51 protein-coding genes and 2 pseudogenes (1 of these 53 running past the window's edge) are annotated in these 57,322 nt (G+C 64.0%); 23 read left to right on the top strand and 30 right to left on the bottom strand.

What is annotated here, in order from left to right; translation table 11 throughout:
- A pseudogene (locus ACFPN5_RS11940) lies at positions 1-235 on the top strand (3-(3-hydroxy-phenyl)propionate transporter MhpT); the annotation flags it as partial.
- Between the two features lie 36 nt (positions 236-271).
- Here ACFPN5_RS11940 and ACFPN5_RS11945 read toward each other — a convergent pair.
- Complete coding sequence (locus ACFPN5_RS11945) at positions 272-1,177, bottom strand: helix-turn-helix domain-containing protein (RefSeq protein WP_379783461.1); 906 nt, start codon at positions 1,175-1,177, stop codon at positions 272-274.
- A gap of 124 nt (positions 1,178-1,301) precedes the next feature.
- Between ACFPN5_RS11945 and ACFPN5_RS11950 the strand changes: the two genes are divergently transcribed.
- The 3 genes from ACFPN5_RS11950 to ACFPN5_RS11960 all read left to right on the top strand — a co-directional run bounded on the left by ACFPN5_RS11950 (position 1,302) and on the right by ACFPN5_RS11960 (position 4,494).
- Positions 1,302-2,477 (top strand): 4-hydroxybenzoate 3-monooxygenase, encoded by a 1,176-nt coding sequence (locus ACFPN5_RS11950; RefSeq protein WP_379783463.1) that lies wholly within the window; start codon positions 1,302-1,304, stop codon positions 2,475-2,477.
- A 165-nt stretch (positions 2,478-2,642) separates the two neighbouring features.
- Positions 2,643-3,371 (top strand): SDR family NAD(P)-dependent oxidoreductase, encoded by a 729-nt coding sequence (locus ACFPN5_RS11955; RefSeq protein ID WP_379783465.1) that lies wholly within the window; start codon positions 2,643-2,645, stop codon positions 3,369-3,371.
- Positions 3,372-3,489: 118 nt separating this feature from the next.
- Positions 3,490-4,494, top strand: coding sequence for a Bug family tripartite tricarboxylate transporter substrate binding protein (locus ACFPN5_RS11960; RefSeq protein ID WP_379783467.1), 1,005 nt, complete (start codon positions 3,490-3,492; stop codon positions 4,492-4,494).
- 277 nt (positions 4,495-4,771) lie between these two features.
- On the opposite strand, the gene ACFPN5_RS11965 is transcribed toward ACFPN5_RS11960, so the two are convergent.
- Complete coding sequence (locus ACFPN5_RS11965; protein ID WP_379783469.1) at positions 4,772-4,990, bottom strand: helix-turn-helix transcriptional regulator; 219 nt, start codon at positions 4,988-4,990, stop codon at positions 4,772-4,774.
- Between the two features lie 608 nt (positions 4,991-5,598).
- Between ACFPN5_RS11965 and ACFPN5_RS11970 the strand changes: the two genes are divergently transcribed.
- The 3 genes from ACFPN5_RS11970 (at position 5,599) to ACFPN5_RS11980 (ending at position 10,889) form a co-directional block, all read left to right on the top strand.
- Complete coding sequence (locus ACFPN5_RS11970) at positions 5,599-8,307, top strand: TonB-dependent receptor (protein WP_379783471.1); 2,709 nt, start codon at positions 5,599-5,601, stop codon at positions 8,305-8,307.
- Between the two features lie 93 nt (positions 8,308-8,400).
- Positions 8,401-9,093, top strand: a complete 693-nt coding sequence (locus ACFPN5_RS11975; RefSeq protein ID WP_379783473.1) for a PepSY domain-containing protein — start codon at positions 8,401-8,403, stop codon at positions 9,091-9,093.
- Positions 9,090-10,889 carry a 2Fe-2S iron-sulfur cluster-binding protein gene (locus tag ACFPN5_RS11980; RefSeq protein ID WP_379783475.1) on the top strand — a complete coding sequence of 600 codons (1,800 nt, stop codon included), beginning with the start codon at positions 9,090-9,092 and terminating at the stop codon, positions 10,887-10,889. Before ACFPN5_RS11975 ends, ACFPN5_RS11980 begins: the two co-directional genes overlap by 4 nt.
- A 12-nt stretch (positions 10,890-10,901) precedes the next feature.
- Here ACFPN5_RS11980 and ACFPN5_RS11985 read toward each other — a convergent pair whose 3' ends face one another.
- From ACFPN5_RS11985 to ACFPN5_RS12055, 15 genes are all read right to left on the bottom strand, one after another.
- Entirely contained in the window at positions 10,902-11,252 is a 351-nt protein-coding gene (locus ACFPN5_RS11985) for a DUF3147 family protein (RefSeq protein WP_379783477.1), read from the bottom strand.
- A gap of 57 nt (positions 11,253-11,309) precedes the next feature.
- Positions 11,310-11,684 (bottom strand): hypothetical protein, encoded by a 375-nt coding sequence (locus ACFPN5_RS11990; RefSeq protein ID WP_379783479.1) that lies wholly within the window; start codon positions 11,682-11,684, stop codon positions 11,310-11,312.
- Positions 11,685-11,745: 61 nt separating this feature from the next.
- The gene (locus ACFPN5_RS11995) at positions 11,746-14,844 is read right to left on the bottom strand and encodes an efflux RND transporter permease subunit (protein WP_379783481.1); all 3,099 of its coding nucleotides are present in this window, start codon (positions 14,842-14,844) and stop codon (positions 11,746-11,748) included.
- A 7-nt stretch (positions 14,845-14,851) separates the two neighbouring features.
- Positions 14,852-15,982, bottom strand: a complete 1,131-nt coding sequence (locus ACFPN5_RS12000; protein WP_379783483.1) for an efflux RND transporter periplasmic adaptor subunit — start codon at positions 15,980-15,982, stop codon at positions 14,852-14,854.
- A 1-nt stretch (position 15,983) separates the two neighbouring features.
- Positions 15,984-16,538, bottom strand: coding sequence for a hypothetical protein (locus tag ACFPN5_RS12005; protein ID WP_379783485.1), 555 nt, complete (start codon positions 16,536-16,538; stop codon positions 15,984-15,986).
- Positions 16,535-17,761: a TolC family protein gene (locus ACFPN5_RS12010; protein WP_379783487.1), complete on the bottom strand. Its 1,227-nt coding sequence runs from the start codon at positions 17,759-17,761 to the stop codon at positions 16,535-16,537. The genes ACFPN5_RS12005 and ACFPN5_RS12010 overlap by 4 nt, the downstream gene beginning before the upstream one ends.
- 94 nt (positions 17,762-17,855) lie before the next feature.
- A complete protein-coding gene (locus ACFPN5_RS12015) occupies positions 17,856-18,254 on the bottom strand; it encodes a hypothetical protein (RefSeq protein ID WP_379783489.1) in 399 nt (132 codons plus the stop codon).
- 134 nt (positions 18,255-18,388) lie between these two features.
- Positions 18,389-18,832: a YybH family protein gene (locus ACFPN5_RS12020; RefSeq protein ID WP_379783491.1), complete on the bottom strand. Its 444-nt coding sequence runs from the start codon at positions 18,830-18,832 to the stop codon at positions 18,389-18,391.
- Between the two features lie 25 nt (positions 18,833-18,857).
- Complete coding sequence (locus tag ACFPN5_RS12025; protein WP_379783492.1) at positions 18,858-19,670, bottom strand: copper resistance D family protein; 813 nt, start codon at positions 19,668-19,670, stop codon at positions 18,858-18,860.
- Between the two features lie 130 nt (positions 19,671-19,800).
- Complete coding sequence (copC, locus tag ACFPN5_RS12030; protein ID WP_379783494.1) at positions 19,801-20,166, bottom strand: copper homeostasis periplasmic binding protein CopC; 366 nt, start codon at positions 20,164-20,166, stop codon at positions 19,801-19,803.
- A gap of 63 nt (positions 20,167-20,229) precedes the next feature.
- Positions 20,230-20,592 (bottom strand): copper-binding protein, encoded by a 363-nt coding sequence (locus ACFPN5_RS12035; RefSeq protein ID WP_379783496.1) that lies wholly within the window; start codon positions 20,590-20,592, stop codon positions 20,230-20,232.
- Between the two features lie 30 nt (positions 20,593-20,622).
- Entirely contained in the window at positions 20,623-21,066 is a 444-nt protein-coding gene (locus ACFPN5_RS12040) for a DUF411 domain-containing protein (protein ID WP_379783498.1), read from the bottom strand.
- 40 nt (positions 21,067-21,106) lie between these two features.
- Positions 21,107-22,498: a multicopper oxidase family protein gene (locus ACFPN5_RS12045; RefSeq protein ID WP_379783500.1), complete on the bottom strand. Its 1,392-nt coding sequence runs from the start codon at positions 22,496-22,498 to the stop codon at positions 21,107-21,109.
- A gap of 29 nt (positions 22,499-22,527) precedes the next feature.
- Positions 22,528-23,937, bottom strand: a complete 1,410-nt coding sequence (locus ACFPN5_RS12050; RefSeq protein ID WP_379783502.1) for a TolC family protein — start codon at positions 23,935-23,937, stop codon at positions 22,528-22,530.
- A 13-nt stretch (positions 23,938-23,950) separates the two neighbouring features.
- Complete coding sequence (locus ACFPN5_RS12055) at positions 23,951-24,322, bottom strand: hypothetical protein (RefSeq protein WP_379783504.1); 372 nt, start codon at positions 24,320-24,322, stop codon at positions 23,951-23,953.
- A 900-nt stretch (positions 24,323-25,222) separates the two neighbouring features.
- Here ACFPN5_RS12055 and ACFPN5_RS12060 point away from each other — a divergent pair.
- From ACFPN5_RS12060 to urtE, 7 genes and pseudogenes are all read left to right on the top strand, one after another.
- Positions 25,223-27,314, top strand: a pseudogene (locus ACFPN5_RS12060) (copper-transporting P-type ATPase).
- A gap of 1,259 nt (positions 27,315-28,573) precedes the next feature.
- A complete protein-coding gene (locus ACFPN5_RS12065; protein WP_379783506.1) occupies positions 28,574-29,707 on the top strand; it encodes a porin in 1,134 nt (377 codons plus the stop codon).
- 29 nt (positions 29,708-29,736) lie between these two features.
- Entirely contained in the window at positions 29,737-30,993 is a 1,257-nt protein-coding gene (gene urtA, locus ACFPN5_RS12070; RefSeq protein ID WP_379783508.1) for an urea ABC transporter substrate-binding protein, read from the top strand.
- 90 nt (positions 30,994-31,083) lie between these two features.
- On the top strand, positions 31,084-32,694 hold the full coding sequence (urtB, locus tag ACFPN5_RS12075; protein ID WP_379783510.1) for an urea ABC transporter permease subunit UrtB: 1,611 nt from the start codon (positions 31,084-31,086) through the stop codon (positions 32,692-32,694).
- On the top strand, positions 32,691-33,836 hold the full coding sequence (gene urtC / locus ACFPN5_RS12080) for an urea ABC transporter permease subunit UrtC (protein ID WP_379783512.1): 1,146 nt from the start codon (positions 32,691-32,693) through the stop codon (positions 33,834-33,836). Before urtB ends, urtC begins: the two co-directional genes overlap by 4 nt.
- A complete protein-coding gene (gene urtD / locus ACFPN5_RS12085) occupies positions 33,833-34,612 on the top strand; it encodes an urea ABC transporter ATP-binding protein UrtD (protein ID WP_379783514.1) in 780 nt (259 codons plus the stop codon). Before urtC ends, urtD begins: the two co-directional genes overlap by 4 nt.
- A gap of 32 nt (positions 34,613-34,644) precedes the next feature.
- A complete protein-coding gene (gene urtE / locus ACFPN5_RS12090) occupies positions 34,645-35,343 on the top strand; it encodes an urea ABC transporter ATP-binding subunit UrtE (protein WP_379783516.1) in 699 nt (232 codons plus the stop codon).
- 28 nt (positions 35,344-35,371) lie between these two features.
- Here the strand turns inward: urtE and ACFPN5_RS12095 are convergent, their stop codons facing one another.
- From ACFPN5_RS12095 to ACFPN5_RS12155, 12 genes are all read right to left on the bottom strand, one after another.
- The gene (locus ACFPN5_RS12095) at positions 35,372-36,328 is read right to left on the bottom strand and encodes a response regulator (protein WP_379783518.1); all 957 of its coding nucleotides are present in this window, start codon (positions 36,326-36,328) and stop codon (positions 35,372-35,374) included.
- On the bottom strand, positions 36,309-39,758 hold the full coding sequence (locus tag ACFPN5_RS12100; RefSeq protein ID WP_379783520.1) for a hybrid sensor histidine kinase/response regulator: 3,450 nt from the start codon (positions 39,756-39,758) through the stop codon (positions 36,309-36,311). The genes ACFPN5_RS12095 and ACFPN5_RS12100 overlap by 20 nt, the downstream gene beginning before the upstream one ends.
- A 49-nt stretch (positions 39,759-39,807) precedes the next feature.
- Positions 39,808-40,341, bottom strand: coding sequence for a HupE/UreJ family protein (locus ACFPN5_RS12105; protein ID WP_379783522.1), 534 nt, complete (start codon positions 40,339-40,341; stop codon positions 39,808-39,810).
- Complete coding sequence (gene ureG, locus ACFPN5_RS12110; RefSeq protein ID WP_379783524.1) at positions 40,338-40,970, bottom strand: urease accessory protein UreG; 633 nt, start codon at positions 40,968-40,970, stop codon at positions 40,338-40,340. Before ureG ends, ACFPN5_RS12105 begins: the two co-directional genes overlap by 4 nt.
- A 17-nt stretch (positions 40,971-40,987) precedes the next feature.
- Positions 40,988-41,650, bottom strand: coding sequence for an urease accessory protein UreF (locus ACFPN5_RS12115; RefSeq protein WP_379783526.1), 663 nt, complete (start codon positions 41,648-41,650; stop codon positions 40,988-40,990).
- Entirely contained in the window at positions 41,647-42,189 is a 543-nt protein-coding gene (gene ureE / locus ACFPN5_RS12120; RefSeq protein ID WP_379783902.1) for an urease accessory protein UreE, read from the bottom strand. The genes ACFPN5_RS12115 and ureE overlap by 4 nt, the downstream gene beginning before the upstream one ends.
- Before the next feature lie 23 nt (positions 42,190-42,212).
- Entirely contained in the window at positions 42,213-43,937 is a 1,725-nt protein-coding gene (ureC, locus tag ACFPN5_RS12125) for an urease subunit alpha (protein WP_379783528.1), read from the bottom strand.
- A gap of 1 nt (position 43,938) precedes the next feature.
- Positions 43,939-44,262, bottom strand: a complete 324-nt coding sequence (locus ACFPN5_RS12130) for an urease subunit beta (RefSeq protein WP_379783530.1) — start codon at positions 44,260-44,262, stop codon at positions 43,939-43,941.
- A 10-nt stretch (positions 44,263-44,272) separates the two neighbouring features.
- Complete coding sequence (locus ACFPN5_RS12135) at positions 44,273-44,575, bottom strand: urease subunit gamma (RefSeq protein ID WP_379783532.1); 303 nt, start codon at positions 44,573-44,575, stop codon at positions 44,273-44,275.
- A gap of 23 nt (positions 44,576-44,598) precedes the next feature.
- Positions 44,599-45,447 carry an urease accessory protein UreD gene (locus ACFPN5_RS12140; RefSeq protein ID WP_379783534.1) on the bottom strand — a complete coding sequence of 283 codons (849 nt, stop codon included), beginning with the start codon at positions 45,445-45,447 and terminating at the stop codon, positions 44,599-44,601.
- Between the two features lie 291 nt (positions 45,448-45,738).
- On the bottom strand, positions 45,739-46,011 hold the full coding sequence (locus ACFPN5_RS12145; protein ID WP_379783536.1) for a hypothetical protein: 273 nt from the start codon (positions 46,009-46,011) through the stop codon (positions 45,739-45,741).
- 1,279 nt (positions 46,012-47,290) lie between these two features.
- Complete coding sequence (locus tag ACFPN5_RS12155; RefSeq protein WP_379783904.1) at positions 47,291-47,962, bottom strand: siderophore-interacting protein; 672 nt, start codon at positions 47,960-47,962, stop codon at positions 47,291-47,293.
- Positions 47,963-48,058: 96 nt separating this feature from the next.
- Between ACFPN5_RS12155 and ACFPN5_RS12160 the strand changes: the two genes are divergently transcribed.
- The 6 genes from ACFPN5_RS12160 to ACFPN5_RS12185 all read left to right on the top strand — a co-directional run bounded on the left by ACFPN5_RS12160 (position 48,059) and on the right by ACFPN5_RS12185 (position 52,786).
- Positions 48,059-48,538 (top strand): MarR family winged helix-turn-helix transcriptional regulator, encoded by a 480-nt coding sequence (locus ACFPN5_RS12160; RefSeq protein ID WP_379783540.1) that lies wholly within the window; start codon positions 48,059-48,061, stop codon positions 48,536-48,538.
- Between the two features lie 147 nt (positions 48,539-48,685).
- Positions 48,686-49,807 carry a 4-oxalomesaconate tautomerase gene (locus ACFPN5_RS12165; protein ID WP_379783542.1) on the top strand — a complete coding sequence of 374 codons (1,122 nt, stop codon included), beginning with the start codon at positions 48,686-48,688 and terminating at the stop codon, positions 49,805-49,807.
- 31 nt (positions 49,808-49,838) lie between these two features.
- A complete protein-coding gene (locus ACFPN5_RS12170) occupies positions 49,839-50,864 on the top strand; it encodes an amidohydrolase family protein (protein ID WP_379783906.1) in 1,026 nt (341 codons plus the stop codon).
- 16 nt (positions 50,865-50,880) lie between these two features.
- A complete protein-coding gene (ligK, locus tag ACFPN5_RS12175; RefSeq protein ID WP_379783908.1) occupies positions 50,881-51,564 on the top strand; it encodes a 4-carboxy-4-hydroxy-2-oxoadipate aldolase/oxaloacetate decarboxylase in 684 nt (227 codons plus the stop codon).
- A gap of 65 nt (positions 51,565-51,629) precedes the next feature.
- Complete coding sequence (locus ACFPN5_RS12180; protein ID WP_379783544.1) at positions 51,630-52,328, top strand: alpha/beta fold hydrolase; 699 nt, start codon at positions 51,630-51,632, stop codon at positions 52,326-52,328.
- A gap of 29 nt (positions 52,329-52,357) precedes the next feature.
- Positions 52,358-52,786, top strand: a complete 429-nt coding sequence (locus tag ACFPN5_RS12185) for a nuclear transport factor 2 family protein (RefSeq protein WP_379783546.1) — start codon at positions 52,358-52,360, stop codon at positions 52,784-52,786.
- A 21-nt stretch (positions 52,787-52,807) separates the two neighbouring features.
- Here the strand turns inward: ACFPN5_RS12185 and ACFPN5_RS12190 are convergent, their stop codons facing one another.
- On the bottom strand, positions 52,808-53,755 hold the full coding sequence (locus ACFPN5_RS12190) for a LysR family transcriptional regulator (protein WP_379783548.1): 948 nt from the start codon (positions 53,753-53,755) through the stop codon (positions 52,808-52,810).
- Between the two features lie 104 nt (positions 53,756-53,859).
- Here ACFPN5_RS12190 and ACFPN5_RS12195 point away from each other — a divergent pair, with 104 nt between their 5' ends.
- The 3 genes from ACFPN5_RS12195 to ACFPN5_RS12205 all read left to right on the top strand — a co-directional run.
- On the top strand, positions 53,860-55,086 hold the full coding sequence (locus ACFPN5_RS12195) for a gallate dioxygenase (RefSeq protein ID WP_379783550.1): 1,227 nt from the start codon (positions 53,860-53,862) through the stop codon (positions 55,084-55,086).
- A complete protein-coding gene (locus tag ACFPN5_RS12200) occupies positions 55,083-56,474 on the top strand; it encodes a LysR family transcriptional regulator (protein WP_379783552.1) in 1,392 nt (463 codons plus the stop codon). Before ACFPN5_RS12195 ends, ACFPN5_RS12200 begins: the two co-directional genes overlap by 4 nt.
- A 186-nt stretch (positions 56,475-56,660) precedes the next feature.
- A protein-coding gene (locus ACFPN5_RS12205; protein ID WP_379783554.1) for an MFS transporter crosses the window boundary here: on the top strand, positions 56,661-57,322 show its 5' portion. The gene runs 484 nt beyond the window's last position; the window shows 662 of its 1,146 coding nt (coding positions 1-662); the start codon lies at positions 56,661-56,663; the stop codon falls past the right edge of the window.

Genomic DNA, 57,322 nt, shown 5'->3' on the forward strand with positions numbered 1-57,322 from the left:
GTATGCCACCGCGATCCGTGCCACCGGTGTGGGCGCATCGGTCTCGGTCGGCCGGTTGGGAGCCATGGCCGGTCCGCTTGTAGCCGGACAGGTGCTGGCTGCGGGATCGGGTGTTGCCGGGGTGATGCTGTCGGCAGCACCGGGCCTGGTGGTGGCGGCTATCTGCGCGTGGAAGCTATCGCAGGGCCTCGACCCGGGCAGGGCGCAGGGTGGGCCGATCGCCCAGGCACGCTAGGAAGATGTCGAAAGGGGTGGGGCGGGTGTATTTCCCTCACACGCTCGCCTGGGTCTGCTGCCGGAACGCTTTGGGAGTCACCCCGATCAGCTTCTTGAACAGGCGGCTGAAATAGGCCGGATCCTGGAAGCCGAGCTCATAGGCAATAGTGGCGATACTGGCAGGAATATAGGTCAGCTTGCGGCAGGCTTCGAGCATCAGCCTGTCCTGGGTGATGTCGAAGGCCGTCTTGCCAGCCAGCTTCAGGCAGAGCCGGTTCAGGCGGGAGGGCATGATCCGCAACAACTGCGCGTATTGTCCGACCTGCCACTGCTCCTGGTAGTGGCGTTCCACTTCCATCCGAAAGCGGCTGAACAGCTCGAAGTCCCCCCGTCCGGATTTGTCGGCGATCCGTCGCTCGGCCTGCACCCGTACCAGCATTAATAGCGCACAGCGCGCCAGCCACTCGAGCATCAAGGTGTGGCCCTGGCGCGGCCAGGCTGCCTCGGCGATCAGGTTACGCAGCAGCGTTTCGATACGCTCGCGCACCTCCTGCACAGCCCCCAGCCCAATCGCCAGCGGTTGCACGAAGAGCGACGCGAACAGGTCGCCCCCGTGGCCGGTCGCGGCGAACAGGACGTTCTGGTCGAGGGTCAGGACATAGCCCTGTGCTTCCTCTGAAAAGTCGAAACCATGTGCCAGCGAGGGGTGGATCGTCAGCGCGACGGGTCCGTCGCATTCCCACAGGGCCCCGTCGATGTCGGCTGCAACCCTCCCTGCGAATAAAAAAAGTACCTGGAAAAGTCCCGCGTGCCTGTGCGTGCCAATATGCCAGTCGTGCTGGCGGCTGCGCGTTTCGATCAGTTCGATATGCACGCCCTCGGCGTCGGTGCCCCGCGTGAGCTCGCCATAGAGCGCAAATTCCGGGATTTTTGCGGGAAGCGCAGGCGGCAGGTCGGGCATGATGGAAAGGGAGGGAAAACGGCAGGATGGCGAAATAGTACAAGTTTTTCCCGGTTCTATCCATTCTTATCCGGGCCGCGCGGTACTACGATGGTGTCAACCAAACACAAACGGAGACATCATCATGCGTACCCAGGTTGCCATCGTCGGCGCCGGTCCTGCCGGCCTTCTGCTTTCCCACCTGCTTCACCTGAACGGCATCGAGTCCGTCGTGCTCGAGGTGCGCAGCCGCGACGAGATCGAGGCAACTATCCGCGCCGGCGTGCTCGAACAGGGCAGCATGGACATCCTGAACGATGCCGGCGTCGGCGAGCGCATGCGCAAGGAAGGCGCGCTCCACCACGGCATCGAACTGGCATTCGCCGGCAAGCGCCACCGTATCGACCTCACGGAACTCACAGGCAAGGCGATCACCGTCTACCCCCAGCATGAAGTCATCATCGACCTGGTTGCGGCACGGCTCGCAGCGGGCGGCCAGTTGCTGTTCAATGCCAGCCATGTCGCGCTGGATGGACTTGAGGGCATCGGCACCGAGCGGCCATCGGTCAGCTTCGTGCACGGCGGCCAGGCGCAGCGGCTCGAGGCCGATTTCGTGATCGGTTGCGACGGCTTCCATGGCGTATCGCGGCCGATGATTCCCGCAGGCGTACGCCAGGATTTCCAGCGCACCTATCCCTTCGGCTGGTTCGGCATCCTGGTCGAGTCCGAACCGTCGTCCGACGAACTGATCTACGCGCAGCACGAGCGCGGCTTTGCCTTGGTCAGCACCCGCTCGCCGACCGTGCAGCGCCTGTACTTCCAGTGCGACCCGCACGACCATGTCGACAACTGGTCGGACGACCGCATCTGGTCCGAGCTTCATGCACGGGTGGAAATCAACGACGGCTGGAAGGTGAAGGAAGGCAGGATTTTCCAGAAGAACATCATCGGCATGCGCAGCTTCGTGTGCGCGCCAATGCGTTCGGGCCGCCTGTTCCTGGCGGGCGACGCCGCCCATATCGTGCCGCCCACCGGGGCCAAGGGGATGAACCTGGCGATTTCCGACGTGCACCTGCTGTCGCGCGCGCTCGACGCGTTCTACAAGCGCGGCGCCGAAGACCTGCTGGACGGCTATTCGGACGCGGCGCTCAAGCGCGTCTGGCGCGCGGAGTATTTTTCCTGGTGGATGACCCGCCTGCTGCACACCTTCGCCGACGCGTCGCCCTTCGAACGCCAGGTGCAACTGGCCGAACTGGAGAATGTCGCCTCTTCGCGCGCGATGCAAACGGCGCTGGCGGAAAATTACGTCGGTGCGTTTTGATAGTGGCTTGCGCAGCCGGCGGCACTCGCCTACACTCTGAAGCATAAGTTCTGTCATCAAACATCTGTGCGATTAACGAACGATGCGGGTGGGGCATTCATGTGCTGCCGTGTCTGGCCGCTATCCCATGCCGACGATTCCATTAAAAAAGTTTCGGAGACAAACATGAGCCAACAGGAAGTCGCCCTGGTCACGGGCGGCAGCGCCGGCATCGGCCGGGCGATCTGCGAGGCGCTGCTTGCGCAGGGGCGCACCGTCGTCAATCTCGACTACAAGGAGCCCGACTGGGGCCATGACAAGCTCCTGTCCTTCCAGGCCGACCTGACGCAGCCACAGGAAACCCGGGAGATCGCCCGGCAAGTCACGTCAAGCTACGCCGTCACAGCACTGGTCAACAACGCCGGCGCCACGCGCCCAGGCACGATCGACACCGCCACGATGGACGACCTCGATTACGTGGTCGACCTGCACTTCAAGGCCAGCATCATCCTGGTCCAGGCGGCATTGCCGACGCTACGCGCATCAAGGCGCGGGCGCATCGTCAACATGTCCTCGCGTGCGGGGCTGGGCAAGGCGCAGCGCGTCGTATATTCGGCGACCAAGGCCGGTCTGATCGGCATGACGCGCACCCTGGCGCTCGAGCTCGGCGGCGACGGGATCACAGTCAATGCCGTGGCGCCAGGGCCGATTGCGACGGAGCTTTTCCGGCAGAGTAATCCGGACGGCGCGCCACAGACAAAACGCATCATCGACAGCATCGTCGTCGGGCGTCTCGGCACTCCCGAGGACGTGGCGCGCGCCGCCATGTTCTTCCTCTCTCCAGACAACGGGTTCGTGACCGGCCAGGTGCTGTATGTATGCGGCGGCACGACGCTTGGCGTTGCACCGATCTGACTCGACATTGCTGTAGGCCGGGCAACCGTGCCCGTGCCGCCATACCGACGGGAGTACCCGTTCGAATCGCCTGCAGCCGGCATCCAGCCCTGCGGGTATAACTACTCGGAGACCATTCATGCCACGTTTTTCTCTCGATACCGCTTTGAAGTGCCGCGCTGCCCTTGCCGCGGCTGCCGTTGGCGTCCTGTCACTGGCCCCTCTGGCTGCGCAAGCCCAGGCAGCCTTCCCGACCAAGACCATCACGATCGTCGTTCCCTTCTCGGCAGGCGGCACCACCGATATCCTGGCGCGCGTGGTCGGGCAATACATGAGCAAGGATCTTGGCCAGACGGTGCTGGTCGATAATCGTGCCGGTGCGGGCGGGAACATCGGCACCCAGGCCGTGGCGCGGGCTGCGCCGGACGGCTACACGCTCCTCATGGGTACCGTCGGTACGCACGCCATCAACCAGAGCCTCTACAAGAAGCTGGCCTTCGACCCGGTCAAGGACTTCACGCCGCTGTCGCGCGTTGCGCTGGTGCCGAACCTGCTTGTGACCAATCCTTCGCAACCATTCAAGAACGTGAAGGAAATGATCGCCTATGTCAAGGCCAATCCGGGCAAGGTCACCTTCGGCTCGTCGGGCAACGGCAGCTCGATCCACCTGTCCGGTGAGCTTTTCAAGCAGATGGCCGGCGTCGACATGCAGCACGTGGCCTACCGTGGGAGCGCGCCGGCGCTGACCGACCTGCTGGGTGGCCAGATCGCGGTCATGTTCGACAACATGCCGTCGGCGATCGGGCATGTGAAGAGCGGCAAGCTGCGTCCCCTGGCGGTGACCACGCCAAAGCGCTCGCCGGCTCTGCCGAACGTGCCGACCATCGCCGAGGCTGGCGTGCCCGGCTACGAAGCCACGTCCTGGTTTGGCCTGCTGGCACCGGCCAAGACACCGGCGCCGGTGGTCGCCAGGCTGAACGCTTCCATCCTCAAGGCGCTCGCCGACCCGGAGGTGAAGAAGAAAATGGCGGAGCAGGGGGCCGAACCTCATGGAGAGAAACCGGAACAGTTTGCCGAGTTCATTCAGAGCGAAACGGCGAAGTGGGGCAAGATCGTGAAGCAGTCGGGCGCGACGGCCGACTGATCGTGGTGGCGCTTCGAGCGCAACTTGAGGCTCGCCGGGCCGCCTGCCTCGTCCGATGCACTTACCCGACTGGCGGGGCAAGTCCGTTGCGATTGCCGGCGTTGGCGGTGTTGCGCGATAAGCATGTGGTGCCCGGAGCCGGGATCGAATACGGCTGAGCTTCTCATAGGGAGAACCCGCGCTTTCTGGAGATATTGAATAAAAAGTACCGCCAAATCTACCGCCAGACGAGCTCGTGTCATTGGTTCGATTCCGGGCACGCGAAAGCTGCGCACCGTTACCCCTGTCCACGGCGGGCCGAAATCATGCGCTCGACGCTCGCCGACGTGATTCTGCTGGTCCGGGAACCCAGCTTTACCAGCTCCAGGTCTCCTTTGGCTATAAGACGGTAAACCGTCGCGTGAGAGATGTCCAGCAGGTGCATCACCGTCTGGATACGGTAGAGCAGGGGTGGAGTGTCGGCTCCGGTGGATGTGTTCGTGTTATTTTGCTTCATGGTCGTTGGTCCTCAGATGACGGCAACGCGTGCTTGCATAGTCAATATGTTCCCCTTATGGTCGAGTGACTTCTAGCATCTAAGCCGGGGCTTTTCGGCCGATTAGATGGGTTAGCCTAGGGGCAGCGTCTCCCGCGAAAAGGAGCCGGGAGCTCCAAGTCCTTACCGTGTAATGGACCAGTTCGTGTCACCTAGGGGTGGACCAGCGTGACGTGCCGATCGGGCAGGCCGATCAATGCCGTGTTGCGTTGGATGCTGAGCGCAGCAGCGCTGGCAGTTGCCCAGTTGCGCCCTCAGCGATGAGCGCCAGATGTGCAGCTTCGGCAGCTTGGTCAGTAGCTCGAGATGGCGCGTTTCTAATTTGGGGGAGAGAACGCGGCTGGCGCAAATATGCGTCGGCCTTTCTGCGCTCCAAAAAATCTTATACGGCTACTTGTTGTAAAAATACATTCTTATTGCCAACGTGTAGACTTCTGGCTACATTGGAAAGGCGGCAATATGTATAGACAGGTCGGCTATCGGATCTCCCGCTCCGGCTTGCTCCAGACGCCTCGGAAATGTGTCAGCTTCAGATCAGTAGCTTCTACAAAAACAAACCCGGAGGGTAAATGGCCTATAAGTACGTCCCAAGAACGACAGCCGCGCTTGCGTTGATGGTTCTGCAGCAAAGCGCATATGCGCAACAGCCGGCTACAGCCGAAACCGCCGAACCGACAGGAATGCAGCGTGTCCAGGTTACCGGTAGCCGCATCAACCTCCGCCAAGAACAAGTCTCCGGGGTCGGCCCTGTCACCGTGATCGATGCCGATACCATCCAGCGCTCCGGCGCGATCTCGATCGAAACACTTCTCCAGCGGCTGCCTTCGTCCGCGGGCACGGCGGGCAGCCAGACCAGCGCGTACTGGACCAGCAACGGCTATGGCACGACACAGGTCAACCTGCGCGGCCTCGGAATCGACCGTACGCTGGTGCTCCTCAACGGTCGCCGCGTCGTGTCGGGCGGGACGGGCGCGAACAGCTCGGTCGACCTGAACATGATTCCCGTCGCGATGATCGAACGGATCGAGGTGCTCAAGGACGGGGCGTCCGCGATCTACGGCGCCGATGCTGTCGCCGGCGTCGTCAACATCATCACCAAGAAGGCCATGGACGGTATCGAAGCGTCTGTGCGTTACGGGAAGACCGAACGCGGCGACGGCGCCGAGAAATCGGCCGACATCGTCTGGGGTACCAAGAGCGAGCGCGGTTCGCTGATGGCGTCCCTGAACTATTCCGAGAGCGAAGCGGTCAACCTTGCCTCGCGCGCGCCTTGCTCACTCTTCGAGGACGAGGGCGAGCTGGTGTGCTCGGGTAGCTCGTCCACCATCGGCGGACGCGCGCGGCTCGCGGATGGCCGCCGGGTCAACTTCAATCAGGACCCGAACGGGAATCCGCGCAGTTTCGAGACTTACAGCGCAGCGAAGCACGCCTATAACAGCAACCCGTTCCTCAACGCCGTGAACCCGATCAAGCGCGTCGGCGCCAGCGCTTTCGGTAATGTGCGCTTGAACGACAAGGTCGACTTGTTCACTGAGCTCATGTTCACCAACCGGCAGTCCAGGCAGCTTGCAACGCCCGGCGCGATTGGTGTGTACCGGCCGATTGAAATCGCCGCAAGCCATCCTACCAACCCGACCGGGCAAAACCTGACGCTGGAGCGGCGCCGGGTGGCCGAAGTTGGCCCGCGCTACTTCTTTCAGGAGACGAACACCTTTCGGGTGCTCGCCGGATTGAAGGGTGAAATCGGAGAGAAGTGGGACTGGTCGGCATCCCTCAACTGGGGGCGCAACACCGGTGTCGACGGGATGACGAACATCATCAACCTCGATCGTGTCGACGGCACGCTCAACGCCGCAACGTGCGGCAGGGGACCGACTGCAGCCCCATGCGGCAACTATCTGGGCTACGGCAACCTCAGCCCGGCAGTGCTCGAATACATCCACTTCACGACTCGCGACCACGGCGGAAACGACCAGAAGAGCTTTAATGCAAGCATCAGCGGCGAGGTGTTCTCCCTGCCGGCCGGGCCGGTTGGTTTCGCTTCGGGCTTCGAGTACCGCAAGGAGCGCGGATGGCGTGATCCGGACGCTCTGATCGTGTCGGGCGCCGCCAATACGCCTGCCCAGGACGCGATCGCCGGCGAGTACAGCGCACGTGAGGTCTTCGCGGAGTTGGCCGTGCCCTTGCTGGCCAAGCTGCCGCTGGTCGATTCGCTGACCCTGAACGCTGCGGCGCGGTACTCCGACTACAGCCTGTTCGGATCCCAGGCGACCTACAAGCTCGGTCTCGACTGGCAGGTGATTCCTTCGCTGAAAATGCGCGCCAACCGGTCGACAGCTTTTCGCGTACCGAATGTTCCGGAACTGTTCGGCGGCGTCTCCGAGGGTAACCTGACGACGACCGATCCATGCAACAACTGGAATACGCTCGATCCGAACTCCGCGGTCTACAAGAATTGCCAGGCATCTGGCCTGCCTGCCGGATTCAGGCAGTTCGGACCGTCGATCCTGACAACGGGCGGCGGCAACCAGAACCTCAAGCCGGAAGAGGCGGACACGTTCACGGTCGGTGCTGTCTGGACGCCATCGAAGGCCTTGACGCTGACCCTCGACTATTTCAACATCAAGATCAACAACGCGATTGAGACGGTTCCCGGATCGACCAAACTTTCGGTCTGCTACAACTCGCCTGGCCTTGCACACATCTTCTGCGGTCCGCAGAGCTTCACGCGCGATCCGCGCACGGGCGAAATCAACTTCCTGTCCTCGCAGCCCGAGAACGCGGCGCAGCAGCGCGTCTCGGGGATCGACCTCGGCGCCATGTATGACTTCAACCTGTTCGGGTGGTCGTCGTCAGTCACGGCGGATGTTTCCCGTCTTAGCGAGTTCGACGTAACGCCGTTCCCTGGCGGTGAGGTCATCGAGTATGCCGGCAAGATCACGGGCGGACGCGGCAGCTATGCCAAGTGGCGGTCGACCGCCTCCCTGACCACATCCAACGGCCCATGGTCGGGGTCCTACACGGTCCAGTACATCGGCAAGGCTGACGACATCAACGCCGCGCCAGCCGATATCGGCTCCCGCGCGCCCAGTGTTGCCTACCACAACGCTAGCCTGAAGTATGCGTTCAACAAGGCGATCGCGCTGTCCGTCGGCATCGACAACCTGTTCGACAAGCGCCCCCCGTATATCCAGAGCTGGACAGACGGGAACACCGACACGATGACCTACGACCTGCTCGGCCGCCGTTGGCACGTTCGCCTCGGCTACAAGTTCTAGGCATCGGATGCCAGCAAGGCAGGCTGCTGCGCATGCATAATGCGCGGCGGCCGGTTTGCCCCTGCCGGGTAACTCAACTTACACACGATACGTATGCAATTAGCCTTCTGGGTGCGACGCGCCCATAAATGGATAGGACTTGTCATCGGGGTGCAGGCACTGCTCTGGATGATCAGCGGCTTGTACATGGTTGTCGTTCCGCTCGAGGTTGTCCACGGCGACCATCTGGCGCATGTGCCCACCGAACCGCTCAAGCCCTCAGGCACCCGCATCACGCAGGCACGCCTGCACGCACTCTACCCAGGCATTACCGCGGTGCGGATGAAGAGCCTGCTCGGGAAAGAGGCATACGAAATCAAACAGGGCCAACAGATTACTCTCGTGGACGCAGCCGACGGCAAGAAGCTCAGCCCGCTCGGCCGCGAGGACATCGTCGCGCTTGCCGATGCGGCATATGTCGGCGAAGGGAGCATCCGCGGCGTCGAGTGGGTCACCAAAGCACCTCAGGAAGTCGGCGCGCGGCCGGTGCCCCTGTGGGCGGTCCATTACGACGAGCCGGGCAAGTCGACGCTGTACTTTTCGCCTTTTACCGGCGACCTCGTGGCGCGCCGTCATGAGCTATGGCGGTGGTTCGATTTCCTGTGGATGTTCCACATCATGGATTACGAGGCGCGTGAGGACGTAAACAACACGCTCCTGCGCGTAGCGTCGATCTGCGGGCTGGCGTTCGCGCTGAGCGGAGCCTGGCTGCTCTTCTACAGTTTCAAGCGGAGGAAGTCGGTATGAGCCACTGGATGCGACGCCTTCACAAGTGGGTGGGACTGATTCTGGCGATCCAGTTCGTGCTGTGGATGTCGAGCGGGGTCATGATGAGCCTGCTCGAGGCAGACAAGGTGGCCGGACGCGAGTTTCGTGTCAAGCCGCCGGCGCCGCCGGCATGGCCGCGCGATGTCATGAGCACGGACGCGGTGGTGGAGGCCACAAAAGAAAGTGTCATGACCATCAGTTCCGGCTGGCTGCTCGACCAGCCTGTTTACCGGCTCGAGAACGACAAGCGAAGCTGGCTTGTCCGCGCCAGCGATGCCACCGCCCTTGTGGTCGACGCGCAACTCGCTGGAAAGATCGCACAGGCGTCATATTCCGGCCCCGGTAAAGCCAGCTCGCCGCGGCTTCTTTCCTATACGCTAGAGGCCCGCAACCACAAAGAGCCGGTCTGGCGCATCGACTTCGATGATGCCGACGAGACGTCGGTCTACGTATCGACCAAGTCGGGAGCCGTGCTCGAACACAGGAACAGTACCTGGCGCCTGTTCGACCTGTTCTGGATGCTCCACATCATGGATTACAGCGAGCGGACCAACTTCAACAACCCCTTGCTGGTCTCGAGCGCGATCGGCGGGTTGTGGATGGCACTGACAGGCGTCTGGCTGCTGTTCGTCAGCGTCCGCCTGGCGGAGTTCGTCCCCAGCCGCTGGCGTCGGAGCCGCACCGTGAACCTGGTTGACGCTAGTGGGAGGCCGCAGCGTTCGATCGACGCCGTACAGGGCGACACCGTGTTTCAGACGCTTGCCCGCTCCGGGCTGCAGCTGCCGTCCAATTGCGGCGGTGGACAAAGCTGTGGCCTGTGCGAAGTCAGGTGCGTTGGCAATGCGCCGGAACCGACTGGCGCCGACCGGGCACTGCTGTCGCGTTCCAAAATCAAGGCCGGTTATCGGCTGGCCTGCAACCTGCCTGTGAAGCGCAGTCTCGATATCGACGTCGGGGACGCCACCGCTTTAGCAGACGAGCGGGCAGGGGTCGTCACAAGCGTGAAACCGCTGTCGCCCTTCCTGCGTGAGATAACAGTGCGCCCGAACGAGCCTGTAGCGTGTCGACCAGGCGCATACGTTCAGGTTCACGTTCCTGCGTATGAACGCGATGCCAGCCACCTCGATATTCCAGAGGACCATCATGAGGACTGGCGCACTGCGGGCACCCTGGCAGCGCTAGCGAACGATGCGCCGGTACGCCGCTCGTATTCGGTGGCAGTGCCGCTCGAGCGCTGCGACGGGCAACTGACCTTCCTGGTCCGCTTCGTACCTGGTCCAAGGCCGGGCAGGGGATCCGGCTACATGTACACGCTGAAGGTCGGCGATGAGCTGCGCTTCAGTGGTCCGTTCGGCGATTTCGCCCTGAAGACGGGAGCACGTGAAAAGGTGTTCATCGGTGGCGGTGCCGGCATGGCGCCGCTGCGCGCAATGATCCACGAGTTGCTGGCGAAGGGGGCTACGGAGGCAATCCACTTCTGGTATGGGGCGCGCAGCAGGCGCGATGCGCCTTATGTGGAAGAGATGCGCGACTTTGCGTCGAAGTATCCGAACTTCCACTGGCACCTGGTGCTGTCGGAAGCGGCAGGCGAGGGTGACGCGCGGACCGGATTCGTCCATGACGCGGTGCTGGAGGGCTTAGGCACGCACCCGGATGTGGCGTCGCTGGAGTTTTATCTCTGCGGCCCGCCGGCAATGTTGTCGGCAACCCGAGTGATGCTGCGCAATCTCGGCGTTGACGACGCCAATGTCGCGTACGACGATTTCAAGATCTGAGGGCTTGCGAGGTTAAAGCAGTTCAATTCCGAACCGCTTCACGAACATCGCAAACGCCCCGACAGACACTGCTGTGATCAGGGCGCAAGACCCGAGCGTCCACCAGAATCCCACGCGCTGCAACAGCCACGGAAATGCCAGTAACATCGGCGGGGTCGGCACCACATACCAGAACGTGTACCACGCATGGTTGGCGAGCCTGGCTTCCGGCTGTTTTTCGATATGCAGCCACACCAGGGTCAGCAGCGTGATCATCGGAAGGGCGGCAACAAAGCTGCCGAACCGATCACTGCGCTTCGCCACCTCGGACACCCGCACGACAACCGCCGCGGTAATCAGGTCTTTCGTGATGAGCCACTTCATCGTTTCTCCAATAACCTCGTTGCTCGGTGACCGTCGAGACGGCCACCGAAACCGCGATCACTTGATCGAAAAGCGAACGCTGACAGCTTTCTTGTCCGCGAACGTGACGGCGGCGACTGCCTTGTTGCCTTTGACGAGACTGGCGTCACCCTTCACGACCAGCGTATTGCCGGCGCTCGGTATGAGCGGCAATTCGGTCTTCTGCGCGCCCTTCAATACGGTCAAGGTGCCGGTAGCACCCGCGGTCGGCAGATCCTTGCCGTGGTCGTCGACATAAATCGTAGTGCGGCCATCTTTGGCCGCCAGCTCGAACGACAAGTCGCCCGCGCTTTGCACGATGCCGCCGTGCTTGGCCTTGGCACCATGCGCAAGAACGTTACCCGACAGAGTCATACTGGCCGCGAGGGCCGCTACTGCAAAGATCTTCTTCAATTCATTACTCCGAAAAACATATGGCGGCTCGACATGGGCGCCGCCACTTGGCCCTTGTACATCAATATGCGTCGCTGCCTTTTTCGGCCAGCAGCCGCCCAAGCGGGCGGCGGCCGACTTTCCAGAAGATGAGTGGTGTGAGCAGCGAATCGAGCAGGGTGGAACTGAGCAGCCCGCCGAAGATGACGACCGCGACCGGATGCAGGATCTCCTTCCCCGGCGCGTCGGCAGCCAGCAGGAGCGGCGTCAGCGCAAATGCGGCCACCAGCGCCGTCATCAGGACCGGGGTCAGGCGTTCGATCGAGCCGCGCACGATCATCGGCCATCCAAAAGTTTCGCCCTCGAACTTGCAGAGGTTGATGTAATGGCTCACCTTGAGGATGCCGTTGCGCGTCGCGATCCCCGCCAGGGTAATGAAACCGACCATCGAAGCGACCGACAGCGACACCCCGGCGATCCACATTGCCACCACGCTGCCTACCAGCGCGAACGGGATATTGCCCATGATGACCAGCGCCAGCACCCCCGACCGGTAGCGCGAGTACAGCACCAGGAAGATCAGCACCAGCGAGGCCAGGGACAAGCCGACGATCAACCGCTGCGACTGTTCCTGGACCTGGAACTGGCCTTCGACGCTGACGAAATAACCGCCGGGCAGCGCGCCGGCGGCAACCGCCTTGCGCACGTCCTCGATAATCCGCGACATGTTCGATCCGTCGGTATTCGCGTACACGACGATGCGGCGGCGCCCGTTCTCGCGGCCGATCTGGTTCGGGCCGTCGCCTTCTTCGACCGTTGCGACGCTTGATAACGGGATCTGGCCGGCGGGGCTGGTGAGCATCACGCGCGCCAGGTCCTGCGGCGAGCGGTCGACATCGGCGAGACGTACGACGAGGTCGAATCGCCGGGGGCCGTCGATGACTTGCGTCACGCGCGTGCCCTCGGCCAGTGCCTGCAAGGCCTGCAGCACGTCGCCTGCAGCCAGGCCATGCTGGGCAGCCTTCCGGTAGTCGATGCGCACCTTGATCTGCGGGATCAGGACCTGGCGTTCGACAGACAGATCGACCAGGCCCGACACGGAGCGCAGGCGCTCCTGCAGGCCGCCGGCCAGGCCGCGCAGGGTATCGAGGTCGTCGCCGTAGATTTTCAGGGCGATCTGCGCGCGCACGCCAGAAAGCAGATGGTCGAGCCGGTGCGAGATCGGCTGGCCGATGGCCACCGAGGCGGGAATCACGGAGAGCTGGCTGCGGATGCTGGCCATGATCTCCTCGCGGCTGCGTTCGGAGGGCTTGAGGTCGACGTCGATCTCGGACGAGTGCACGCCTTCGGCATGTTCGTCGAGTTCAGCGCGGCCGGTGCGGCGCCCGACCCTGGTTACTTCCGGCACCTGGGCGATCAGGGTCTCGGCCAGGGAACCCATGCGGTTGGCTTCCACCAGCGAGGTGCCGGGCGTGAAAATCATGCCCATCACCAGGGAACCCTCGTTAAACGCAGGCAGGAAGGCGCGCGGGAAGAAGGGCACGGAAGCCGCGGCAGCCACCACCACGATCAGGGCGCCTGCCAGCAGCACCCGCACGCGCGAGAACGACCAGTTCAGCGCGACGGTATCCCACTGTTTCATGCGTCGCACGATCGGGCTATCGCCGCGGTCCAGGCGCTTCATCTTCGGCAGCAGGTAATAGGCCAGCGCCGGGGTCACGGTCATGGACACCAGCATCGAGGCCAGGATCGAGGCGATATAGGCAATGCCCAGTGGTGCGAACAGCCGGCCCTCGATGCCGGGCAGCGCGAAGAGCGGCACGAAGACCAGCACCACGATTACGGTGGCGTAGACGATGCCCGAGCGGACTTCGACCGAGGCGTGCCAGATGGTTTCCAGCACCGATTGCCCGTCTTCTTTACGCCCCTTGAGTCGTCGCACGATGTTTTCGACGTCCACCACGGCGTCGTCGACCAGCTCGCCGATCGCGATTGCCAGGCCGCCCAGCGTCATCACGTTGATCGACTGGCCGAGCAGGTGGAAGGCGATCGCCGTCACCGCCAGCGACAGCGGAATGGCGATCAGCGAAATGAGCGTCGTGCGCACGCTGAGCAGGAAGGCAAAGAGCACGATGGCGACCAGAATCGCGCCGTCGCGCAGGGCCTCGACGACGTTGCCGATCGAGTTGTCGATGAAGTTCGCCTGCCTGAACAGGACTACCGGCGCCGAAATGCCTGCCGGGAGTCCCTGTTTCAGTTCGGCTAGCGCGGTTTCGATGTCGCGCGTCAGGCGCACCGTGTCCCCGGCGGGCTGCTTTTGCACGCTGACGATCACCGCGGGTTTGCCGTTCAGGCCGGCGTCACCGCGCTTGAAGGCCGGCGCGTACGTCACGCCGGCGACCTGTTCGAGCAGGACGGGGGCGCCGTTGCGGTACGCCACCGCCAGCCCCTGGATGTCTTCCAGGCGATTCGTGCGGCCCAGGTTACGGATCAGGTACTCGCGATTGTTCAGGTCGACGAAGCCGCCGCTGGTATTGGCCGCAAAGCCGCGCAGCGCGCTCGTCACCTGTTCGAGCGAGACGCCGAACTGGGCCATGCGCGCCGTATCCGGCTCGACCCGCAACTGCCGTACCTCGCCACCGATCGGGATCACCTGCGACACGCCCGGGATCGACAACAGGCGCGGGCGAAGCACGAAATCCGCATACTCGCGCGCCTTCATCGGGTCGGTCCGCGCGACATCGATCGGCAGCGCGATCAGCATGATCTCGCCCATGATCGAGGACACCGGCCCCATCACGGGCGCTATGTTGCCGGGCAGTTGTTCCTTGACCAGCGTGATGCGCTCGGACACGAGCTGCCGGTTGCGGTAGATGTCGGTGCCCCAGTCGAACTCGGCATACACGATCGATAGGCCGACGCCCGAGACCGAGCGCACGCGCGTCACCCCTGGCATGCCGTTGAGCGAGGTCTCGATTGGGAACGAGACCAGTTGTTCGACTTCTTCGGGAGCCATGCCGCCGGCTTCGGCCAGCACGGTCACGACCGGCTTGTTCAGGTCCGGGAACACATCAACCGGAGTACGCCATGCAGTCATGGCGCCGTAGACCATCAGGAGCAGCGCCGCCGCGAGGACGAACAAGCGGTTATGCAGGCTGAAACGAACGATGGAATTGAACATGGGCCGCTTACCGAATCTGGTTAATCAGGGAAGTACCGACGACGACGACCCTGTTGTCAGGGCTAAGGCCCTTCGTCACGATGACGGTTCCGGCATCGAGCGCGGTCGCTTCCACTGGCAGGGCGATGAAGCGCTGGGCGCCTGATTTAATCCACACCACCGTTTCATTGGCGGGATTGCGTGCCAGCGCCGCTGCAGGCAGCGCAATGCCCTTGACCCTGGTGTCGAGCTTCGCCAGGACGGTCACCGGCTGGCCGACTGCGAGGTCGAGGGCAGCGCCCCGTGCACGGAAGTTGATCGGCACCGCGCCGTCGCGCAACGTGCGCCCGCCGCCGAGCAGGGTCAGCTCGACATCCGGCACGTCAACGAGGCTTGCTGTGCTGATCTTGCGCGCGACACCTGCGTCCGTGGACAGGGCTTCGATCATCATGCGCTGCGGATCGACGATCTCGAACAGCACGTCGCGCGATTCGACGATCTGGCCGTTCAGCACCGAGGCGTTGGCAATGATGCCGCTGGCAGGCGCAATGATCGCTTCACTTCCGCTGATCGACTTGCTGACCGCGCGCTCCTGGCCGATGGTGCTTGTCAATTCCGCTTGTGCGGCTTCGATTTCCTTGGCCGGCACGACGCCTTCAAGCGACTTCAAACGCTGCACCCGCTTGGCCAGCAGGGCGCGGTTCGCGCGCAAATCGGCGAGTTGTGCTGCCTGGTTGCCGCGCTCGATGGCGGCGCCCGTCGGGCGCAGGCGGGCAAGCACCTGGCCCTTGACCACGCGCTGGCCGGCGACCGGCAGGCCTTTCGGCCCCGGCGCGATTTGCCCGGAAAAGGGGGCCTGCACGCGCCCGCCCGCATTCGGATCGATAGCCACGCGGCCGTTCAGGGCCAAGGTGCGTGCATGCTCGCCTTCCTTGACCATCAGCGTGCGTACGCCCATCCGGCGCTGGGCCAGCTTCGGGACATTGACGCTGCCATCGGGCAGGCGCGCCAGGCCGCCTGTAGTGGCAGTCGCCTGGCCGTCCAGGTGTTCGCCGTTCGGGCCGTGCGCGCCCGGCGAGGCCAGCAGGGAGCTGGCAAACATGCCCGCCGCAAGGCCGGCGGCAATTCGGTAGATCAGGTTCTGTTGTGGCTTCTTCATATCATGCTTTCTTGCGTTGACGCCGGCGGCGGGCGACGAATACTGCGGCAACAGCGAGCACGGCCGCAGCCAGCGCGGCCAGCAACCAGCGGTTCACTCCGTGTTCGTGACCGTGCTCGTCGGCCGCTTCGGCAACCGTCAGCGTGCCTTCGAGCAGATCGCTTTCTTCGCCTGCAACCAGCGTGAACAGCAGGGCATGGGTGCCCGGCTTCGAGATGGCAGCGAGGAGCTTCGGATCGTCGACCGCATAGTCGCCGAGGTCGGCGTGGAACTTGGCCATGGCCTTCAAGTCCTTGTACTGGACTTCCAGATCGCCCCCCAGCACCGGTTCATTGGTCTCGTAGCGGTCGATCATGATCGAGAGTTCCCCGCCCGACAGGTGGCCGAGCAGTTCGAACGCTTCGGTAAAGGTTTCGATGCGGGGCACGGTAGCGACGGCACCGGTCGCGGCGGTTTGGCCGTCGAGGTGTTCCCCGTTCGGCCCGTGGGCACCAGGGCTGGCGAAGGCTGCCGACATGGCGAGCATGGCGGCGAAGAAAAGGTTCAGGTATTTCATGGAAGGATTCCTAATGCTTGATTGAGTTGGGCGTGGGCATGCCCGAGTGCGACTTTTTGCTGAGCTACGGCGACGTCGGCCTCGTGGGTGAGGGCGCGGGAACGCAGCAGTTCGGCCAGCCCCCGTTCGCCGACACGGAACGCCTTCTCGAACAGCGCGGTGTGTTCGTGCAGGGCGGCGGCGCGCTCGAGGGCGGTGTCGAGGGCGGCCCGCACATTCGCAAGCCGCTCCTTCGCGATCTCGATGTCGGCTTCGGCATTCGCCTGTACCTCGGCCGCTTCTGCCGCCGCGGTCGCGATGACGGTCCGAGCCTGCGCTTCCACCGTGCGGTTACGCGCGGCAGTGCCGATCGGGATTTGGAGGGACACGCCGATGCTGTTGACGGGCTCACGCAGGAGGCGTTCGTCCTCGCGGCGCACCGAGAGCGCAATCGTTGGCGGCGCCGAGCGGTTGGCCGCGGCCAGGCGTAGGGCGGCGCGTGCCCGCTCCTCGGAGGCCTGCGCTGCGGCGAGCCGTGTATCGATGGGCGTAGCGGTATGGTGCAGCGGTTCGGGTTCCAGCGCCGGTAGGGCCGATAGGCCCGTCGCAACCCGGTAGCGCGCCAGCACTTCGGACGCTCCGGTGCGGGCATTGCTTACCTCGATCCGGGCGGCCAGAACTTCCTGCTGCGCAAGCAGGCCGTCGCTGCGGGCCAGGTCGCCCGCCTTGACGCGGCGCCTGACCTCGTCGGACAGTCCCTCGAGATGATGCAAGTGGTCTTGCTTCTCTTCGAGCCTGACCCGGGCGGCCGCAGCTTCCCACATGCGATTTCGCACCATGCCGGCCACGGCCAGGCGGGTTGCGCCAAGATGGGCGGTCACTTCGTCAGTACTGCGCGCAGCGAGCGTTTCGCGGGCGCTCTTCTGGCCGGGGAGCCAGATCGAGGACGATACCGAAATCTCTGATTCGCGCTGGTCGCGTTCAGACGCACCGCGGTCCGCGCGTTGGGACAGGCCGAGGGTGGGACTCGTGGCTAGCCAGGAACGGGCATTCGCGCGTCCAGCGGACACTTCGTCCTGACGCGCTTCGAGCGTACGCGCGGCCGGCGCGCGTTGCCATGCGCTCTCCACGGCTTGTCGAAGGGTAGGGCCGGCCGGGGCCGGTGCAACCGATGCTGCCAGCACCGCCGATGGCAGGGCCAGGACGGCACCGATAAGGTAAAGGGACAGGCGACAGGTGCGCATGTGTTCTCCAACAGGTGATATTCATAGATCACCGGGGAGCGAGCACACGGGCGCGAACGGGGTCGCGCTTTATCGTTCGCGCTTTATCGTTCGACTATGCGTGCGTCATTCCCCCGGCAGCATGGCCGGGGGTGGGCGCAGGGGGTCTGTGCGGTCCGTCGAGGAAGGGTTCAGGAACCTGCCGCGCAAGATAGGTTCCCAGCTCGGACACGGACTGTTCAGGAGGAACCGTCAGCCGGGGAAGGCCGAAACCCGCTGGTTGCGATGTGGAAGATTGTTCCTGCGCGTGATCGCGGGATTCATCGGATTCGTCGTAGTGGACTGACCCGTCGTCCTCATGGTGGTGGTGCTGGACGCCCTGGTCGTGTTCGAGCTGGTGCTCGAGCTGATGCGCGAGCGATGCCGCGCCCCCAGCAGGCGGCAGGCCGCCTTGCATGGCAAAGCCATACAGGGGCAAGCACAACAGGAGGAGGATGTGGACGATCCGGCGCAAGGCAGTTCCAGACAAATTTTGCGGGATTATAGCAGTGCGTCCACTTCGCTGCGACGCAATATGGGGCAATTCTTCCGGACTCGCCCGGACCGGATTGGTCCGGCATAGGTTCATCCAGAAGACAGAACTGTTGCTTACTTCGCCTTCCGTGAAGACCAATGCACGTGAACGATCGTCCAGTTATCCCCATTCTTTTCGAGGACTGCCGTCTCCGTTCCGAAAACGTGTACGGGCTTTCCGCGGGCAGTCCCTGTGGTTTCGGTTTCCTCCCACACGATCGCCGTCTTGCCGTCGATACGTTCGCTCTGCTTCAACACCTTGCGGGTCGCGTTCTTCGCAAATTCCATATCTCCACCAAGGTGGTGGCCGGCATATTCGTCGCGCGAGCGTTCCACATGGCCAGCTTCATAGATCGCGACCTCGGGTGCGAGCAGGCTGGTTGCCTTTGCCTTGTCGCCGCTGGAAAGGGCCGCATGGAAGGCCGCAAGGGTTTCTTTTGGCGACGCTGCAAGGCTGCTGGCGGATGCTGCCAGTAGTGCGGTTGCGAGCAGGACTCCTGCCTTGGACTGAATTTTCATTGCTATTCCTTGTGGTTGAAGTGTTTTACGACGCCGTTGGGGGTGGAGTAGAGCTCAGGATGGCAGCTGCGACAATGACGGCCAGCAGGATGACCGCCTCGGCTTGCAGGACAAGCGCGAACCTGTGGGTGACACCTTGCTCGGGCACCCGGGTGTCGCGCAACCGGGCGAGCAGCGCAGGCATGACGACGAAGCGGTTCATGCCACCAAGCCCCGCCGCGCAGAGGACCAAGCCGACCTTGATGATCAACATGGTTCCATAGGGATTGCCGAGGACCTGGTCTGGGCTTCCGAGTCCCCGCCATGCGCTCAGGAGGCCGGTAACGAAGATACCCACCAATGCAATCGTGGCCGAGGTCGAGAGAGCCTCGACGTAGCGCGCGCATTCAACACGGTTCTCCTGTCCAGCCGCAGGCTCGCTGCGCAGGGTAATCGAGCCGGCGACGATCACTTCGCCTACCCAGACGCTGATGAGGACGAGGTGTACCCAATCGACGGCGACTGCCCAGGTGAAATCCCCTGCAGCGCCGGCGTGGCTCACGATGCTGCGGCTGTACAGGAACAGTCCCAGCGCGACGAGCCGTAGCACAGATGCCGGCCCGAGCCCCAGCGCGCCTGGCCGTAATGCAGCCGTAACCAAGGCCACAAGCAGCGCGGCAGCACCGAGCATCCAGGCGTAGCCGTAGTGCGTTGCCGTAATCACAGACTGAACTGCAGGGAATGCTTCCGCAACCGGCACCTCCGCCATCGACGCTGCCTCGAGCCAGAGCACGGCAACATAAGACACCATCGCTATCGCTAAGCAGACAAGCATCGCCCTGCGCAGGCGAGGGAGCATGTCAACTGCCCAAGGCGAGCCCGCACGGTGCAGCCAGAGTGTCGCAGCGCCGGCGCCGACTACTATGGACACCGACAGGTTCAGGACGACGATGGCGGCCCGCTGGGCAACTGCGAGATCTGACTCCACGTCACTTTACGCGGAAGGGAAATTCGCCTTTGACCTTATGGCCATCGCGGGTGACGGTACTCCACTGGACACGATACGCGCCAGAGCGCAGGGCAGGGACGGTAGCAACCAGGGCTTTGGGATTGGCGCCATCGACCGCAATCTTCGACGCCTCGACGACAGCACCCTTGTCGTCCACCAGCTTGACCTTGCTAAACGGTAGCTCGAGCGGATCGCTGAACTGCAGGCGCACCTGTGTCGGCGCCGGGGCGACCACGGCATTTGCCTGCGGCATGGAGGACTCCAGCTTCGTGTGCGCAAGCGCCGAGGCGCCCAATACGCATCCCGCTGCAGCCACGATGGACACAAACAGGTTTTTTGTTTTCATTTGATTCTCCTGTTGAGGCCCTGCGCGTGCTGACACGCAGGGCCCGATCGATCGACCTGTTTATCAGGGCGCCTGAAGCTGAACGATCGTCACGGCGCCGTTCACCCGGTCGGCTGCAAACTTGACCTTGTTACCGACCTTTACCTGGTCGAGCATGGCAGGGTCCTTGACGCGAAAGACCATCGTCATCGCCGCCATGTTCAGGTTTTTCAGCTCGCCATGACGCAGCGTGATCTTCCCGGTTTCCTTGTCGATCTTCTTGACTTCGCCATCGGTCAGCTCGGCAGGTGCCGCCGCCTGGTGACCAGCATGTGCGGCGTGCGCATCGTGGGAACCGTGGCCGCTGTGCGCGCCTTGTTGGGCGGTCGCGATGGAGGCGGTTGCGGTCATTGCGATAGCAATGGCCAGTTTCGAAAGTGCGTTCATGGTGATTCCTTTCCTGGGTTGTAGTTGGTTTTAGTTGTAGTGCTTGAAGACCTTGGTTTGGCCATTGGCCTGTACAAGCAGGACGTCGTACGGGTCCTTGCGTGGTCCTTCCATTCCGGGCGAGCCAAGCGGCATCGCAGGAACGGCCAGACCCTTCGCCTTTGGTTTCTGTGCAAGCAGCCGCTTGATGTCGCTTGCCGGAACGTGTCCTTCGATGGCGTAGCCCTGGACCATGCCGGTATGGCAGGAGCCGAGTTTGTCCGGAATGCCGCCACGTTCCCGGTAGTCGGAAGGATTTTCGACATTGACGACACGCGTGGCGAAGCCATTCGCTTTCAGGTGCTCGACCCAGGCGCCGCAGCACCCGCACGATTCGCTCTTGAACACCTCGATAATGGGGGCGGCAGCCATCGCAAACATCGGCGTGCACAAGGCAGCTGCGATGGCAGCCCGGCTGAATAATCGTCGGATCATGAGATAGTCCTCTCGTACTATGATTGGTGACGTACTGTAGTTAGTGATGACCCTGGTGGCCAGTCGGCTTACGAACGGTTACCTCGATGTCCGCAGGCTTCACGGCGGGCATGGCCTGGCCGCCAGCCGCCTGGCTGCGCACGGCAGCCGGCGGCTCTCCCTTCCACTCGTAGGCAACCGTGCCTGCCGGGTGCTTGTACCAGCCGGGATCCTTGTAGTCGCCCGGCTTCTGGTCCTTGCGTACTTTCAGCACCGTGAACATCCCGCCCATCTCGACGCCGCCGAAGGGGCCCTGGCCCGTCATCATTGGCAAGGTGTTTTCCGGGATCGGCATCTCCATGTCACCCATCGAACCGCCTTTGTCGCCCATGACCATGTAGTCCGGGATCAGCTTCGTGATCTTCTCGGCGACACCGCGGTGGTCCACGCCGATCAGGGTAGGGACGTCGTGGCCCATGGCGTTCATGGTGTGGTGCGATTTGTGGCAGTGGAAGGCCCAGTCGCCCGGCTCGTCCGCGACGAACTCGATGGCGCGCATCTGGCCCACGGCGACGTCGGTCGTGACCTCGGGCCAGCGCGACTCGGGCCGCGTCCAGCCGCCATCGGTACCGGTCACCTCGAACTCGTGTCCATGCAGATGGATCGGGTGGTTCGTCATCGTCAGGTTGCCGGTGCGGATGCGCACGCGGTCGCCCTGGCGGACATTCATCGTGTCGATGCCGGGGAAGACCCGGCTGTTGAAGGTCCAGATATTAAAGTCGAGCATCTCGTTGACCTTTGGCGTATAGCTGCCGGGCTCGATGTCGTAGGCGTTGAGCAGGAAGACGAAGTCCCGGTCCACCGCATGGTGTTTCGGATTTTTCGGGTGGGTCACCCAGAACCCCATCATCCCCATCGCCATCTGCACCATCTCGTCAGCGTGCGGGTGATACATGAAGGTGCCGGGGCGCCGTGCCACAAATTCGTAGACAAAGGTCTTGCCCGGCTGGATACCGGGCTGGTTCAGACCAGTGACGCCGTCCATGCCGTTCGGCAGGCGCTGGCCATGCCAGTGGATGCTTGTGTGCTCCGGCAGGCGGTTGGTGACAAAAATGCGGACGCGGTCCCCCTCGACCACTTCGATCGTGGGGCCTGGGCTCTGGCCGTTGTAGCCCCACAGGTTGGCCTTCATGCCGGGCGCGATTTCACGTACCACCGGCTCGGCGATCAGGTGGAATTCCTTGACGCCGTTATTCATGCGCCACGGGAGCGACCAGCCGTTCAGGGTGACAACCGGGTTATACGGACGGCCGTTTGGAGGCGCCAGCGGCGGTTGCGTTGCCGCGGTGGTCATGATCGGCGCCTCGGGCAGCGTGGCGGCGCCTGCACGGCTTACCAGCCCGGCACCAACCAGCGCTGCGGCACCGGTGAAGAAATCTCGACGTGAATTCATTGTTGATCCTTCATTACTTATTCCTTGTTTTAATGTGCGGGCGCTGCTTCGGCGGAGGAGGCGGCGGCCAGCGAAAGGGACGACCCTCCGCTTCCGCTGATGGCCGCCTGCAGGTCCGTTTCGGCGATCCAGTAATCGCGCTGCGCTTCGATGGCAGCGTTCACGCCAGTGATCTGGGCACGTGCGTCGGCCAGCAGCTCGAAAACACTCATCAGCATGCCGTTGTACCGGAGCAGGGTCTCTTCAGAGATCTTCTTCTGCAGGGGAACGACCTCGTCGCGGTAGTGCCGGGCAACGTCATAGGTCGTGCGGTAGGCGGAATACGCTTCGCGCACCTGGGACCGGGCGACCGTGGCAGTATCGGCTGTACGGTGAACCGACTGCATGTAGAGCGCCTGTGCCTTTGCGGTACGGGCTCCACCCCAGTCGAAGATCGGCAGGGCCAACTCGATCTCGTAGCCGTTCTCCCGGGGGGAACCTGTTTTGCTCGAGTTCATATAGCCAGCGTCCAGAACGTTAACGAAGCCGGTCGCTTTGGTGAGGCCCAGCGCACGCGCCGTCGCCTCCGTGTCCAGTTTTGCCAGGCGCACGTCCAGACGCTGCTGCATCGCGGTCGCCTCGATATTCGCGGCGTCGCGCGGAGCAGCCGGCAGTTCCGGAAGCTTGTCCGGCAGCTGGAAAGCCGTGTTCGCACCCCATACGCCGATCAACCGGGTCAGCTGCTCGCGCGCTGCGGTCGCATTGTGTCGGGCGCGGGCGAGCTGCGCGGTTGACTCGGCCGAGAAGGCCTGCTCGCGTGCCTGGTCCAGGGCGCTGAGGTTGCCGACCCTGGCCATACGTTGGGCCAGCTCGGCACTTGCCTGGGCTGCGTCACGCACCTGTTCCGCGTAGCGCGCCGCCTGCACAGCGGCCACTGCATTGAAGTAAGCCTTGCGCGTGTCTGCAGCCAGGCGGACCGCCTCAGTAGCCGCGACGAGCTTGGCACTTTCGAAGCGGCGCGATTCGATATCCCGGCGCAGCGGAATTGTCAGCAGGCCGACCAGGTCGAACATGACACTGCGCTCAATCTCCGTTTCGCCGCCACCGGACATCCGGCCAAAGCTGAAGCTGGGGTTGGCCATGCGGCCAGCCTGGACGAGGTCGGCCTCGGCCACGCCAAGTTGGGCGAGCGCGGCACGCAAGCCGCGGTTATTGAGCAGGGCAATCCGTACCGCGCTGTCCGCCGAGAGCGGCTGCTTCAGCATGTCAGCAAGCTCGGCCTGCGCAGGCTCGCCGGTTGCGGCTGGAAGACGTATTTGCTGTCCGGTGCGCTCGGCCGTCAAGGCCGAGACACTGTCGAGGCCGCCATCTTTCGAGAAAGTAGCGCAACCGCTCAGGATCACGACCGCAACGGCTGCAGCAATGGCACGCAGTGAGGGAATTGGTGGCTTTATTGTCATTGGTGCCTTGGACTCAGTGATGTTTGCTGTGGTCAGCGGCAGGCTCGCTCGCTGGTTTGGCGGACGGCGCCGGCGCAGCCTGCGCCGCAGGTGCATGCCCCGCGTGCGCGTGGCCACTGGCTGCTCCAGCACCGGCTTCATGTCCGGGGTGGCCCGGGGCCGCCGCTACCGCGTCATTTGCCGCGCGCCAGATCTTGTCCGGCGTAACCTGGTTGTCGTCGGGCGCGGCGCGGGAAGCCTTCGTGACGACGGATTCGTACACGGCGGCCGGAACGGAGGCACGTGGGTCTGCCGGATCGGCTGGGCCGACGGATTGCTGAGCCAGTGCGGAAACAGGCACAGCCAGCAGGGCGCCAATGGTGGCGACCCAAAGCTTGAATGTCATGGTCAATCCTCAAAATCGGAAACAGGGCGCGGCGAGGCGCGCGCGTACGCTCAAGAGACGCAACCCCGGCGGCTTTGAATAGCCGGGTCAGCTCTTGATTCGATTAAGTGGATTAGTGCCGGGGAGGGCGCTGAGGGCCGTCCTGGATAAAGCCCACGGCGAAAGCCGCAGGCGAGGCAGCGGCTGCGTCCGAGCCGTCGAATGAAGGAACAGTAAGATTGGTCGACGAAGGTACGACCGCGCCAACGCAGAAAGTCGAGCACGCGCTGCACGAGCCGTGCGACTGCTTGTCAACGTTTGGGGAAGTGGAGTCTGTATCGGAGGACAGCTGAGCCGTGTGACCAGCGTGCTCCCCGCCGTGCTGAGCATGTTCGTCTGCTGCTGGCTCATGGTGCGGCGCAGCCGTACCAGTTGGTGGCTGCGACTGTTGATGAACCGGCGCGCAAGACATGCCGAGGCTGCCCGCGACCGCATGGAGCGGTAGTACGGCGATCAGCAGCCAGAGCAGGAATGTCTTCAGGGATCGGTTCATGGTCGAACGGAGTATATCACGACAATTTTAGGGCAGTAATGGACGACCGTGTCGGTGGCGGGCGAGCCAGGCGATGATGTTTGCAGCGATAAAAGTGGCGGCTTGCAGGCAAAAGTCTCCTTGACCTTCCAATCCTGGGAAGGTCTAAAGTGAATCCTGTCGATTGATACACTTTTTGGGGGGCTGCCATGAAACACGCGTTCAACGAGCATCCTGGGCACCAGCACGCAGACCCGGGTCACCATCAGCATTCTGGCCACATGCATGGCGCTGGCGCGCGGCCCACGGCTAGTGGCACATCGATCGAGCACGTCTCGTCTTCGGCTGAGAAGCAGTACACGCCTGCGGGAACCATCTACACCTGCCCGATGCATCCTGAAATTCAGCAACCCATGCCAGGGAACTGCCCGAGGTGCGGCATGGCCCTGGAGCCCATGCAGCCCTCCCTGGAGGACGAAGATAATCCCGAGCTGGCCGACTTCCGCCGCCGCTTCCGCTGGACGCTGCCGCTGACGATCGCCGTCACCCTCCTCGCTATGGCAGGGCACCGCGTCTTCAGCGGCGCCCTGGCATATCAAAGCTGGATAGAGCTCGTCCTCAGCACACCGGTCGTGCTGTGGGCGGGCTTGCCATTCTTCATGCGCGGTGCGCAGTCGATCAGGAACCGCAGCCCCAACATGTGGACGCTGATCAGTCTCGGGGTCAGCGCGGCCTACGGGTACAGCGTGGTCGCGACCCTGGCGCCAGGCCTGTTCCCGGCGGCGTTCGCTGAACACGGCCGTATCGGCGTCTACTACGAGGCCGCGGCGGTAATCGTGTCGCTGACCCTGATGGGCCAGATCCTGGAGCTGCGCGCGCGGTCGCAGACGTCCGCAGCCATCAAGTCCCTGCTTGGCCTCGCGCCCAAAACCGCCCGGCGCATACGCGCGGATGGCACCGAGGAGGACGTTGAGCTTTCGCATGTCCATATTGGCGACCTTCTGCGCGTGCGGCCTGGCGAGAAGGTGCCGGTCGACGGCACCGTCCTCGAGGGGGAAAGCGCGGTTGATGAAGCGATGCTGACCGGCGAGCCCTTACCGGTAACGAAGCGGCCCGGGGACAAGGTAATCGGTGCGACGATGAACGCCAGCGGCAGCCTCGTCATTCGTTCCGAGCGTGTCGGCTCGCAAACCATGCTTTCCCAGATCGTACAGATGGTCGCGCAGGCGCAGCGCTCGCGGGCGCCCATGCAGCGGCTGGCAGACGTCGTGGCGGGCTATTTCGTGATGGCAGTCGTGGTGATCGCACTGCTGACCTTGTTCGGGTGGGGCATGTTTGGTCCGGAACCGAGCTGGGTCTACGGTTTCGTCAACGCCGTCGCCGTCCTGATCATCGCCTGTCCCTGTGCGCTCGGCCTGGCGACGCCGATGTCGATCATGGCTGCCACGGGCCGTGCTGCGACCCAGGGTGTTCCGGGACGCCGCAGCGATCGAAGCGATGCGCAAGGTCGATACCATCATCGTCGACAAGACAGGCACGCTCACGCAAGGAAAGCCGGCCTTTGACCGCGCCATTGCCGCCTCCGGATTCCAGGAGGAAGACGTACTGCGAATCGCCGCCAGTATAGACCAGGGTAGCGAACACCCGCTGGCACATGCGATCGTCGCGGAAGCCCGCCGGCGCGACCTGGTGCTGGACAAGCCTGAAACGTTCGAGTCCTCCAGTGGGATCGGCGTGCGAGGAACGTTGAAGGGGCAGCAGGTAGCCTTGGGTAATACTGCGCTCATGGATGTCGGGAAGGTCGACTGGCGACCCTTGCAGCCTGCTGCGGAAGACCTTCGGCAAGTGGGGGCAAGCGTCATGTATCTGGCGTTGCAAGGCAAACTTGTCTGACTTATCGCCGTGTCCGACCCAATCAAGCAGACTACTCCCGAAGCTTTGGCAACGCTTCGGGACGCGGGAATGACGGTCGTGATGGCAACGGGTGACGGTGTCACCACCGCGAAAGCGGTCGCAGCAAAGCTGGGAATCGCTGAGGTGCATGGCGAGGTCAAACCCCAGGATAAACTCGCGCTGGTAGAGCGGCTGCAACAGCAGGGGCGAGTCGTGGCAATGGCAGGCGACGGCATCAACGACGCGCCCGCACTGGCAAAAGCGAACGTCGGCATCGCAATGGGGACGGGGACCGATGTCGCCATCAACTCCGCACATGTCACCCTGATCAAAGGCGACCTGCGCGCGATCGCGAGGTCCCGACTGCTGTCGCTCGAGACCGTGCGCAATATGCGCCAGAACCTCGGCTTCGCATTCGTCTACAACGCGCTCGGGATCCCGCTCGCCGCGGGCGTTCTGTATCCTTTCACCGGGCAACTGCTGTCGCCGATGATCGCTGCTCTGGCGATGAGCCTGAGCTCGGTGTCGGTGATCGGGAACGCGCTGCGGTTACGTGGGGTGGTCGCCCGAACAAAGGAGCCGGCGTGAACATGGACAGTCAAGTCGCTAGCCGTGACCTTTTGCGGAGGTATGCGAAAATGCTTGGACCGCAAACGGCGATCGCAAACGCACGCATTCTGTCCGTGCCGTTTGCGTGCCCACCGCCCTGTCATGGCTGCTCGACTGTGCCTCATGTCGGACGAAGCGCGGTACCCGGCCAATTTGTTGTTTACTGAGAGAATATGAAGGTAGTCGTCACGAGCGGTCGGCTCGACCTTGTTGCATTTGTCGGCCTTATTTTTGCGCTTGCTGCCTTCGGCTGTGTTGCTTGCTGGGAGGTGCACCGGCGGCGCCTGCGGAGCCGCCAAATCGCTCGTCATGGCGCCTCGGGCAAGAGTAAGAAGCGCGGCCGAGCCCGTACGGGTGGCAAAGGAAGATAGGTGTAGGGCCGAACGAAGACACACTACCAGTTCGCAGTGGATCAAGAACTAGACTTCGGATATCGGCGAGACCACGCAGATACTTCCGTAGAAACGCCCATCCCACCTCGACGTTCTAAATCCGGGGGGGGTAAGGCGAGAATAATAGATGAACTTAGCCTACCTCAGATGCCGGAAGGTACGACTTTAAACGTCTTAGGCCCCATGCGGACGTGGTCCGGCGTGATCTGTCGTCGCTAGCACATCAAGTTCGAAACTTGCGCCTCGATATGCCAGAAAGTCCATTCATCAGTTAATGGTGCGCCATGTGACGCAACGCGACAATCTAATGGTGCCCCGGAGCCGGAATCTGATACTCAGCTGACGCAACTCGTGGTTGCTTAGCCGGTATGTTCCCCTTATGGTTGAGTGATGTCTCGCATCTAACCCAGCGTTTTTAGGCCGCTTTGATGGTCTGGCCTGGGACAGTGGCGCCCGTAAAAAGTAGCCGGATCACTTCAGGCCGTTACCGTGTCCCGGACCGGTCGGCGTTCACCGAGGCACTGGCCAGCGCGCCAACGAGCTCGAGCAGCGAGGCCGACGGTATCCGACCCCGTTTTCTTCACAATGGTTCTGGCCAACCTGCCATGCCCACTATCGATGTCGCGACTGGCGGCGAGATTGATTGCAACGCGCGCATTGGATGCTCGCGCTCGCACCATCGCCTAGCCGTCGACAGCGTTCGACAGGATATTGGCCATGCCGACCTGCAGTATCGGTGCCCCCTGCGCGCGAAATGATGGTGTGTCACTACGTCACCTGACGTATGGTCTTCCCGCTCTTCAATGGTGATCATGGCAACAAACGGACACCATGAAAGGGACTGGGATGAAATCGACATACAAGGGAGCATTGCTGGGAGTCGTACTGGGGTGGGGCGCTGGAATGGCGGCGCCCGGCGCGCTGGCGGGCCCTACCATCCCGTTCGGCGAGGATAAATCGGTCAGCGTCGGTTTCGGCATGCGCGCCAGCTACACCAATACCGAAGATGCGGCGCCGGACGGCTCGCGAGCGAACGACTTCAACCTGGACAGCGCCCGCCTGTTTCTCGGCGCTTCCCTCAGCAAGCACATCCAGGGCATGTTGAACACCGAATGGGACGGCTCCAGCATCCGCGTGCTGGACGCCGCAGCCCAGTTCTCCTTCTCGCCGGAACTGAACGTATGGGCCGGGCGCATGCTGTCGCCGAGCGACCGCGCCAACATGGCCGGCCCCTACTACTCGCTGGGCGGCGGCTACTGGGCCGGTGTCGCCTCGCGCTACGGCTATAACGGTGGCATCTTCCGCGGCCGCGACGATGGCGTCACAGCCTGGGGCAACCTGGCCGGCGGCAGGCTCGGCTATTCGGTCGGCGCCTACGAGGGCCGCAGCTTCGGCATCGGCTCGCTGACGCAGCGCGAGGCGAGCGCCGCCGGGATTCGCGCCTCGGACAAGCCGATGGTCGCGGGCCGCCTTCAATACGACTTCTGGGACCTTGAACCGGGGTACTACGGCACCGGTAGCTACCTTGGCGGCAAGGACATCCTCGCGATCGGCCTGGCGGCACGCCAGCAGGCCGATGGCGTGCTGACGGCCGGCGGTATCGGCGACTACCAATCCTGGAGCGCCGACTTCCTGCTCGAGAAACGCCTGGCCGGAGCCGGCGCGGTGTCGCTCGAAGCCGCTTACTACGAGTACGACACCGACGACGTCGTCCTGGGCGAGCAGGGCAGGGCGTGGTCGGGCGGAGCCGGCTACATCTTCCCGGTCAGCCGCGGCAGCCTGCAGCCCTATGTCCGGTTCCAGAAATTCGAGGCCGACAGCGGCATCGACACGCGCCAGCAGGATGCCGGTGTGAACTGGGTCATCGACGGCTACAACGCGCAACTGGGCGCCCATTATTCGCGCACTGAGTCGCGCACCAGGACCACGCGCGCTGCCGACCAGTCGCGGCTGGTCGTCGCCCTGCAGCTCCAGTATTGATATCACCCTAACCATCAATGAGGACCACCATGCAAACACGTCGCACATTTGTCACTTCCATCGGCCGCATCGCCGCTGCTGCTGCCCTCGTCGCAAGCGGACTGCCCGCCCACGCCGCCGACACCATCAAGATCGGCATCCTGCATTCGCTGTCCGGCACCATGGCCATCTCCGAGACGTCGCTGAAGGACGTCGCCCTGATGACCATCGACGAGATCAACGCCAATGGCGGCGTCATGGGCAAGAAACTGGAGGCCGTGGTGGTCGATCCGGCCTCGAACTGGCCGCTGTTCGCGGAAAAAGCCAGGCAGCTGATCGTCAACGACAAGGTGGCGGCGGTATTCGGCTGCTGGACCTCGGTGTCGCGCAAGTCGGTGCTGCCGGTGTTCAAGGAGACCAACAACCTGCTGTTCTACCCGGTGCAGTACGAAGGCGAGGAACTCGAGAAGAACGTGTTCTACACCGGAGCGGCGCCGAACCAGCAGGCGATTCCGGCGGTCGAGTACCTGATGAGCAAGGACGGCGGCGGTGCGAAGCGCTTCGTGCTGCTCGGAACCGACTACGTGTACCCGCGCACCACCAACAAGATCTTGCGTGCTTTCCTGAAGAGCAAAGGCGTCAAGGACAGCGATATCCAGGAGGTGTATACGCCCTTCGGCCACGCCGACTACCAGACCATCGTCGCCAATATCAAGAAGTTCTCCGCCGGCGGCAAGACAGCCGTGATCTCGACCGTCAACGGCGACTCCAACGTGCCCTTCTACAAAGAGCTGGGCAATGCCGGCTTGAAGGCGACCGACGTGCCGGTGGTGGCGTTCTCGGTCGGCGAGGAAGAGCTGCGCGGAGTCGACACCAAGCCGCTGCTGGGTCACCTGGCTGCCTGGAATTATTTCGAGTCGGTCAAGAACCCGGCAAATGCCGCGTTCGTGAAGAAGTGGAAGGCCTATGCGCGCGCCAAGAAGCTGCCGAACGCAGCCACGGCCGTCACCAATGACCCAATGGAAGCGACCTATGTCGGCATCCACATGTGGGCCCAGGCAGTGGAAAAGGCGAAATCGACCAATACCGACAAGGTGATCGCGGCAATGGCAGGCCAGACCTTCAAGGCGCCCTCCGGTTACACGCTGACCATGGATGCGACCAACCATCACCTGCACAAGCCGGTGATGATCGGCGAGATCAAGGGCGACGGCCAGTTCTCGGTGGTGTGGAAGACCAAGGGGCCGGTGCGCGCCCAGCCGTGGAGCCCGTTCATTGCAGGGAACGAAGGCAAGCAGAAGCTGTAAGGCTGCCGGCACATCGTTCCCGCTTTCGCGGGAACGATAGCCCCAAAGCTCGCGTCATGCCCAGCAAGACCACTTAAAAGATTGTCCGATATGGCTTACTCCTTCAAGCATCTCATCGCCGTGGCGGCGCTCTCGCTCACTGCCGTCGTGGCCCAGGCCGCAGTCGATCCGGCGCTATTGAAACCCCTGGCCGGCGAAGACCCCGAAGCGCGCGTCGAAGCCGTCAGCCGCCTCGCCGCGCTGGCCAGCGACGACGCGCGCAAAGTGCTGCAGGCGCTGCAGGACGACGCCCTGTATGCCACGCCCGACGGCGCGGTGCTGGTCGTCGACGGCGAGCAGGCCTGGGACCCGGCGACAGGTATGGCGCTGGCCATGCCCGAGGGCGTCGATGGGATCGTCGTCAACAACCGCCTGCGCTCGGCGGTCGAGGGCGCGCTGTCGGGCATGGCGCTGCTCTCGCCCAGTCTCGAGAAGCGCCATGCCGCCGCGCTGGCGCTACAGGCGCGCAGCCTCGATCCGGGGCAGCTGCAGCTGGTCCGCACCGCCTTTGCCCGCGAACGCGATCCCGGCGTCAAGGCCATCCTGCAGAGCGTCATCGCAGGTGCCGACCTGCATTCGCCCGACCCGGCGCTGCGCAAGGCCGCCCTGGCCGAGCTGGCCGAGAGCGGCAGCGCGACGCTGCGTCCGCAGCTGCAGGCGATGCTGGAGAAGAACGGGGACGGCACGCATGCCGAGCCCGATGCCGGCGTGCGCGCCGCCGCTGCCGCCGCCCTGGGCGCGATCGAGCGCCGCGCAGGCCAGGCGGAATTCGTCGGCAAGCTGTTCTACGGCCTCTCGCTGGGCAGCGTGCTGCTGCTGGCCGCCCTCGGCTTGGCGATCACCTTCGGCCTGATGGGCATCATCAACATGGCGCACGGCGAACTGCTGATGATCGGCGCCTACACCACCTATCTGGTCCAGTCGCTGTTCCGGGCTTATCTGCCCGATGCGCTCGACTGGTACCTGGCGGCGGCGCTCCCCAGCGCATTCGTCGTGACCTTTGTGGTCGGCATGCTGCTCGAACGCAGCGTCATACGCTGGCTCTACGGACGGCCGCTGGAGACGCTCCTGGCGACCTGGGGCATCAGCCTGATGCTGATGCAGCTAGTGCGCACCATCTTCGGCGCCCAGAACGTCGAAGTGGCGAACCCGTCCTGGATGACGGGGGGCGTCACGGTGCTCGGCTCGCTGGTGCTGTCGTATAACCGCATCGTCATCATCGCGTTTGCGGTACTGGTGGTCGGCGCGGTGTGGCTCATCCTGAACAAGACCCGCCTTGGCCTGTTCGTGCGGGCCGTGATGCAGAACCGGCGCATGGCCGATTGCGTCGGCGTGCCTACCGGCCGCATCGACATGATGACCTTCGGCCTCGGTTGCGGCATTGCCGGGCTGGGCGGCGTGGCCTTGTCGCAGCTTGGTAACGTCGGTCCCGACCTAGGACAGGCCTACATCGTCGATTCCTTCATGGTCGTGGTGCTGGGCGGCGTCGGGCAGCTGGCCGGGACCGTGGTCGGCGCCTTCGGCCTGGGCGAAGTCAATAAATTCCTCGAACCGCTAGCGGGAGCCGTCATGGCCAAAATCTGCATCCTCGTATTCATCATCATCTTCATCCAGCGCCGCCCGCAGGGCCTGTTCGCGCTGAAAGGAAGGAGCGTCGAATGAAGCGCCTTTTTTCGACTCGCGCCTGGATCGGATTCGGCGTCCTCACCGTGGGGGCCGCACTGCTGCCGCTGCTGAACCTGGTTTTCCCCGAAGGCCATGCGCTGCACGTGTCGGGCTATGCGATGGGCCTGGTGGGTAAATTCATGTGCTATGCGCTGGCGGCGCTGGCACTCGACCTGGTGTGGGGCTACACCGGCATCCTGTCGCTTGGCCATGGGCTGTTCTTCGCACTGGGCGGCTATGCCCACGGCATGTACCTGATGCGCGCGGTCGGCCGCGACGGCGCGCATCAGTCCACTGCGCAGTCGACGCTGCCCGAGTTCATGGTCTTCCTCGACTGGAAGGACTATCCATGGTACTGGGCCATGACCGACAACTTCTGGTACTGCATGGCGCTGGTGGTGCTGGTGCCGGGCCTGCTCGCCTTTGTGTTCGGCTACTTCGCTTTCCGTTCGCGCATCAAGGGCGTGTATTTTTCGATCATCACCCAGGCACTGACCTACGCCTTCATGCTGCTGTTCTTCCGTAACGACACGGGCTTTGGCGGCAACAACGGCTTCACCGACTTCAAGCACATCCTCGGCTTCGGCATCACCGAACCGGGGGCCCGCGCGGCGCTCTATCTCGTGACGCTGGCCCTGCTGGCAGGCGCGCTGCTGCTGTGCCGCTGGATCGTCACTTCGCGCCTCGGTCGCGTGCTGCAGGCCGTGCGCGATTCCGAATCGCGCCTGATGTTCATCGGCTACGACCCGCTGTGGTTCAAGCTGTTCGTCTGGACCCTGTCGGCGGTGCTGTGCGGGATCGCCGGCGCGCTGTACGTGCCGCAGGTCGGCATCATCAATCCGTCCGAGATGTCGCCAGGAAACTCCATTGAGATGGTGATCTGGGCGGCAGTAGGCGGGCGCGGCACCCTGGTCGGCCCGATCCTGGGAGCGTTCGCGGTGAACGGCCTGAAAAGCTGGTTCACCGCAGCTTTCCCTGACCTGTGGCTGTTCGCGCTGGGACTCCTCTTCATCCTGGTGACGCTGTTCATGCAGAAGGGGATACTGGGATTGTTCGCTCAATTGAAACAACTGAAACGCACGAAGGCCGCCGCTGCCGACACCGCAGTATCTGCGCCCCAGGTAAAGGAGGCCGCATGAACGCCGTCAAGCGAGAAGGGCTGGACACGGCGCACGGCGCGATCCTCTATCTAGAGGACGTCACCGTCACCTTCGACGGCTTCCGGGCCATCAACAAGCTGAACCTGGATATTTCGGTCGGCGAGCTGCGCTGCATCATCGGGCCGAACGGCGCCGGCAAGACCACGATGATGGATGTCATCACGGGCAAGACCCGCCCGAGTGCCGGCAGCGCCTTCTTCGGCCAGACCTACGACCTGACGCGGATGACGGAATTCGAGATCGCCCACGCCGGCATCGGCCGCAAGTTCCAGCGTCCTACCGTGTTCGAGCAGCACACGGTATTCGAGAACCTGGAGCTGGCGATGAAGATGGACAAGCGCATACGTCCCACGCTGTTTGCGCGGCTCTCCTCCGAGCAGGAAGACAGGATCGCGGCCGTGGCGCGCCTGATCCGCCTGCACGGGCAGGAAGGGCGGCTGGCCGGGCTCTTGTCGCACGGCCAGAAGCAGTGGCTCGAGATCGGCATGCTGCTGATGCAGGAGCCGCAGCTGATCCTGCTGGACGAGCCAGTGGCGGGCATGTCCGACGCGGAAACCGCGCGCACGGCCGAGTTGCTGAACGAGTTACGCGGCAAGCATTCGATCATGGTGGTCGAGCACGACATGGGTTTCGTGACCGAGATCGCGCAGCAGGGCAAGGTAACGGTGCTGCATGAGGGATCGGTGCTGGCCGAGGGCACGATGGACCAGGTCCAGGCGGACGAGCGGGTGATCGACGTCTACCTCGGGCGGTAAGGATGAAAACAGGAACGCGGACAGGAAAACATATGCTGAAAGTCGAGCAAATCAACCAGTATTACGGCTCCTCGCACACCCTGCGCGGCGTCTCGCTGGCGGTAGAAAAAGGCCAATGCATGGCGCTGCTGGGCCGCAACGGCGTCGGCAAGACCACCTTGCTGAAGTGCCTGATGGGGGTGCTTCCCGTCGCGCGCGGCAGGGTAGCGTGGAACGGGCGCGACATCACCCGCCTCAAACCGCACCAGCGCGCTGCAGCCGGCATCGCCTACGTTCCCCAGGGCCGCGACATCTTCGCGCGGCTGACGGTGGAGGAGAACCTGAAGATGGGCATGGCCACGCTTCCTGCACGGAAGGCAGCGACGGTCAGCGGCGAAGTCTATGAGCTGTTCCCGGTGCTGAAAGACATGCTCCACCGGCGCGGCGGCGACCTCTCCGGAGGCCAGCAGCAGCAACTGGCCATCGCGCGCGCGCTTCTCCAGCAGCCCAAGCTGATCATCTTCGACGAGCCTACCGAGGGCATCCAGCCCTCGATCATCAAGGACATCGAGCGCGTGATCCGCCTGCTGAGGGAGCGCGGCGACATGGGCATCCTGCTGTGCGAGCAGTATTTCGATTTTGCGCATGCGCTGGCGGACAGGTTCGTGGTGCTGTCGCGCGGCGAAGTGGTAGCCAGCGGCGGGAAGGAGGAAATGGGCGGCGAGGACGTGAAGCGGCACTTGTCGGTGTGAGGGCGCCTGGCGCTCCAGATATGGACGCTCAGGCCTCCGCCGGCCCCGCGGCGTCGGAAGAACTGCCGCGCAGCCGGTTCACTGCCAGGGCGGCAGCCGCGGTGCGGGTCTCCACCCCCAGCTTGCTGAACACATGTTCGAGGTGCTTGTTCACGGTGCGCGGACTGGTGCCGAGGATGTCGCCGATGTCGCGGTTGGTCTTGCCCATCATCGCCCAGTGCAGCACTTCCGCTTCGCGCTGGGTCAGCCGGAACAGGGCCATCAGCGCCTGTACCCGTGCGCCGTCGGATTCCTCGCGCAGCACGACCATCCGCTGCTCGCCACCGTCGCCGCCGCTGTCGGCCAGCGAAAACACCAGGCGCGAGGACGCCCTGGCGATCGTGAGCTGGCCGACGGCGCCGCCGGCCAGCCAGGCTTCGAGCGGTGCCGGTGTCTCCGCGTGCAAGGCCGTTCCCGGGAGCGGGAAGTACTTCTGCATCCACTGCCGCGCCAGCGGCGTCTGCCATACGATGCGGCCGTCGCCCGGGGTGACCGCCAGCGCCGCGTTGCCGAAGGCGTCGAGCGCGCTGTGGGCCTGGTTCATCAGGCGCGCCGTGTTCAGGTGCGCGCCAATGCGCGCCAGCACCTCGCTCTGGCGTACCGGCTTGGTCACGTAGTCGGTGCCGCCGGCGCCGAAGGCCGAGACCACGTGTTCGGCCTCGGTCAGCCCGGTCATGAAGATGATCGGGGTGGCGCGCGTGACAGTGTGGGCGCGCAGGCGGCGGCAGGTTTCGAAGCCGTCCATGCCCGGCATGACGGCATCGAGCAGGATGATGTCCGGGGCCAGCTGCTCGACGCGTTCGAGTGCCGCGGCGCCGCTGTTCGCAACCAGCACCATGAAGCCGGCTTCGTCGAGCGCGTCGTGCAGCACGGCCAGGTTTTCCGGCACGTCGTCCACGATCAGCACAACAGGGCTGGCATGGCGGTCAATCGGGCTGGCTTGCATTCTTTTCTCCCTGTTCCAGGAATCGTGACATCGCCTCCAGGTCGAAGCGCGCGGCCAGGGCGCGCATCGCTTCGGCGAAGGCCGTGTAGTCGTGACCGAGCGCGGCGATCTCGTCGAGCTGTTGCCCGACACCGCGCATATATCCAATGCCCAGCTGGCTGCGCAGCGCCTCCAGCCGGGGCGCGGGCGGGAAGCGCATCGGCAAGGGTTTTTCTGCTATCGGCGTCGAGGCCTGCACAGTCCAGTCGAGCTGCAGGCGGCGCCCGATCCGCTCCAGCAGCTCGGCCACGTTGACTGGCTTTACGATGAAATCTTCGGCGGCGATCGCGGCCGGGTTGTCCAGCCCCCTGTCGTAGGCATTGGCCGACACGATCAGGATCGGTACCGTTGAACCGTGCACCGTGCGGATGATGCTGCTCGCTTCCCAGCCGTCCATGCCGGGCATGGCCAGGTCCATCAGGATCAGGTCGGGCTGGAACCCGGGGTAGCGTTCCAGGCATTCCTGGCCGGTCGCGGCCTGCGCTGTTTCAAAGCCGAGCGGCGCCAGGATGTCGACCAGCAGTTCGCGGTCGACCCGCTCGTTGTCGACCACCAGGACCTTGCGGCGCACTCCCGCATACCCGGTGTATGCCGCCGCGCGGATGGCCACGCTGCCGGCGGCGCCATGCACCCGCGGCAGGCGCAGGCGGACCTGGAAGGTGGTGCCGGTACCGGGAATGCTGTCCAGCGTGAGCTCGCCGCCCATCAGCTCGACCAGCAGCTTGCTGATCGGCAGACCCAGGCCGGTACCGGCAACGCCTGGCTGGTTGCCGGCGCTGCCGCGCGAGAAGGGCTCGAAGATCTGCTCCGCCTCGTCCGGCAGGATGCCGACGCCGGTGTCCTCGATCTCGAACAGGGCCTGGTCGCGTGCGTAACGCACGCGCAGCACGATGCCGCCGCGCTGGGTGAACTTGACCGCGTTGCCGAGGATGTTGATCAGGATTTGTCCGAGCCGCTTGCGGTCCGCGCGCACCACGCGCGGCAACTCCCCCTCGGGCTCGTAGCGGAAGCGCAAGCCCCTGGCTCCGGCCTGCTGCTCGAACATGCTCACCAGCTGGCCGATGAAGTCGGGGAAGTCCAGCTCGCGGATGTCGAAGCGGAACTTGCCGCCCTCGATGCGCGCGATGTCGAGCGTGCCCTCGATCAGCGACAGCAGGTGCTCGCCGCTCGACCGGATCACGCGGATCGCCTGCTGGCGGTGGGGCGGGATGGAGGGATCGTCGTCGAGCAGCTGGGCATAGCCGAGGATGCTGTTGAGCGGCGTGCGGATCTCGTGGCTGATGCCCGCGATGTAGCGGCTCTTGGCCTGGTTGGCCTGGTCGGCCTGGCGTTTCGCCTGCTGCAGTGCGGCGTCGGTGCGGCCGTGGAGCTCGATCTCGCGCTGCAGCAGGCTGGTCTGCCGGTTCGATTCTTCCTGCGCCACGCGCCGGCTCGCGCCGGTCAGCACCAGCCACCAGGCCACGATCCCGCTGGCCAGCAGCAGCCCGCCGAACACCTTCAGGTAGGCCAGGCGCAGGGCGGGCAACAGGGCGCTGCCGGCTGCGCCAAGCGCATTCTGCTCGTGCACGTAGAGCAGTCCGAGCAGGGCGCCGAGGAACAGTACCATCCCGCTCATCAGCAGCAGGTAGTGGCCCAGGCCGCTCGTCATGTAAGGCCACATCCGTACCGGAAGCAGCTTCTTCATCGCGTCTTCCCACTGGCGCGAGAAACGCGCATGCGGCTTGCAGACGTCGTTGCAGCGCGCGTCCAGGCAGCAGCACAGCGAGCAGATCGCTCCCTGGTAGGCCGGGCAATGCGCCATGTCCTCGGTCTCGTACTCCTTCTCGCAGATACTGCAGGCCCTGGTGTGCGCACCTCCCTCTGGCCCGGCGCCCCCGGTGGTTCCCCACTTGTGTGCCGGGCGCGCCAGGTAGTACTTGCCGCGCGTGGCCCAGGCAATAAGGGGCGCCGCCACCAGGGCCGTGCCGAGCGCGATGAAGGCCGAGAAGGCCTGGGCGTGTGCGCCGAACAGGCCGAGGAAGGCGGCCACCGACAGTGCCGATGCCAGCAGCATCGCGCCCACGCCGACCGGATTGATGTCGTAAAGGTAGGCGCGGCGGAACTCGATGCCTTTCGGGGACAGCCCCAGCGGCTTGTTGATCATCAGGTCGGCCACCACCGCCGTGATCCAGGCGATCGCGATGTTCGAGTACAGCCCGAGCACCTGCTCGAGCGCCTGGAACACGTCGAGCTCCATGAGAAGCACCGCGATCAGGGCGTTGAACACGGCCCACACGACGCGCCCGGGATGGCTGTGGGTGAGGCGCGCAAAGAAGTTCGACCAGGCCAGCGAGCCGGCGTAGGCATTGGTCATGTTGATCTTGACCTGCGAAATGACGACGAACAGGGCGGTCACCAGAACGGCGGCGGTCGGGCTGGCGAACACCTGGCCGAAGCCGGCCAGGTACATCACGTTCGGATTGACCGCCTGTGCGAACGAGGCGCCGCCCTGGATCGCCAGCAACGCAAGCAGGGCGCCGCCCAGCATCTTGGCGATGCCGAGCACGATCCAGCCGGGACCGGCCACCAGCACGCCCAGGTGCCAGCGCAGGCGGTTGGCGGCGGTCTGCTCTGGCATGAAGCGCAGGAAGTCGACCTGCTCGCCGATCTGGGTGATCAGGGCCACCCCGACCGCGGTGGCGGCGCCGAACATCAGCATGTTGAACTCGCCGTTCGCCGGCGACCGGCCAGCGAAATGGACCAGGTCGGCGACGAGGGCCGGCTGCTTGTGGGCGATGGCGATGAAGGGCAAGGCCAGCAGCAACAGCCACACTGGCTGGCTCAGCATCTGGATGCGGCTGATCAGGGTCACTCCGTGCGTGACCAGCGGAATCACGGCCAGTGCGCTGACCAGGTAGCCCAGGTACAACGGCAGCCCGAAATACAGTTCCAGCGCATAGGCCATGATCGCCGCTTCCAGCGCGAACAGGATGAAGGTGAAGGAGGCGTAGACGAAGGAGGAGATGGTCGAGCCGATGTAGCCGAAGCCGGCGCCGCGCGTCAGCAGGTCCATGTCCACGCCATAGCGGGCGGCGTAATAACTGATCGGCAGCCCGGTCAGGAAGATGATCAGGCCGACGGTGAGGATGGCCCAGAAAGCGTTGATGAAGCCGTAGTTGACGGCGATGGTGCCGCCGATCGCTTCCAGCACCAGGAAGGAGATCGCCCCGAAGGCCGTGTTCGAGACTCGGAATACCGACCACTTGCGGAAGGACCGCGGCGTAAAGCGCAACGCATAGTCTTCGATGGTCTCGTCGGCGACCCATGTGTTGTAGTCGCGCCGTATCTTGACGATGCGTTGTGGCGGTTCCGGGTCGCAGGCGGCGCCCGGTCCTGGTGCGGCGCGCGACATGGTGTTTGACGGGGGCGGCCAGCCGGCTGGGTTCAACAGTCCCGATCCGTCAGGCGAAGCCCAGCATGCCGGCGCCGGCGAGCGTGACCAGTGCCGGCGCCAGCTTCTGCAGGCGTGTATTGCGTCCTGCCAGCCAGCCGATGGCCATCAGGCCCAGGCTCATGCAGAGTGCGCCGGCCGCTGCGGCGAAGCCGGCTGTTTCCTGCCCGTGCGCATGGCCGTGCACCAGGCTGAATACGCCTGCGAGGACCAGGCCAAGGACTGCGGGCAGCCGCGTGGCGCCAAGGCCCATCAGTCCCGCCACCAGCACGCTCGCCGCCAGCAGCGGCTCCACCGCGGGCAGCGCCAGGGGCGCGAACGCGCCCACCGCCAAGGCGGCGCAGACCGTGGCCAGCGCCTTGCGGGGGATGGCGGCGGCGCAGCTCCACAGGCCCAGCCCAAGCATGGCCAGCCAGTGGTCCAGCCCGAGCAGAGGGTGGGCGAGGCCGGCGGCAAAGCCCCCGTCGGCATGACCTGGGTGGGCCCAGGCGCTCCCGGCGGACATCAGGATGATCAGGATGCTCAGGTTGCTCAAGCGCTTCATGCTGCGTGCTCCTCTTTGGCGGCGTCCAGCAGACCCTGTTCGCGGATGAAGGCGACAACCTCGTCCACGCCGGCGCCGGTGCGCAAATTAGTAAAGACAAAGGGCCGATCGCCGCGCTGGCGGCGCGCGTCGGCGGCCATGATGTCGAGATTGGCGCCCACGTGCGGGGCAAGGTCGGTCTTGTTGATGATCAGCAGGTCCGAACGCGTGATGCCCGGCCCGCCCTTGCGCGGAATCTTTTCTCCGCCGGCCACGTCGATGACGTACAGGGTGAGATCCGACAGTTCAGGGCTGAAGGTGGCCGCCAGGTTGTCCCCGCCCGACTCCACCAGGATGAGTTCAAGGCCCGGGAAGTCCGCCTGCAGCCGGGCGATGGCTTCGAGGTTGATCGAAGCATCCTCGCGGATGGCCGTGTGCGGGCAGCCCCCGGTCTCGACCCCCATCAGGCGCTCCGGAGGCAGTGCCCCGGCGCGCAGCAGGATCTCCATGTCTTCACGGGTGTAGATATCGTTGGTGATGACGGCCATGTCGTGCTGGTCGCGCATCGCCCTGCAGAGCTGCTCGCACAGCGCCGTCTTGCCCGATCCGACCGGGCCGCCGATTCCCACGCGCAGGGGATTCGATTGCATGCTTGTTCCTTTCATGATCACGACCGGTACAGCCGGCCGCTCTGGACTTCGTGGTACATGGACAGCCGGGCCAATCCCGGCGCCCAGCTCGATAATTCGTCGTCAGGCAGCGAGCGCGCCTGCGCGGCCGCCCGCTCGATGGCCGGCCGCAGCCCCAGCAGCAGGCGTTGCCCGGCCACCTGGCCGAGCGGGATCGATTTCACGCACACCAGCACCTGGTTCTCGGCCCACGAGAACAGCATCGCCAGCAAGGCTTCCTCATGCGGCACCCCCAGCGCATGCACCGCTCGGGCCAGCGCGGCGGGCAGGCAGGTGTCGCGCATCGCCCCTGGCGGAACCAGGTTCAGCTCCATGAGCAGCCGGGTCAGCGAATAGCCCATCTGCACCGTTTCCGCGCGCAGCTCGGCGCTTTCGCGCGAGGCGAGGTAACGTGCGTTCCACTGCCAGAATGCGGCGCTGTTATCGGCGCCGCAGGCGGCCAGCAGGCGCCAGAACACGGCGCCGTCCCATGGCGCCAGCACATCGCCCAGCTGGCGCACCAAATAGCGCGCCGCGCTGTCCGGGCAGCGCACGCTGCCGCGTTCGATGGCCGTTTCCAGGCCTTGCGAATAGCTGTACGCGCCGATCGGCAGCGATGGGCTGGCCAGTTGCAGCAGGTGCAGCAGGGCCGTTCCGTTCACGCACGCTCCACGTCGCCGGGGCGGTGGATTTTCTGGCGCAGCGGAACAGGAGCGAGCAGGTGGCGCCCGTCGTGGCCATGCCCGTGGCCATGCCCATGGCCGTGGCCACCGCCGTAGGCGCCGGGTTCCGGATGAAACGCCGCATGTTCTTCCGTTACCGTGGCGCCCAGGCCGGCCAGCATATCGCGCAGCACCGGATCGGCGCGGATGCGCAGGTGGCCGGCGCCGATCTGCACCTGGCCATGACGGTTGCCGAGGTGGAAGGCGCAGCGCACCAGTGCTTGCGGATCGTCTGCGCTGACGCGGTAGGTGGCTTCCATCGCCGCGCGTACGCGCACCACCGCGCCTTCCGGCCCGGTCAGCAGGTCGCCGTCGCGCAGTACCGAGCCGCGCGGCAGGAACAGCGCCGCCGTGGCGCCCGACGCGAGCGCGATACGCAAGCGGCAGCGCTCGCGCTGGTCGTAGGCCAGCACTGCCTCATCGTTGACATGAGCGGTGACATGGTCGGCCCGCTCGAGGCGGGTATGCAGGGTCAGCATCGGATATTCCATAAAAATACGCCTCAAAACAGAAAGTAGCGCTGCGCCAGCGGCAGCTCGGTGGCCGGTTCGCAGGTGAGGAGCTGGCCGTCGGCGCGTACCTCGTAGGTTTCCGGGTCCACCTGCATGACGGGGGTGGCGCCGTTGTGGATCATGTCGGCCTTGGCCAGGCCGCGCGTGCCGCGGATCGGCAACACCGTCTTCGTCAACTGCAGGCGCTGCGCGATGCCATCGTCGAACGCCGCTTGCGAGACAAAGGTCACCGACTTTTTCAGCCCGCCGCCGAATGCCCCGAACATGGGCCGGTAGTGCACCGGCTGCGGCGTCGGAATGGATGCATTCGGGTCGCCCATCTGCGCCATCGCTATCATGCCGGCCTTCAGGATCATCGAGGGCTTGGCCCCGAAGAACGCCGGCTTCCACAGCACCAGGTCGGCCAGCTTGCCGACCTCGATCGAGCCCACTACATGCGCTACCCCGTGGGTGATGGCCGGATTGATCGTGTATTTCGCGATGTAGCGCCGGACGCGGAAGTTGTCGTGGGTGGCCACCGGTGCGTCCGGCGCGCTGGGGTCTGTAAGGTGGCCGCGTTGTACCTTCATTTTGTGCGCGCTCTGCCAGGTGCGCAGGATGACTTCGCCGACGCGGCCCATTGCCTGGGAATCGGAGGACATCATCGAGATCGCGCCCAGGTCATGCAGGATATCTTCGGCGGCGATGGTCTCGCGACGGATGCGCGACTCGGCAAATGCCACATCCTCCGCGATGGACGCGTCGAGGTGATGGCAGACCATCAGCATGTCCAGGTGCTCGTCGAGCGTGTTTACCGTGTACGGGCGGGTCGGGTTGGTCGACGAGGGCAGCACGTTGGCCTCGCCGACCGCCGCGATGATGTCCGGTGCATGCCCGCCGCCCGCGCCTTCGGTGTGGAAGGTGTGGATCGTGCGGCCCTTGAACGCGCCCAGCGTGCTTTGCAGGAAGCCGGCCTCGTTGAGCGTATCGGAGTGCAGCGCAACCTGCACGTCGAAGCGTTCGGCAACGGCCAGGCAGTTGTCGATGGCTTGCGGCGTGCTGCCCCAGTCCTCGTGCAGCTTCAGGCCCACCGCCCCGGCCCTGATCTGTTCCTCAAGGGGCCCCGGCAGGCTGACGTTGCCCTTTCCCATGAAACCCAGATTCATCGGAAAGGCGTCGGCCGCCATCAGCATGGAATGGATGTGCCAGGGACCGGGCGTGCAGGTGGTCGCCGCCGTGCCCACCGCCGGCCCCGTGCCGCCGCCGATCATGGTCGTGACGCCACTCGTGAGCGCTTCTTCGATCTGCTGCGGGCAGATGAAGTGGATGTGGGTGTCGACGCCCCCCGCGGTGACGATATTGCCTTCTCCGGCGATGATTTCCGTCGCCGCGCCGATGGTCATGGTCACGCCGGGCTGGATGTCGGGATTGCCGGCCTTGCCGATCGCTGCGATGCGCCCGTCCTTCAGCCCGATATCGGCCTTGACGATGCCCCAGTGGTCGACGATGACGGCATTCGTGATGACGGTGTCCATGACGTCCGCGTGCAGCCGTTGCGACTGGCCCATACCGTCGCGAATGACCTTGCCGCCGCCGAATTTGACTTCCTCACCGTAGTGGGCTGCGGCGTAGTCATGTTCGATTTCGATGAACAGTTCGGTATCGGCCAGGCGGATGCGGTCGCCCACGGTGGGGCCGTACATCTCGGCGTAGGCCTGGCGCTTGATGGTCGCCATCTCAGTTCCCCTCCAAGGGCGGCAACGCGCCCATCACGTGACCATTGAAGCCGTAGACTTCGCGCGCGCCGGCCAATGCGATGAGCTCGACCGTGCGGTGCTGGCCGGGCTCGAAGCGCACTGCCGTGCCAGCCGCAATGTTCAGCCGCATGCCGAGCGCGGCGGCGCGGTCGAAGCGCAGCGCCGGGTTGACCTCGGCGAAATGGAAATGCGAGCCGACCTGCACCGGGCGGTCGCCGCTGTTGGCCACGCGCAGCGTCAGGGCAGGGCGGCCGGCGTTGAGGACAATGTCGTCCTCACGCAGGATGTATTGACCAGGGATCATGGGCTGGACCTCAAACGATCGGGTGGTGGACGGTGACGAGCTTGGTTCCGTCGGGGAACGTAGCTTCGACCTGGATGTCGGGAATCATCTCCGGCACGCCCTCCATCACGTCTCTGCGTGCGAGGATCTGCGTTCCTTCGTACATCAGGTCGGCGACGCTGCGGCCGTCGCGCGCCCCTTCCATGATGGCCGCCGAGATCAGCGCCACCGACTCCGGATAATTGAGCTTCAGTCCGCGCGCGCGGCGCCGCTCCGCCAGCAGGGCGGCGGTGAAGATCAACAGCTTGTCTTTTTCTCTTGGTGTCAGGTCCATGTGGGTACGGTGCAAGGGTGAGGTCAGGTGGCCCAGATGCGGGGATCGAGCCCAGGGCGGCCAATCAGGTGCGGACGCAGCAGCTGCCACGCGAGCGTCATCACACGGCGCGCACGTTCGCTGTCGCTGCACAGCAGGCGCGCAATGAAAACGGATTTGAGCTGGCTGGCCCCGAGCGCAGGGTCGAGCGCGCGGACCTGCGCCTGCAGAGCGGCGGGGAGCGCCGGCCCAACTGCCGTCAGGGTGGCGCAGACGGTCGCGCCGTCGAGCCCGAACGGACCCTCCAGTGCTTCCGAGCCGGCCTGCAAGCGTGCCTGTTCGTACCACAGCAGATGGCTGCCGCACCAGATCTCCGAGTGCAGGCGCAGCTGGCCGCGCTCGAAGCGCTCGCCGCTGGCCTGCCGGCCGAAGCACAGCACGTCGCAGCCGATATAGCGCGCGCCGGCCCCAAGCTGCACGATATGGCGCTGCGCCGCCCGGGCGCCGTTGAAGTAGATCGTCTCTTGCGGCATCCATTCAAGCGCCGCGCCATCGCCGGCCGACAGCTGTACCGACTGCGTCGCTTCGCCGTCGCCATCGTTACAGCGATACCACTTGGCCGCGCCCGGAGAAGTCAGGAAAGCGTGCGCCGCCGGGCCGACCCTGGTGTCGATCTGGAGCCGGTCGCCGGCGCGGATCCCCCCAGGAGGGTGCACCACGATCGCGTGAACGGTCTGGACGCCTTCCGGATAAAGCGGCTTCTGCACGCGAAGGGGACCCTGATGCCGGTTGCGAGCCAGGACGCTGGCGCCGTCTTTGAAGGCAATCTCCAGTTCCAGGCTGGCCAGCCAGCCGGTAGTGGAGTCGCTATGGTGGGTCTGTTCATCTCGCATGAGACGGTATGTAGCACTTTCCGTGCCACTGCCGGTATCAGGTGCGTCTCATCGTAGTGCAAGGTCCTGGCGCCAAGGGCGAACCGTGCACTTGGTCTGGGCAAAATGCCGTGGGAGTGCATCGCGCGAGCTAATCTGGTGCGAACTGTTGCCGGCCATGCACTATTTTCATGCGTCACCGCTTCCTGAGGGTTTTCGAACAGGTTGTCTTGCACCCACGCGAATTGTCAATTTCACCGAAAGTTTGATGTCTTCAACATGCGCTGGTAAGCAGGTGGACGGCAACTAACATCAGGGAGCGGCAACACTATCTGCATCGGCGTGTTTCTTCGCTGAGGCCTGGCCCAGGAGAAGGTCATCCTCAATCGGCACATTTTCTCCGGTCAGGACCCGGTGAATAATCGCGCCTGGAATATTGCACATTTTCAGGAACTCAACCGCTCCGCGCGTGCCGAGGCGTGCCTGGATAGCCATCCCACGTTGAACAATATGCGCGGTGTCCTGTTGCCTGGTGACCGAATGGTCAATGGGGGAAGTGCGACGGTCGACTATCGGAGTATGCATGTGAATTTCCTTATGGATCCGGCAGGCTGTAGCGAGAAGCGGCAGCGCCAACGATGGCACACGTCGTCGTAGGACGCCCGAATGGAAGGAGAGTAGTGTTGAGCAGCTGCGATCATGGAGAAAAAAAGGTCCGTTGACCGAGGTCAACGGATAAACATAGCGACAGTTCAGGAGGCCATGCGGAGACAGAATCACAAGTATGGCGCGCAACGATTACATTGTGATGACACCAGTCCCGGGCGCGTGTTACTTGCGTGAAAATATCCTGATGGAAGCGTCATCGCGCCCAGGCACTCGCGGTGGCGCCGTCATGGCAAAGCGCTGGCTCGAGCAAGTGAGCATCGAATCCGGACCGGCAGCGGCCTGATGTCGCTTACCTGGCCGTAACCGGTTAGATCAATGAATTTTGGAGTTGTGGCGCCATGTGCCATGTGCAGCAATCGAGCGACCTCGTCGCGCCAACATCGTCTGTTCAACGTCTGGCTGGTCGCGATGCACTAGGACAAGATGATGATCACGGGATCGAGCGCGGGGAGGGCGGCGCCGAGTACGTGCAGGCGTGGTCGGTAATGGTGATACAAAGTCGCCAATCGCCGCACATTTTGCGGAACTGCCTCTGCATTGCGGAACTACTGCCATTGCACCGTCATCAGCGAAACCCGCATGTGTACTGGTGCCGTAACCGGGATCGAATACGGCTGAGCTTCTCATAGGGAGAACCGGGCGTTTTTTGGAGATATTGAACAAAAAGTACGGCCAAATCTACCGCCAGGCGAGCTGGTGTCATCGGTTCGGTTCCGGGCACGCGAACGCGGCGGACCGTCATCCCTGTCCTGTGCGGCCTGAAATGATGCGCTGAACGCTCGCCGACGTGATTCTGCTGGTCCGGGAACCCAGCTTTACCAGCTCCAGGTCTCCTTTCGCTATCATACGGTAGACCGTCGCGTGGGAGATGTCCAGCAGGTGCATCACCATCGAGATGCGGTAGCGCAGCGGTGTGCGCCGGGTATCGGCTCCACTCGGGGTAGTTGTGTCATTTCGCTTCATGGTTCTTGGCCCTCAGGTGATGGCAACGCGTGGTTGCACAGTCGGTATATTCACCTGAAGGTCGAGTGACTTCCAGCATCTAACACTGGGTTTTTCAGCCGCTTTGATTGTCTGGCTCTGGCCAGAGCCGCCGTGCATCGCGTTAAGCGCCAGGCCATTACCATGTATTCGATCAGTCCGTGTCACCGACGGACCGCCAAGTGCGGTGGACCTAGGCGGCAGTGGCGGATGCCTAGCTGACATTCTCGTGGTGATCCGCGACGCCGCGTTTCCAGTAAGCGGAGACACGCGTTGCCTCCTTCGCCAGGCACTTTTCCTGTATCAGCACTTCGCGCAAGCGCCGCATGGCGCCTGCCTCTCCGGCTGCCCAAGCGAACCCGTCGCCCGGCGGCAGCGGCAGGGCACGCATGGCCGCCAGCAGTGCAGCCTCGTCGTCCACCCAATGGACCTCGACATGAGCGTCGGTAGCGGGCAGGAACCTGTCTCCTGCATCGACAGCCGCCACCACGATCGCCGATGCGTTTGCCGGCAGCTCGGCAATGCGGCGCCGGATTGCGGGCAAGGCCGAGACGTCGCCCGCTAGCAGGTGCCAGTCCAGATCCAGCGGGATGATCATCGAGCCGCGTGGGCCGCCAATGATGGCGCGCTGGCCCGGCTGCGCCTCGCGTGCCCAGGTCGACGCGGCACCGCTGCCGTGCAGCGCGAATTCGATCGTCAATTCCCCTGATTGCGAGTCGAAGCGGCGCGGCGTATAGTCGCGCCGCACCTGCTCACCATCGGGGCCGTGAAACATGAATTTCACATGGTCGTCGAAGGACAGGGACAGGAACCCGGCAAGCGACTCGCCGCGGAAAGTGATCACCGCGAAGTGTTCGCCATGCGGAGCAACCTTGGCCACCACCACGTCGCGCAAGCGCAGCTCATGACGGACTCGCTGGATGGTCCTATGGGTCGTGTGCGCCATCATGATTCCTTAAATTAGTTGATAATGTCTCCTATTATGAAAGAACAAGTTGATAAAGTCAATCAAAATCCGGCCCGGACTGCACAAGACGTTTTCGAGGTTCTGCATTCGATCATGCACCTCCATCGTTCGCGCCAGTTCCGCGCACCACTCATGGGCGAGGGCGAACTGACGCATATGGAGGGCAAGGTCCTCGGTTTTTTCGCGCGTCATCCGGATGCAACGCTGAGCGACCTCGTGGCGCACTCGGGGCGCGACAAAGCGCAGGTGACGCGTCTGATTCGCGCCCTGCGCGAGCGCGGACTGCTGGACGCGCAAGCAGACGCGCTTGACCGGCGCAGCACGCGCCTGCGTCTGAGCGCAGCCGGCGAAGCACTCCAGGCGCAGCTTCACGCTGAGGGCGCGATTGCGGCGGAGCAGGCACTGGACGGGTTGGAGGACGCCGAACGCCGCCAGTTGCTTGCGTTGCTGGAGCGGGTGCGGGCCAGTCTCGACGCCCCTCAAAGCGGGCGCTGACGGCGCCGGCCCTCGTGCCCGCAGCCGGAAAGGACGATGCAGAGCACCCCCCCCGATAAGCAAATGCGATGGGTTCCGGCCCTATTTGGCAAGCCGTGGTGCCCCCGGGTTCAGCATACTGGATCGATCCAAGTCATCCACACGCTCATGAATACCGACATCGACAGTGACCAGCGGGGCATTCCATGCATGCTGCTGCGCGGAGGAACCTCCCGAGGGCCGTTTTTCCTGGAGGCCGATCTTCCCGCCGACGCCCCGGCGCGCGACCGTGTTCTGTTGGCGGCAATGGGGTCGCCGGACCCGCGCCAGATTGATGGCCTGGGAGGCGGCCATCCACTTACCAGCAAGGTCGGCATCGTCCGTCCCAGCACTACGCCGGGTGTGGACCTCGACTTCCTGTTCGGGCAGCTGCAGCCGGCTTCCGACCAGGTGGACGTCACGCCTAATTGCGGGAACATGCTCGCCGCGGTCCTGCCTTTTGCCCTGGAGCGCGGCCTGCTGCCGATCCAGGAAGGAGCGACGAGCGCACGCATCCTCACGCTCAACACCGGCATGCAATGCGATGTCACGGTGCAGACGCCCGGCGGGAAGCTGCGCTACGGCGGCGAGGCGCGCATCGACGGCGTTCCCGGGACAGCCGCGCCGGTCGCCATCAACTTCCTCGATACCGCCGGGTCGGTCTGCGCCAGCCTGCTACCGACAGGCAAAGTGCGCGACACGCTGCAAGTGGCGGAGGGGAACGGCGAGCCCCTGATCCTGGACGCGACCTGCATCGACAATGGCATGCCCATGGTGCTGCTACGGGCCTCGGACCTGCAACGCAGCGGCTACGAGGCGGTGGCCGAGATGAACGCCGACGTGCAGCTCAAGCAAACGCTGGAAGCCCTGCGCTGCGCTGCAGGCCACCTGATGGGACTTGGCGACGTCAGCGCCAGGAGCTATCCCAAGATGTGCCTGGTCGCGCCGCCGAGGGATGGCGGGACGATCGCTACCCGCTGTTTCATTCCGCATGTCTGCCACGACGCCATCGGCGTGTTGGCCGCAGTGACGGTTGCTACCGCCTGCATGCTCGAGGGGTCGATCACGGAAGGCATCGCACAGGTGGGCGGGGGCTTGGCCCAGAGCGTGTCGGTCGAACATCCCACCGGCGAATTCAGCGTCGACCTCGAACTCGATCCGGACAATCCGCAGCAGGTCGTCCGCGCGGCCCTGTTGCGCACCGCCCGACCCATCATGCGCGGCGAAGTATTGATTCCCCAAACCCTTTGATGCTACTGGAACCCACGCAATGCGCCCACCCCTGATCATCGACTGCCACGGCCATTACACGACCGCACCGAAAGCCCTGGAGAACTGGCGTAATCTGCAGATCGCGAACCTGAATACGCCCGGGCTGGGCCCGAAAGCCTCGGACCTGAAGATTTCGGACGACGAGCTGCGCGACACCATTGAGACCAACCAGCTGCGCCTGATGAAGGAACGCGGCTCGGACCTGACGATCTTTTCGCCGCGCGCCAGTTTCATGGCCCACCACATCGGAAATTTCGAGACGAGCGCCACCTGGGCCGCCATCTGCAACGAGCTGTGCGCGCGTGTGGCCGAGCTGTTCCCCGATCATTTCGTGGGTGCGGCGATGCTGCCGCAGTCGCCCGGCGTCGACCCGAAGACCTGCATCCCCGAGCTGGAGCGCTGCGTCAAGGAGTATGGCTTTGTCGGCATCAACCTGAACCCCGATCCCTCGGGCGGGCACTGGACGTCGCCGCCACTGTCGGACCGCTACTGGTACCCGGTCTACGAGAAGATGGTGGAGTACGGCATTCCGGCCATGATCCACGTGTCCACCAGCTGCAACCCCTGTTTCCACACCACGGGAGCGCACTACCTGAACGCGGACACGACGGCGTTCATGCAGTGCTTGACCAGCGACCTGTTCACGGATTTTCCGACCCTGAAGTTCCTGATCCCCCATGGCGGCGGAGCGGTGCCTTATCACTGGGGCCGCTTCCGCGGCCTGGCGCAGGAGCTCAGAAAACCGCTACTGCAGGAGCACCTGCTGAACAACATTTTCTTCGATACCTGCGTGTATCACCAGCCGGGTATCGACCTGCTGACGAAAGTGATCCCCGTGAAGAATGTACTGTTTGCTTCCGAGATGATCGGCGCCGTGCGTGGTATTGATCCGGAGACGGGCCATTACTACGATGATACCAGGCGCTACATCGAAGGCGCGGCGCTCAGCGACGATGACCGCTACCGCATCTTCGAGGGCAATGCGCGCGCCGTGTTCCCGCGCCTGGACGCGCAACTGCAACGTAAAGGACTCTGACATGTCTATCCCACTGATCAACCAACTAGGAGTGGTGCGTCGCCGCATCGAGCGCGCCGACCGCGTGGCCGTCGAACAGCTCGGCCGCTTGGGCAGCGCCACCGTCCACGAAGCGATGGGGCGCGTCGGCCTGATGAAGCCCTACCTGCGCCCGATCTACCAGGGTGCCGCAGCCTCCGGTACTGCGGTGACCGTGCTGCTGCACCCGGGCGACAACTGGATGATGCACGTGGCGGCCGAGCAGATCGAGCCGGGCGACATCGTTGTCGCCGCCATCACGGCCGAATGCACGGATGGCTATTTTGGCGACCTGCTGGCCACGAGCTTCCAGGCGCGTGGCGCCCGCGCACTGGTCATCGACGCCGGCGTGCGTGATGTAAAGGTGCTGCGCGAGATGGGTTTCCCGGTCTGGAGCAAGTGCATCAGCGCGAAAGGGACGATCAAGGCGACGCTCGGCTCGGTCAACATTCCCGTCCTGTGCGCCGGTGCCCTGGTGAATCCGGGTGACGTGATCGTCGCCGACGAGGATGGCGTCGTAGTGGTGCCGGCGGGGGACGCAGTGCGCGTGGCAGCACTGGCGCAGGGGCGCGAAGACCTGGAGGGCGCGAAGCGCGCCAAACTGGCCGCCGGCGTGCTGGGCCTGGATATGTACGACATGCGCGCGACGCTGGCACAGGCGGGCCTGATCTACATCGACTAAGCCACCGGGACCCCGGACATCCGCGGCCCGCCGAAGGCCGCCAACCAACGAATAGATGCGCAGCGATGAAAACAGTGATTCTTTTGTGCGGCCTGCTTTGCGACGAAGTGGTGTGGGAAGCCCAGGCAGCGGCCCTGCGGCGCGATTATGATGTGCGGATCATCAAATTCCTTGGCCAGGACACGCTGCAGGCGATGGCGGAGCATGTCCTCGAAGACGCGCCGGAACGGTTCGCGCTTGCGGGACACTCGATGGGAGGGCGGGTCGCACTCGAGGTGTTCCGCCGTGCGGGTTCGCGGGTCGAGCGCCTGGCCCTGCTCGATACCGGATTCGAACCCGCTGCGGTGGGGGAAGCGGACAAGCGCGCGGTACTGGTCAACCAGGCCCGGGAGGATGGCATCGACTCGATCGCGGCGGCCTGGGGTATACCGATGCTCGCCCCACGGCATCGCATGGATCCGGTCCTGGTTCAGGCAGTGTTCGACATGGTAGGACGCATGTCCGGCTCAATCTATGAGGCGCAGACCCGCGCCTTGCTGAGCCGACCGGATGCGACCGAGGTACTGAAAAACATCGATTGCCCGACGCTTATCCTTTGCGGCGAGGAGGACGGCTGGAGCCCGCCTGAGCGCCATCGCCGGATGGCGGAACTGGCGCCGCGCTCGGTCCTACGCCTGATCGAGGACTGCGGCCACATGTCCATGATGGAGCAGCCCGATGCGGTGCTCGGCGCGCTCCGGGAATGGCTGGCCCTGGCCGATTGATGCCTTTGACGTGAAAGAACCCGATGCAAATGCATGACGAACTATCGATACAGCGCGCCTGTACTGACCTCGTATCCCGCTATGCCTACCTGAACGACGAGCGCCGGTTCGAAGAACTGGCCGGCCTCTTTACGGAGGATGCGGTGCTGTACCGCCCGTCCGCACCAGGCCAGGCCATCCATGGGCGGGAGGCGATCCTGGCGGCCTTCCGCAAGCGGCCCGCCGACACGGTGACCTTTCATGTCTGCAGCGATATCCTCATCGATGTCCAGGGCAAGGATGCCGCACAGGGCAAGTCTAGGATATTGCTGCTGTCCGCCGTCCGTCCCCTGGATGGCACGGTGCCGGCAGCCGGCGCTCCGGTGCCTGGCGTCTTCATCGACCGTTTTGCACTGACGGAAGAAGGGTGGAGATTTGCGGAGCGGCGTGGTTCCTTCTGGATAGGGAGCGCGACGTGATCGCCGGCGTGGTCCCGTGCTTCAGGAGGGGCTGGCGATCGACGCGTGGGGCAGCCAGTCTTCCATCACGATCTCGCCGACCCAGTCGTCGTTCTGCATCCTGGTCTTCAGGTAGTCGAGCAGTGCCGTGATGCGCATTACCCCGAGACGGCGCCGGGGGACGAAGGCCCTGAACCAGTTCTGTTGCGGTGGATAGTCCCCAAGGACTTCGACCAGCGCGCCCGTGGCCAGTGCGTTACGCGCCACGTAGCGTGGAATCAGGGTAACCCCCATGCCGGCTACCGCCGCCCGCAGCAGTGTCAGGTTGTCGTCGGCGACCAGGCGCGGTGCGACGTCAATGTGAACGGTGCCGCGCGGACTGTGGAATTGCCAGCCCATGCCGTTTGCCCGGAACACCATGCAGTCGTGACCGGCCAGCTCGGCCGGATGCGACGGGGTGCCCTTGCGGCCCAGGTAGGCAGGTGCGGCGCAGGCGACGACCTGCGTCGGGCACAAGGGAATATCGGCCACGCCCTCGTAACTGGCGCTGCGTCCGTTAATCGCGATATCGAAACCGCGGTCCGCAGGATTCACCGCTTCATCCTGCAGCGTGACCTGCATGGTGATCTTGTCGTGCAGGACGAGGAAGTCCGCCAGGATCTGGCCGAGGTAAATCATGGTCAGGGTGTTCGGCGCCAGCACATGAATATGCCCCACCAGTTTCGATTCATCGCGCTCGACGCTCGCCAGCAGGTCGTCGAAGCTGGCCACCAGTTCGCCAGCCCGTGCATAGAGCTTTTCTCCCGCCTCCGTGAGCAACATGCTGCGGGTGGTTCGTTCGAACAGCCGGGTGCCCAGCGCCTTTTCGAGCTGGGCGATCCGTTTAGCCACGACCGAAGGCACTACGCCCAGATGACGTGCGGCTTCGCTGAAACCCTGGTACCTGGCCACCAGGACGAAGGTTTTCATGTTCGAGAATGCGTCCATCATTTGTTCCTGATCGTGATAAGTGATACTCCTTTTTTGCACAAGTTTATCACTTCATTCATCAATAAAATAGTAGCCGCACCCCCACTCATTACCCGGAAAGCATCATGGCAAAAATCATTGGCGGTATCGGAACGTCCCATGTCCCTACCATTGGCCTCGCCTACGACAAGAAGCGGCAGAACGACCCGGCGTGGGCGCCGCTGTTCGAAGGCTATGAGCCGGTGGCGAAATGGCTGGAAGAGAAGAAGCCGGACGTACTGGTCTTCTTCTACAACGACCATGCGAACAGCTTTTTCTTCGACTGCTATCCAACTTTCGCCATCGGCGTGTCGCCGGAATTCGACATGGCCGACGAGGGCGCTGGCCGCCGCCCGCTGCCCAACATCAGGGGGCACGCCAAGCTTGCGGAGCATGTGGCCAATCGCCTGGTGAACGAAGAATTCGACATGGCAGTGTTCCAGGACCGGCCACTCGACCATGGCTGCAATTCGCCGCTGGCATTGATGTGGCCGCACGAGCCAGCCTGGCCAGGCGCCATCCTGCCGATCGCCATCAACGTGCTCCAGCACCCGTTACCGACGGCTGCGCGCTGCTACAAGCTGGGGCAGGCGGTGCGGCGCGCCATCGAATCCTTCCCGGAAGACCTGAAGGTGGTCGTGGTCGGCACTGGCGGGCTGTCGCACCAGATCCACGGTGAACGTACCGGCTTCAACGATACCGAGTGGGATGAGCAGTTTCTGGAGCTGTTCGTCGAGCAGCCGGAATACCTCACTGGACTGACGCATGCGGACCTGATCCGTCGTGGCGGTGCCGAGAGCGCTGAAGTCATCATGTGGATGGCCATGCGCGGCGCCATGGACGGCAAGATCCGATGCCTGCACCAGAACCATTATCTGGCCACCACGACCAACATGGCGGTGGCGGTGTATGAACAGGACGCCGGCCAGCCGCAGGAGCCTCCCCTGGCGCACTCGAATACCCAGTTGCTGGGTGTGGAAGATATCCCCGGCACGTATGCGTTCGACATCGAACACAGCGTCAAGGCGCTCAAGCTGAACCGCTTCTTCTGGCGCCACAGGGAGCCGGCCTTTCGTGAACTGGTGGCGCGTGACCTGGAGGCGGCGTTCGGCGAATCCGACCTCACCGAGCATGAAAAGGCGCTGGTGCGAGGCAGGGACTGGCTCGGCCTGATCCAGTATGGCGTGTCCTTTTTTGTGCTCGAAAAATTCGCCCGCGTGCAGAAGATGTCGAACCTGCAGGTCTATGCGAGCATGCGCGGCGAAAGTCTCGAGGACTTCCTCAGTACGAGGAAAGTGCCGGAGTCGGCTTGAGCGGGCCGGGCAGGGCTGAACGGCCGGGGTTCGAAGCGGGACCGGCCCGCCGCGCAGTCCAAGACCATATATCGTCCTTGCAGACAGGCGTATCAGGGTACAGGCACGCGCCGCCGCCCGCGAAGCCGGCTTTTTCCTGCCTGGTCAATTTTCGCCACCTGCAGGCGCTAATTGCCGTCGCCGACAATTGCAGCGTGACGCGGGCATCCGAACAGTTGTGCAGGGCGCAGTCCGCGGTGACCCGGTCGATCCATGCCCTTGAAGAGGCCCTGAATGTGGAACTGTTCGAGCGCAAGGCGTCGGGCATGTTGTGCAATGCATTCGGTTCGGCCGTGCTGTACCGAGCCACGCGCGCGTTCAGCGAGTTCGAGGCCGGCGTCAGCGAAATCTCGGGCAAGACCCGCGAGTCGAGCCGGATCTCGAACGTTCACTTTCCCAGCAGCCTGTTTCATGAGTCCCGGCTCGAAGCCTTTGTCAAGCTGGCCGAGAGCGGCCATATGCCCACCGTGGCGAAGGAACTCGGTGTCACCCAGCCGGCGGTGAGCCGGGCGCTCAACGACCTGGAAAGCAAGCTCGGACTGGACCTGTTCACGCGCACCTCGAAAGGCATGTTGCTCACTGTGAGCGGCGAACGCTTGTTCTTTCGGGTGAAGCGCGCACTGCTCGAATTGCGGCAGGTTGAAGCCGACCTGGCCGCCCTGCAAGGTACGACCAGGGGGCGGGTCGTCATCGGCGCGCTTCCGCTTGGCCGGACCTCGATACTCCCGCTGGCAATGACGAACGTGCTGCGAAAGCATCCGCAGTTGCAGATCGCCACCGTCGAGGGGCCATACGAATCGCTTGCAGCCAGGTTGCGCGCAGGTGATATCGATTTCATTTTCGGCGCCTTGCGTCCGGCCGACCATGCACGCGATTTTACGAGCGAGCCCCTGCTCAGCGACAGCATGGCGATCGTGGTCAGGGCCGGGCATCCGCTGGCGCAGGTGCAGGGGCTCGCCCTGAAGGATCTGGCGGCGCTGAGCTGGGTCCTGCCGAACGGCTCTACGCCGGCACGCAAGCAACTGGACCTGGCGTTCAAGCTGGAGGGCTTGCCGCCGCCGCTAGCGGCGGTTGAAACGAGCGACCTGGCCATCCTGCGCGGCGTGATCAGCAATACCGATCAGGTCACCGCGATCTCGGCCACGCAGCTCGAGTACGAGATTGACGCCGGCATGCTGACCGTCCTTGATATTGCCTTGCCAAATACCACGAGGGTGATCGGGATTACGCAGCGTGCCGACAGCAGCGCGTCGCCCGGCGCCAGCACCTTGATCGCCGAAATCCGCGGCATCGTCGGGCGAAGCGCGCCTTCGCATGATTGCGACGCCCTGGCCGGAAGGCGGGACTGACCGTACTTGACCCCGGTGGGGCGGAGCTATTGGTTGGCCGGATACCACCAATCGGAAGGTCGGATTGGTGGGGCGCACAAACTGCCGGTACATTAGGAAATCGCCAATGTCGAGCCAGGGCCATACGCTGCGCACGACAGTATGCAAGGGCGCCTGAACATGCGAACAAACATCAAGGAGACAGTTATGGGTAGCACATCGGAAAACTGGGGCGGCCGGGCCACCCTGATGGTCGCGCATTGCGCAGGGATGGTTGACCTGGTCGCGTTACCGGTCTGGGTCGGAGTGCTGATCAGCGGCTACGGGCTCGATCCCCAGCAGGCCGGTGGATTGGCTACCCTGTTCCTGATTGGCGCCGTCTCCGCGAGCGCATTTGTTGCCCCCCGCTCGAACCGCATGCCTGCGCGCGCCGTCGTGACCGCTGGCTTTGCCGTCGCCGCCGCCGCATTCGGCGGGGTCGGGCTGGTGAACGATTACGCGATCATGGCCCTGTTGCACCTGACCGCCGGCCTGGCAGCGGGAACTGCCTTGAGCCTGACCCATGCCGCCGTCGGCCGCAGCGGCAATCCGCACCGCCTGTTCGCCACCGTCGGCTTCGCACTAGGCGTGTTCGCCGTGCTGTTCATGGTCGGCGTTCCGAAAATCGTGACCAGCGTGGGCGCGCCCGCGCTGTTCTGGACCTTCGCCAGTGTCATGGCCTTTGCTGCTTGCGTGGCCGCGATCGGATTCCCCGATACCCGCTTGCCCACAGGTCGCACACATGGCACAAACGGAAAATTGCCTCGCGCTGTATGGTTGGCTGCCGCGGGCATCAGCTGCATGGCGCTCACACAGGCGATGATGTTCGC

The organism is Massilia niabensis (genome assembly GCF_042655085.1).
Classification (GTDB): Bacteria; Pseudomonadota; Gammaproteobacteria; order Burkholderiales; family Burkholderiaceae_D; genus Telluria; species Telluria niabensis.

Coding starts and splice junctions, on each gene's coding strand:
- ACFPN5_RS12045 (WP_379783500.1), bottom strand. CDS start 22,498: ATGAATTCACGTCGAGATTTCTTCACCGGTGCCGCAGCGCTGGTTGGT.
- ACFPN5_RS12005 (WP_379783485.1), bottom strand. CDS start 16,538: ATGAAATACCTGAACCTTTTCTTCGCCGCCATGCTCGCCATGTCGGCA.
- ACFPN5_RS11945 (WP_379783461.1), bottom strand. CDS start 1,177: ATGCCCGACCTGCCGCCTGCGCTTCCCGCAAAAATCCCGGAATTTGCG.
- ACFPN5_RS12165 (WP_379783542.1), top strand. CDS start 48,686: ATGAATACCGACATCGACAGTGACCAGCGGGGCATTCCATGCATGCTG.
- copC (WP_379783494.1), bottom strand. CDS start 20,166: ATGAAAACAAAAAACCTGTTTGTGTCCATCGTGGCTGCAGCGGGATGC.
- urtD (WP_379783514.1), top strand. CDS start 33,833: ATGAACGCCGTCAAGCGAGAAGGGCTGGACACGGCGCACGGCGCGATC.
- ACFPN5_RS12180 (WP_379783544.1), top strand. CDS start 51,630: ATGAAAACAGTGATTCTTTTGTGCGGCCTGCTTTGCGACGAAGTGGTG.
- ACFPN5_RS12145 (WP_379783536.1), bottom strand. CDS start 46,011: ATGCATACTCCGATAGTCGACCGTCGCACTTCCCCCATTGACCATTCG.
- ACFPN5_RS12185 (WP_379783546.1), top strand. CDS start 52,358: ATGCATGACGAACTATCGATACAGCGCGCCTGTACTGACCTCGTATCC.
- ACFPN5_RS12135 (WP_379783532.1), bottom strand. CDS start 44,575: ATGGACCTGACACCAAGAGAAAAAGACAAGCTGTTGATCTTCACCGCC.
- ACFPN5_RS11995 (WP_379783481.1), bottom strand. CDS start 14,844: ATGTTCAATTCCATCGTTCGTTTCAGCCTGCATAACCGCTTGTTCGTC.
- ureE (WP_379783902.1), bottom strand. CDS start 42,189: ATGCTGACCCTGCATACCCGCCTCGAGCGGGCCGACCATGTCACCGCT.
- ACFPN5_RS11970 (WP_379783471.1), top strand. CDS start 5,599: ATGGCCTATAAGTACGTCCCAAGAACGACAGCCGCGCTTGCGTTGATG.
- ACFPN5_RS12000 (WP_379783483.1), bottom strand. CDS start 15,982: ATGAAGAAGCCACAACAGAACCTGATCTACCGAATTGCCGCCGGCCTT.
- ACFPN5_RS11955 (WP_379783465.1), top strand. CDS start 2,643: ATGAGCCAACAGGAAGTCGCCCTGGTCACGGGCGGCAGCGCCGGCATC.
- ACFPN5_RS11965 (WP_379783469.1), bottom strand. CDS start 4,990: ATGAAGCAAAATAACACGAACACATCCACCGGAGCCGACACTCCACCC.
- ACFPN5_RS12025 (WP_379783492.1), bottom strand. CDS start 19,670: ATGCTCCCTCGCCTGCGCAGGGCGATGCTTGTCTGCTTAGCGATAGCG.
- ACFPN5_RS12035 (WP_379783496.1), bottom strand. CDS start 20,592: ATGAACGCACTTTCGAAACTGGCCATTGCTATCGCAATGACCGCAACC.
- ACFPN5_RS12130 (WP_379783530.1), bottom strand. CDS start 44,262: ATGATCCCTGGTCAATACATCCTGCGTGAGGACGACATTGTCCTCAAC.
- ACFPN5_RS12190 (WP_379783548.1), bottom strand. CDS start 53,755: ATGATGGACGCATTCTCGAACATGAAAACCTTCGTCCTGGTGGCCAGG.
- ACFPN5_RS12140 (WP_379783534.1), bottom strand. CDS start 45,447: ATGCGAGATGAACAGACCCACCATAGCGACTCCACTACCGGCTGGCTG.
- ACFPN5_RS11975 (WP_379783473.1), top strand. CDS start 8,401: ATGCAATTAGCCTTCTGGGTGCGACGCGCCCATAAATGGATAGGACTT.
- ACFPN5_RS12160 (WP_379783540.1), top strand. CDS start 48,059: ATGAAAGAACAAGTTGATAAAGTCAATCAAAATCCGGCCCGGACTGCA.
- ACFPN5_RS12195 (WP_379783550.1), top strand. CDS start 53,860: ATGGCAAAAATCATTGGCGGTATCGGAACGTCCCATGTCCCTACCATT.
- urtA (WP_379783508.1), top strand. CDS start 29,737: ATGCAAACACGTCGCACATTTGTCACTTCCATCGGCCGCATCGCCGCT.
- ureG (WP_379783524.1), bottom strand. CDS start 40,970: ATGCAATCGAATCCCCTGCGCGTGGGAATCGGCGGCCCGGTCGGATCG.
- ACFPN5_RS12065 (WP_379783506.1), top strand. CDS start 28,574: ATGAAATCGACATACAAGGGAGCATTGCTGGGAGTCGTACTGGGGTGG.
- ACFPN5_RS12055 (WP_379783504.1), bottom strand. CDS start 24,322: ATGACATTCAAGCTTTGGGTCGCCACCATTGGCGCCCTGCTGGCTGTG.
- ACFPN5_RS11950 (WP_379783463.1), top strand. CDS start 1,302: ATGCGTACCCAGGTTGCCATCGTCGGCGCCGGTCCTGCCGGCCTTCTG.
- ureC (WP_379783528.1), bottom strand. CDS start 43,937: ATGGCGACCATCAAGCGCCAGGCCTACGCCGAGATGTACGGCCCCACC.
- urtB (WP_379783510.1), top strand. CDS start 31,084: ATGGCTTACTCCTTCAAGCATCTCATCGCCGTGGCGGCGCTCTCGCTC.
- ACFPN5_RS12010 (WP_379783487.1), bottom strand. CDS start 17,761: ATGCGCACCTGTCGCCTGTCCCTTTACCTTATCGGTGCCGTCCTGGCC.
- ACFPN5_RS12100 (WP_379783520.1), bottom strand. CDS start 39,758: ATGTCGCGCGCCGCACCAGGACCGGGCGCCGCCTGCGACCCGGAACCG.
- ACFPN5_RS11980 (WP_379783475.1), top strand. CDS start 9,090: ATGAGCCACTGGATGCGACGCCTTCACAAGTGGGTGGGACTGATTCTG.
- urtE (WP_379783516.1), top strand. CDS start 34,645: ATGCTGAAAGTCGAGCAAATCAACCAGTATTACGGCTCCTCGCACACC.
- ACFPN5_RS12040 (WP_379783498.1), bottom strand. CDS start 21,066: ATGATCCGACGATTATTCAGCCGGGCTGCCATCGCAGCTGCCTTGTGC.
- ACFPN5_RS12050 (WP_379783502.1), bottom strand. CDS start 23,937: ATGACAATAAAGCCACCAATTCCCTCACTGCGTGCCATTGCTGCAGCC.
- ACFPN5_RS12020 (WP_379783491.1), bottom strand. CDS start 18,832: ATGAAAATTCAGTCCAAGGCAGGAGTCCTGCTCGCAACCGCACTACTG.
- ACFPN5_RS11985 (WP_379783477.1), bottom strand. CDS start 11,252: ATGAAGTGGCTCATCACGAAAGACCTGATTACCGCGGCGGTTGTCGTG.
- ACFPN5_RS12105 (WP_379783522.1), bottom strand. CDS start 40,341: ATGAAGCGCTTGAGCAACCTGAGCATCCTGATCATCCTGATGTCCGCC.
- ACFPN5_RS11960 (WP_379783467.1), top strand. CDS start 3,490: ATGCCACGTTTTTCTCTCGATACCGCTTTGAAGTGCCGCGCTGCCCTT.
- ACFPN5_RS12095 (WP_379783518.1), bottom strand. CDS start 36,328: ATGCAAGCCAGCCCGATTGACCGCCATGCCAGCCCTGTTGTGCTGATC.
- urtC (WP_379783512.1), top strand. CDS start 32,691: ATGAAGCGCCTTTTTTCGACTCGCGCCTGGATCGGATTCGGCGTCCTC.